This window comes from Serratia nevei, assembly GCF_037948395.1.
GTDB classification, from domain to species: Bacteria; Pseudomonadota; Gammaproteobacteria; order Enterobacterales; family Enterobacteriaceae; genus Serratia; species Serratia nevei.
Genome location: NZ_CP149941.1, coordinates 57,672 through 115,342, shown reverse-complemented (window position 1 = coordinate 115,342; position 57,671 = coordinate 57,672). Strand labels below are relative to the sequence as shown.

The 57,671-nt window shown below is 50.1% G+C and carries 59 protein-coding genes and 1 pseudogene (2 of these 60 cut by a window edge); 44 read left to right on the top strand and 16 right to left on the bottom strand.

Annotated features, from left to right (window positions below; all coding sequences use genetic code 11):
- The 9 genes in view from V8N38_RS26045 to pilV are tightly spaced (at most 54 nt apart) and all read left to right on the top strand, a layout consistent with a single transcriptional unit that may run on beyond the window.
- Positions 1-989 carry the 3' portion of a PilN family type IVB pilus formation outer membrane protein gene (locus tag V8N38_RS26045; protein ID WP_129993758.1) on the top strand. Its footprint begins 643 nt before the window's first position, so the window shows 989 of its 1,632 coding nt (coding positions 644-1,632); the start codon falls outside the window, past its left edge; the stop codon is at positions 987-989.
- A gap of 3 nt (positions 990-992) precedes the next feature.
- Positions 993-2,291: a type 4b pilus protein PilO2 gene (gene pilO2, locus V8N38_RS26040; protein ID WP_129993759.1), complete on the top strand. Its 1,299-nt coding sequence runs from the start codon at positions 993-995 to the stop codon at positions 2,289-2,291.
- Entirely contained in the window at positions 2,278-2,859 is a 582-nt protein-coding gene (pilP, locus tag V8N38_RS26035; protein ID WP_129993760.1) for a type IV pilus biogenesis protein PilP, read from the top strand. Before pilO2 ends, pilP begins: the two co-directional genes overlap by 14 nt.
- Before the next feature lie 5 nt (positions 2,860-2,864).
- The gene (locus tag V8N38_RS26030) at positions 2,865-4,355 is read left to right on the top strand and encodes a GspE/PulE family protein (RefSeq protein ID WP_129993761.1); all 1,491 of its coding nucleotides are present in this window, start codon (positions 2,865-2,867) and stop codon (positions 4,353-4,355) included.
- Positions 4,352-5,467, top strand: a complete 1,116-nt coding sequence (locus V8N38_RS26025; RefSeq protein WP_129993762.1) for a type II secretion system F family protein — start codon at positions 4,352-4,354, stop codon at positions 5,465-5,467. Before V8N38_RS26030 ends, V8N38_RS26025 begins: the two co-directional genes overlap by 4 nt.
- Before the next feature lie 36 nt (positions 5,468-5,503).
- A complete protein-coding gene (locus V8N38_RS26020) occupies positions 5,504-6,094 on the top strand; it encodes a type 4 pilus major pilin (protein ID WP_129993763.1) in 591 nt (196 codons plus the stop codon).
- A gap of 54 nt (positions 6,095-6,148) precedes the next feature.
- Complete coding sequence (locus V8N38_RS26015; protein WP_129993764.1) at positions 6,149-6,634, top strand: lytic transglycosylase domain-containing protein; 486 nt, start codon at positions 6,149-6,151, stop codon at positions 6,632-6,634.
- Entirely contained in the window at positions 6,634-7,302 is a 669-nt protein-coding gene (locus V8N38_RS26010; RefSeq protein ID WP_129993765.1) for a prepilin peptidase, read from the top strand. The genes V8N38_RS26015 and V8N38_RS26010 overlap by 1 nt, the downstream gene beginning before the upstream one ends.
- A complete protein-coding gene (gene pilV / locus V8N38_RS26005; RefSeq protein ID WP_241993391.1) occupies positions 7,299-8,651 on the top strand; it encodes a shufflon system plasmid conjugative transfer pilus tip adhesin PilV in 1,353 nt (450 codons plus the stop codon). Before V8N38_RS26010 ends, pilV begins: the two co-directional genes overlap by 4 nt.
- 51 nt (positions 8,652-8,702) lie before the next feature.
- Here pilV and V8N38_RS26000 read toward each other — a convergent pair whose 3' ends face one another.
- Positions 8,703-9,209 carry a DapH/DapD/GlmU-related protein gene (locus V8N38_RS26000; protein ID WP_129993766.1) on the bottom strand — a complete coding sequence of 169 codons (507 nt, stop codon included), beginning with the start codon at positions 9,207-9,209 and terminating at the stop codon, positions 8,703-8,705.
- A gap of 262 nt (positions 9,210-9,471) precedes the next feature.
- On the opposite strand from V8N38_RS26000, the gene V8N38_RS25995 reads away from it, so the two are divergent.
- From V8N38_RS25995 to V8N38_RS25955, 9 genes and pseudogenes are all read left to right on the top strand, one after another.
- A complete protein-coding gene (locus V8N38_RS25995) occupies positions 9,472-9,930 on the top strand; it encodes a DotD/TraH family lipoprotein (RefSeq protein ID WP_241993392.1) in 459 nt (152 codons plus the stop codon).
- Complete coding sequence (locus V8N38_RS25990) at positions 9,927-10,715, top strand: type IV secretory system conjugative DNA transfer family protein (protein WP_129993767.1); 789 nt, start codon at positions 9,927-9,929, stop codon at positions 10,713-10,715. The genes V8N38_RS25995 and V8N38_RS25990 overlap by 4 nt, the downstream gene beginning before the upstream one ends.
- An 11-nt stretch (positions 10,716-10,726) precedes the next feature.
- Entirely contained in the window at positions 10,727-11,887 is a 1,161-nt protein-coding gene (gene traJ / locus V8N38_RS25985; RefSeq protein ID WP_129993768.1) for a plasmid transfer ATPase TraJ, read from the top strand.
- Positions 11,884-12,183, top strand: a complete 300-nt coding sequence (icmT, locus tag V8N38_RS25980; RefSeq protein ID WP_129993769.1) for an IcmT/TraK family protein — start codon at positions 11,884-11,886, stop codon at positions 12,181-12,183. The genes traJ and icmT overlap by 4 nt, the downstream gene beginning before the upstream one ends.
- Positions 12,184-12,196: 13 nt before the next feature.
- Positions 12,197-14,557, top strand: a complete 2,361-nt coding sequence (locus V8N38_RS25975; RefSeq protein WP_149506051.1) for an LPD7 domain-containing protein — start codon at positions 12,197-12,199, stop codon at positions 14,555-14,557.
- Between the two features lie 652 nt (positions 14,558-15,209).
- Positions 15,210-15,764, top strand: coding sequence for a helix-turn-helix domain-containing protein (locus V8N38_RS25970; RefSeq protein ID WP_147840388.1), 555 nt, complete (start codon positions 15,210-15,212; stop codon positions 15,762-15,764).
- Between the two features lie 569 nt (positions 15,765-16,333).
- Positions 16,334-17,431: a hypothetical protein gene (locus tag V8N38_RS25965; protein ID WP_147840389.1), complete on the top strand. Its 1,098-nt coding sequence runs from the start codon at positions 16,334-16,336 to the stop codon at positions 17,429-17,431.
- Positions 17,428-18,999: an L-serine ammonia-lyase, iron-sulfur-dependent, subunit alpha gene (locus V8N38_RS25960; RefSeq protein ID WP_147840390.1), complete on the top strand. Its 1,572-nt coding sequence runs from the start codon at positions 17,428-17,430 to the stop codon at positions 18,997-18,999. Before V8N38_RS25965 ends, V8N38_RS25960 begins: the two co-directional genes overlap by 4 nt.
- 227 nt (positions 19,000-19,226) lie before the next feature.
- Positions 19,227-19,382: pseudogene (locus V8N38_RS25955) on the top strand (IS3 family transposase); the annotation flags it as partial.
- 21 nt (positions 19,383-19,403) lie between these two features.
- Here the strand turns inward: V8N38_RS25955 and V8N38_RS25950 are convergent.
- The gene (locus V8N38_RS25950) at positions 19,404-20,348 is read right to left on the bottom strand and encodes a LysR family transcriptional regulator (RefSeq protein ID WP_187181571.1); all 945 of its coding nucleotides are present in this window, start codon (positions 20,346-20,348) and stop codon (positions 19,404-19,406) included.
- Positions 20,349-20,430: 82 nt separating this feature from the next.
- Between V8N38_RS25950 and V8N38_RS25945 the strand changes: the two genes are divergently transcribed.
- From V8N38_RS25945 to V8N38_RS25830, 25 genes are all read left to right on the top strand, one after another.
- On the top strand, positions 20,431-21,444 hold the full coding sequence (locus V8N38_RS25945; protein WP_147840393.1) for an alpha/beta hydrolase: 1,014 nt from the start codon (positions 20,431-20,433) through the stop codon (positions 21,442-21,444).
- A gap of 23 nt (positions 21,445-21,467) precedes the next feature.
- Positions 21,468-21,980, top strand: coding sequence for an ester cyclase (locus tag V8N38_RS25940; RefSeq protein WP_187181572.1), 513 nt, complete (start codon positions 21,468-21,470; stop codon positions 21,978-21,980).
- A gap of 94 nt (positions 21,981-22,074) precedes the next feature.
- Complete coding sequence (locus V8N38_RS25935) at positions 22,075-22,650, top strand: O-methyltransferase (RefSeq protein ID WP_147840395.1); 576 nt, start codon at positions 22,075-22,077, stop codon at positions 22,648-22,650.
- 205 nt (positions 22,651-22,855) lie between these two features.
- Positions 22,856-23,737 (top strand): NmrA family NAD(P)-binding protein, encoded by an 882-nt coding sequence (locus V8N38_RS25930; RefSeq protein ID WP_147840396.1) that lies wholly within the window; start codon positions 22,856-22,858, stop codon positions 23,735-23,737.
- 205 nt (positions 23,738-23,942) lie between these two features.
- Positions 23,943-24,503 (top strand): recombinase family protein, encoded by a 561-nt coding sequence (locus tag V8N38_RS25925; RefSeq protein ID WP_147840397.1) that lies wholly within the window; start codon positions 23,943-23,945, stop codon positions 24,501-24,503.
- 48 nt (positions 24,504-24,551) lie between these two features.
- Positions 24,552-27,560, top strand: a complete 3,009-nt coding sequence (locus V8N38_RS25920; RefSeq protein WP_147840398.1) for a Tn3 family transposase — start codon at positions 24,552-24,554, stop codon at positions 27,558-27,560.
- A complete protein-coding gene (locus tag V8N38_RS25915; RefSeq protein WP_149506052.1) occupies positions 27,548-28,621 on the top strand; it encodes a hypothetical protein in 1,074 nt (357 codons plus the stop codon). Before V8N38_RS25920 ends, V8N38_RS25915 begins: the two co-directional genes overlap by 13 nt.
- An 8-nt stretch (positions 28,622-28,629) precedes the next feature.
- Complete coding sequence (locus V8N38_RS25910; RefSeq protein WP_129993771.1) at positions 28,630-29,109, top strand: hypothetical protein; 480 nt, start codon at positions 28,630-28,632, stop codon at positions 29,107-29,109.
- An 89-nt stretch (positions 29,110-29,198) separates the two neighbouring features.
- The gene (locus V8N38_RS25905; RefSeq protein WP_129993772.1) at positions 29,199-29,870 is read left to right on the top strand and encodes a DotI/IcmL/TraM family protein; all 672 of its coding nucleotides are present in this window, start codon (positions 29,199-29,201) and stop codon (positions 29,868-29,870) included.
- Position 29,871: 1 nt separating this feature from the next.
- Positions 29,872-30,861, top strand: coding sequence for a DotH/IcmK family type IV secretion protein (locus tag V8N38_RS25900; RefSeq protein WP_129993773.1), 990 nt, complete (start codon positions 29,872-29,874; stop codon positions 30,859-30,861).
- A gap of 4 nt (positions 30,862-30,865) precedes the next feature.
- The gene (gene traO, locus V8N38_RS25895; protein WP_129993774.1) at positions 30,866-32,080 is read left to right on the top strand and encodes a conjugal transfer protein TraO; all 1,215 of its coding nucleotides are present in this window, start codon (positions 30,866-30,868) and stop codon (positions 32,078-32,080) included.
- Positions 32,080-32,844, top strand: a complete 765-nt coding sequence (locus tag V8N38_RS25890; RefSeq protein WP_129993775.1) for a hypothetical protein — start codon at positions 32,080-32,082, stop codon at positions 32,842-32,844. Before traO ends, V8N38_RS25890 begins: the two co-directional genes overlap by 1 nt.
- An 8-nt stretch (positions 32,845-32,852) precedes the next feature.
- Complete coding sequence (gene traQ / locus V8N38_RS25885) at positions 32,853-33,383, top strand: conjugal transfer protein TraQ (protein ID WP_128884978.1); 531 nt, start codon at positions 32,853-32,855, stop codon at positions 33,381-33,383.
- Positions 33,384-33,398: 15 nt separating this feature from the next.
- Positions 33,399-33,803, top strand: coding sequence for a DUF6750 family protein (locus V8N38_RS25880; RefSeq protein ID WP_129993776.1), 405 nt, complete (start codon positions 33,399-33,401; stop codon positions 33,801-33,803).
- Positions 33,804-33,863: 60 nt separating this feature from the next.
- Positions 33,864-34,469 carry a hypothetical protein gene (locus V8N38_RS25875; RefSeq protein ID WP_129993777.1) on the top strand — a complete coding sequence of 202 codons (606 nt, stop codon included), beginning with the start codon at positions 33,864-33,866 and terminating at the stop codon, positions 34,467-34,469.
- Between the two features lie 2 nt (positions 34,470-34,471).
- Positions 34,472-37,546 (top strand): ATP-binding protein, encoded by a 3,075-nt coding sequence (locus V8N38_RS25870; RefSeq protein WP_129993778.1) that lies wholly within the window; start codon positions 34,472-34,474, stop codon positions 37,544-37,546.
- Between the two features lie 130 nt (positions 37,547-37,676).
- The gene (traW, locus tag V8N38_RS25865; RefSeq protein WP_129993779.1) at positions 37,677-38,897 is read left to right on the top strand and encodes a conjugal transfer protein TraW; all 1,221 of its coding nucleotides are present in this window, start codon (positions 37,677-37,679) and stop codon (positions 38,895-38,897) included.
- Entirely contained in the window at positions 38,890-39,459 is a 570-nt protein-coding gene (gene traX, locus V8N38_RS25860; protein ID WP_129993780.1) for a conjugal transfer protein TraX, read from the top strand. The genes traW and traX overlap by 8 nt, the downstream gene beginning before the upstream one ends.
- Positions 39,460-39,505: 46 nt before the next feature.
- A complete protein-coding gene (locus tag V8N38_RS25855; RefSeq protein WP_129993781.1) occupies positions 39,506-41,650 on the top strand; it encodes a DotA/TraY family protein in 2,145 nt (714 codons plus the stop codon).
- Complete coding sequence (locus V8N38_RS25850; RefSeq protein WP_129993782.1) at positions 41,647-42,225, top strand: hypothetical protein; 579 nt, start codon at positions 41,647-41,649, stop codon at positions 42,223-42,225. The genes V8N38_RS25855 and V8N38_RS25850 overlap by 4 nt, the downstream gene beginning before the upstream one ends.
- A 145-nt stretch (positions 42,226-42,370) precedes the next feature.
- Positions 42,371-43,702, top strand: a complete 1,332-nt coding sequence (locus V8N38_RS25845; RefSeq protein WP_147840675.1) for a conjugal transfer protein TrbA — start codon at positions 42,371-42,373, stop codon at positions 43,700-43,702.
- A 24-nt stretch (positions 43,703-43,726) separates the two neighbouring features.
- On the top strand, positions 43,727-44,665 hold the full coding sequence (locus V8N38_RS25840; RefSeq protein WP_129993783.1) for a hypothetical protein: 939 nt from the start codon (positions 43,727-43,729) through the stop codon (positions 44,663-44,665).
- Positions 44,666-44,721: 56 nt separating this feature from the next.
- On the top strand, positions 44,722-46,902 hold the full coding sequence (trbC, locus tag V8N38_RS25835) for an F-type conjugative transfer protein TrbC (protein ID WP_241993393.1): 2,181 nt from the start codon (positions 44,722-44,724) through the stop codon (positions 46,900-46,902).
- A gap of 67 nt (positions 46,903-46,969) precedes the next feature.
- Positions 46,970-47,245 carry a hypothetical protein gene (locus tag V8N38_RS26115; RefSeq protein WP_371935065.1) on the top strand — a complete coding sequence of 92 codons (276 nt, stop codon included), beginning with the start codon at positions 46,970-46,972 and terminating at the stop codon, positions 47,243-47,245.
- Positions 47,246-47,254: 9 nt separating this feature from the next.
- Entirely contained in the window at positions 47,255-47,572 is a 318-nt protein-coding gene (locus tag V8N38_RS25830; protein WP_129993784.1) for a hypothetical protein, read from the top strand.
- A 51-nt stretch (positions 47,573-47,623) separates the two neighbouring features.
- Here V8N38_RS25830 and traI read toward each other — a convergent pair whose 3' ends face one another.
- Together traI and mobA are read right to left on the bottom strand one after the other, a co-directional pair.
- Entirely contained in the window at positions 47,624-49,552 is a 1,929-nt protein-coding gene (traI, locus tag V8N38_RS25825) for a TraI/MobA(P) family conjugative relaxase (RefSeq protein WP_129993785.1), read from the bottom strand.
- Positions 49,549-49,890 carry a plasmid mobilization protein MobA gene (gene mobA, locus V8N38_RS25820; RefSeq protein ID WP_129993786.1) on the bottom strand — a complete coding sequence of 114 codons (342 nt, stop codon included), beginning with the start codon at positions 49,888-49,890 and terminating at the stop codon, positions 49,549-49,551. The genes traI and mobA overlap by 4 nt, the downstream gene beginning before the upstream one ends.
- A 272-nt stretch (positions 49,891-50,162) precedes the next feature.
- On the opposite strand from mobA, the gene V8N38_RS25815 reads away from it, so the two are divergent.
- Entirely contained in the window at positions 50,163-50,477 is a 315-nt protein-coding gene (locus V8N38_RS25815) for a mobilization protein MobC (protein ID WP_241993394.1), read from the top strand.
- 72 nt (positions 50,478-50,549) lie between these two features.
- Here the strand turns inward: V8N38_RS25815 and V8N38_RS26110 are convergent, their stop codons facing one another.
- From V8N38_RS26110 to V8N38_RS25760, 12 genes are all read right to left on the bottom strand, one after another.
- Complete coding sequence (locus tag V8N38_RS26110) at positions 50,550-50,855, bottom strand: DUF5983 family protein (protein WP_222706173.1); 306 nt, start codon at positions 50,853-50,855, stop codon at positions 50,550-50,552.
- Between the two features lie 44 nt (positions 50,856-50,899).
- Positions 50,900-51,721: a DUF932 domain-containing protein gene (locus V8N38_RS25810; RefSeq protein ID WP_129993787.1), complete on the bottom strand. Its 822-nt coding sequence runs from the start codon at positions 51,719-51,721 to the stop codon at positions 50,900-50,902.
- Between the two features lie 461 nt (positions 51,722-52,182).
- Positions 52,183-52,332, bottom strand: a complete 150-nt coding sequence (locus tag V8N38_RS25805; RefSeq protein WP_157993249.1) for a hypothetical protein — start codon at positions 52,330-52,332, stop codon at positions 52,183-52,185.
- A gap of 57 nt (positions 52,333-52,389) precedes the next feature.
- Positions 52,390-52,848 (bottom strand): hypothetical protein, encoded by a 459-nt coding sequence (locus V8N38_RS25800; protein ID WP_129993788.1) that lies wholly within the window; start codon positions 52,846-52,848, stop codon positions 52,390-52,392.
- A gap of 595 nt (positions 52,849-53,443) precedes the next feature.
- Complete coding sequence (locus V8N38_RS25795; protein WP_129993885.1) at positions 53,444-53,671, bottom strand: hypothetical protein; 228 nt, start codon at positions 53,669-53,671, stop codon at positions 53,444-53,446.
- 66 nt (positions 53,672-53,737) lie between these two features.
- On the bottom strand, positions 53,738-54,025 hold the full coding sequence (locus V8N38_RS25790; RefSeq protein ID WP_004929861.1) for a type II toxin-antitoxin system RelE family toxin: 288 nt from the start codon (positions 54,023-54,025) through the stop codon (positions 53,738-53,740).
- Positions 54,022-54,273 carry a type II toxin-antitoxin system Phd/YefM family antitoxin gene (locus V8N38_RS25785; protein WP_129993886.1) on the bottom strand — a complete coding sequence of 84 codons (252 nt, stop codon included), beginning with the start codon at positions 54,271-54,273 and terminating at the stop codon, positions 54,022-54,024. The genes V8N38_RS25790 and V8N38_RS25785 overlap by 4 nt, the downstream gene beginning before the upstream one ends.
- A gap of 457 nt (positions 54,274-54,730) precedes the next feature.
- Positions 54,731-55,288: a helix-turn-helix domain-containing protein gene (locus V8N38_RS25780; RefSeq protein ID WP_198680119.1), complete on the bottom strand. Its 558-nt coding sequence runs from the start codon at positions 55,286-55,288 to the stop codon at positions 54,731-54,733.
- Between the two features lie 80 nt (positions 55,289-55,368).
- The gene (locus V8N38_RS25775; RefSeq protein WP_129993887.1) at positions 55,369-55,773 is read right to left on the bottom strand and encodes a plasmid partitioning/stability family protein; all 405 of its coding nucleotides are present in this window, start codon (positions 55,771-55,773) and stop codon (positions 55,369-55,371) included.
- 2 nt (positions 55,774-55,775) lie between these two features.
- Positions 55,776-56,750 carry a plasmid segregation protein ParM domain-containing protein gene (parM, locus tag V8N38_RS25770; protein ID WP_129993888.1) on the bottom strand — a complete coding sequence of 325 codons (975 nt, stop codon included), beginning with the start codon at positions 56,748-56,750 and terminating at the stop codon, positions 55,776-55,778.
- A gap of 258 nt (positions 56,751-57,008) precedes the next feature.
- Positions 57,009-57,350 carry a DUF3085 domain-containing protein gene (locus V8N38_RS25765; protein ID WP_129993889.1) on the bottom strand — a complete coding sequence of 114 codons (342 nt, stop codon included), beginning with the start codon at positions 57,348-57,350 and terminating at the stop codon, positions 57,009-57,011.
- Positions 57,351-57,396: 46 nt separating this feature from the next.
- Positions 57,397-57,671: the 3' portion of a hypothetical protein gene (locus V8N38_RS25760; RefSeq protein ID WP_129993890.1), read on the bottom strand. Its footprint extends 229 nt past the window's final position; only the last 275 of its 504 coding nucleotides appear in the window; its start codon lies beyond the right edge, outside the window; its stop codon occupies positions 57,397-57,399.

The window sequence follows — 57,671 nt, the reverse complement described above, 5'->3', positions numbered from 1 at the left end:
GCTCCAAAACCGTGAGTGGTACCACCTCATCGATGGGGGCTACGGGCGACAGCAGCGGCGGTGGGCTCAGCGGTGACTCCAATACCTCGCAAGCGACAGAGATGGAAATCAAATCAAGCCTGTACGAGGATGTCACCAATACCATTAAGTCGATGTTAACACCCGCTACCGGTCGCATGAATTTGTCCGCCGGTGTCCTGACGGTGACGGATACACCGCGCGTTCTTGAGCAGATAGGCCGTTATCTGGAAGACCGCAATAAAGAACTCAACCGCCAAGTCGTACTCAACGTGCAGGTCTACAGCGTCGAAAAACGCACTCAGGATCAGTACGGCATCGACTGGAACGCCGTATTCAACAGTGGCAGCGTCGGCTTGTCACTGACCAACGCGTTTACCGGCGCAGCCTCAGATGCGTTGAACGGTGGGGTTTCTATCCTTGATGGCAAAGGGGCGGGCACCAAAGCTTTTATCAAAGCCTTGTCGGAACAGGCGAATGTCAGCGTAATGACAGAGGCCTCGAGCATGACCACTAACCTGTCAGCGGTGCCGATCCAAGTTGCGCTGCAGCAGGACTATGCCTCCAACGTCACTACGGAGAACACGGCCAACGTCGGTTCATCGAGCAGTATCACCAAATCCACGATCACTACCGGTTTCAACATGACCGTGCTGCCGTTCCTGATGCCCCAGTCGCCAAAAATGCAGCTGCAGTTTGCGATCAATATGTCAGATGACCCGACCATGCGCACGTTCACCAGCGAAAAAACGTCAGTTGAGTTGATGAAAACACGGCTCAAAACATTTACCCAGCGCGTCATTATGCAATCCGGGCAAACGTTGGTGCTCAGTGGTTACCAATCTCTCAACAACACCGCAAATCGCCAGGGCGTCGGCAGTTTCCGCTTCTTTGGACTCGGAGGCGGCGCAAACGCTGAAAATAACAAAACCATGCTGGTCATTCTTATCACTCCGGTCATTTTGGGATAAGCCATGAAACAACAGACTACCTACACGCTGCAGAATGGGAACGACTGGCTTGTGGCCGGGTTGCACTGGCAGTATTTGCCGCTGCGTGGGCGCCGCAGCATGCGTTTGCGTGCGAAGGAGGCCAGGGCCACGCATTGGGCATCATTGCCAACCGGTGACGGCCAGGCACAAGGCACCTTGCTGGGCACTGTCAACCTCGCCGGCAAGGCTGTCCGAAAAGGAGGCGGGATGGCATCGATGGCGTTGGCGGTTCTGCCGGCATTGCCAGAGGCGTGTTATGGCGTTTTCCCGTTATCAAATGGGCAATACTGGTTCGTCGCTGTCAGTGACGGCATGCTTTCCCCGTTCGGTGATATCGTGGGTGATGAAACAGCTATACGCACTGCGGTGTCCAATTTTCTGGCGATCACCTCAGCACCTGCTGCGGGGTGGATAATATATGCTCCTGGCGGCTTCTTTCCCGAGGAAGACACGGAAGATAAATCACTCACCGACTTGGTCGATAGCAAGGTCGGTTTGCGCCGGGCACGGCTGAGTCAGACTCATGACCCGAAGGTGCTGTGGCTTTGGGGCATGGCAGTGGTAACCCTGGGGGCCGGGTATGTGGGTTATTCAGTCTGGGAGAAACACCAGGAAGATGCGCGCATAGCAGCAGCTCAGGCCGCGCTGATGGCTAGGCAACAGATGGCACAACAGGCGCCGGCCGACACACTAAAACCCTGGGCTACACAACCGCGGTTTCCATCGATGCTCAGTGCCTGCAGTCGCGTATGGAAAGACGCGCAGATCTCTATTGCAGGCTGGGTTTTCAATACAGCAACGTGTGATGCGCAGGGGAAAATCATTCTGCACTACACCTTGCCGAACGGTGGCACCGTAGGGGATTTTGCCTTGCGGTTACCCGTGCTCTATGGTTCAGATATTCAACCCGTTTTTAATATTCCCGGTAGCGCAGACGACGCCTCTTTTGCGTTATCGGTGCCACTTTCTCCTCCTGAACATCCCGAAGATCTTCTCCCGGGCAGCCAGCAAATTCAGCACTTAACCAGTTATGCCCAGCGTATCAATGCGCGCTTGCGCCTAAGCGAAATGGACGTAAGCACGCAGTTAACGCAGGGCGACGTACAAAATCTGCCGTGGCGTACCTACAGTTTCACGTTCATTACCGATATTCCGCCCGATCGGTTGTTTGCGCCAACGCGCTTCAACAGCAGTGGAATAAGGGCGTCCAGCATCACGACCACACTCAAAAACAACCGTCTGGAGTACACCATTGAGGGACTTCTGTATGCCAACCGCTAAATCCAGAATAACGCCCTGGGCGTTGTGCCTGTTGTGCCTGGTGCTGATTGCACCTGGTGTTTTCGCCGCGCCGGTCGCTGACATACCGGCGGCTCCGCCCGCTTCACCGTCGGTGAAGTCACCCGCGACAGCGGATCTTCCTCTGCCGACCACGTTTGCGCGCGCGGAGGCTGGGCGAGCGTTAAATCTTGGTCAACTGGAAGCCATCCAGGCAGAGACAGTGCTGTACGAGGCTCAGCTGGCCAGGGCCAAGGCGCTGAATGAACTGCAAAAGAACGGGTATGACCGTGCACTGGATCAGCCTTTCAACCCTGCGCCACCTTCTCAGGACAACAAATCCGAGGTCAAGGGCGCGGTGCAAGATACTGCTCCACCGCAGATTGTGGAGATCACCGGCGCGGGTAAAGGATTCACGGCCGTGCTGGCACTCAGCAACGGCAATCAGGTTACGGTGCAGGTGGGGAATCGTATCCCAGGTACGGAGTTCGTTGTTAAACGGATCAACATCAATGAAGTCGTGGTCTCCGGGAAGAACCAAACACTGGTCTCTCTTTCCTTTGCGGGGTAACCCATATGTATGAGAAACGTGGTTCAACCTATATCCATTTAGATCTGGCCAATACTGATGCCCCGACGCTGTATGTGTCTGATGCACACAATAACAGTCTGGCCGTCACGTCAGAGATTGCCGGCGCGTTCAAACAATACCCCAGACTGCAGGTTAAGCGGGTTCAGCTCGATAAGCTGAAAGAGATGCAGCAAAGCCAGCTCACTGAGAACCCCAACGCTAACGAATATTCCGATCAACAGGCGAAGATTATTAGCTTCTTCAAGGATGCCAAGATGAAAGGCGCCAGTGATATTCATCTGCTGATCGGGATGAATGATGTGACGGTGGTGCAGTTTCGTGTGCACGGCGATCTTGAAACGGTGACAACGCTGGATTGCGCGGAAGGGATGACGCTGGCGTCAACGATAGTGATGTCGATGTGCGATGTGGCCGAGAAGAGTTTTAACCCCAATCGCGCTCAGGATGGGCGGGTACGTAAAGAGTTTCTGCAAGGGCTTCAGCTCTTCGGCGCGCGTTATGCGCATACACCGGCAGAATTTGGTCTGTATGTGGTCATGCGCATTTTGCCCGATGAGGGTAAAACGCCGCCTACGCTCGACAAACTGGGTTTTCTACCGGAACAGCAAACGCTTATTCGCCGTATGCTGGCGCGCCCTGAAGGCGTCATCACCCTGTCCGGTCCTACTGGTTCTGGGAAAAGTACCTCCCTGCGTACATTCAGCGAAATGTATCTGTCGTTTACCGGGCATCGAAAACGACTGATGACGCTGGAAGACCCTCCAGAAGGATTGATTTTGGGCGCGGTACAAACCCCCATCATTGCCGATAAAAACGATCCGGACGCTGTTAGCCGTGCCTGGGTCAGGTCTATTTCTGCCGCATTACGGCTGGACCCTGATGCCATGGTTGTCGGCGAAATTCGTGATGCCAACTCGGTTAAGTCTGCGTTGACGGCGGCCAAGTCAGGACACCTGGTGGAAACCACGCTGCATGCGAATGATGCGGTCGGCATTCTTGATCGACTGACCGATACTCTGGGTATCCCCATGGGCCAGGTGGCCGATCCTCAAGTCATGATTGGCTTAATCGCGCAGCGGCTGGTGCAGCTGTTGTGCCCTCACTGCAAGAAACGCTGGGAGGCGGTCAGAGCATGTCTGGGAGAGGAGAAAAGAGCGCTGCTTGAACGCTTTTGTCAGGTCGAAAAGCTGGCATTTCGCCATCCTGAGGGGTGTGAGCACTGTTACAAAGGCGTAATCGGCCGGCGGGTCATTGCTGAAGTCATTCGTCCCGATGCCAGATTCATGGAGCTGTTTCGCCATGAGGGCAAACTGGCTGCGCGCAGTTATTGGGTGAACGCGCTGGGCGGTATCACTCGCGGTCAGCACTTAATGCGTTATCTCAATGACGGACTGGTCGACCCGATTGATGCGGACTATATCAGCCCACTGGACGAGGACAGCCTGACATTGTTACCCCCGGAGGCAGCATCATGATTTCCCGTTTGCGCGAACGGTTGACGGCGCTACGGAACAGGATGCCGTCATCGGAAAGAATGAATGAAGGGCTAGGGCGCTGGTTGGCGCAAAAGACGTTCTCCACCGCTGACCGCCTGACGCTCTACGAGGATCTGGCTTTCCTGCTCGACAACAACCTCAAAGTTGAGAAAGCCATCAATTCAATGATAGGGAGCTTCGGCAAGAAACGCCCGCCGATGGTCTATTGCCTGGAGGATATGCTCAGTGCACTGCGGCAGGGCCGGTCAGTCGACCAGGGATTGGCGTCCTGGATACCCAGGCAGGAAGCCGCCATCCTCAGTTCCGGCGTTCAGGACGGCAACCTGGCTGCTGCCTTATACCGGGCGATCACCGTGGTTCAGGGCATGGCGAATATGAAATCAGCATTGGTGTCCACGTTGGCTTACCCGATGCTGTTGCTGGCAATCTCGTTTGCCATGATGAAGATGGTCACTGTCTATTTCCTTCCCCGCCTGGAGTCATTGTCTGCCCGAGATAATTGGACTGGGGCGTTGTGGTGGCTCAGCGCCACCTCAGAATTCTTTGTCAATCATGCAATTATTCTTGGTGGGCTGGTACTCCTGCTGATTGGCTTCGTCGTCTGGTCAATGCCGAACTTGACGGGAACGGTGCGGCAGCATGTTTTGGACCGTCTATTGCCCTGGAGCGTCTATCGCGACGTGCTGGGAGTGGGTTTTTTACTTAATTTCAGTGCGTTGATGCGTGCTCAAGTGAAGACGGAAGACGCCATCGACATGCTGAGCCGTTATGCACCGCCTTGGTTATATGAGCGATTGGCCGCTACCCGGCGTCAGGTCAAGCAAGGTGACCACCTCGGGTTGGCGTTGCGCAATGCCGGCTACGGATTCCCCTCCTCGCGTGCTATCGACAAACTGGTCCTGCTGACCGACGGCGATAACGCTGAAATCATTATTGAAAATTTTGCACGGGCCTGGCTTGTGCAAACTGTAGCCCGGATCAAGCGGACTGCGTCTTTGCTTTCTTACATCGCATTAGGCACCAACGCTGGCTACATGATCCTGATCCTCCTGGCCACACAAAACCTCAACGACCTCGTGGGCACACGCTAGACCGTCCACTCTCTACGATACCTAAAGGAAATAGTAATGGAACTCACACAAAACACTCGCTCGGCTGTCAACCGTGGGGCAATAACTATGATTGAAGCAATGATCTGGTTTGTTCTTGTCCTCGCTGTATTGGCTGTCGCTATCACACAAGGTGGCGGTCTGTTTAATCGTAACGATGGCAACACAGAGTACAGTAATGCTGCGGAGCTAATGACCAATACCCGCACCATGTTGAAAACATCCGGCATCTATAATTTTGCAGCCGCTGACGCCATGACCGGTGCGCTGATCCAGTTCGGGGGGGCGCCGGCCAACATGTCGGTTGTCGGTACCAAATCCTCGGGTAGCGCCAAGTTGCAAAACCTGTGGGGGGGCGCTGTCACTGTGCAACCCGTAGCAACGGCCGGTGGGCAGAAATCCTCCTTCTCTCTGACTTACGCGGCCGTTCCTCAGGAGGCCTGCATTACTCTGGCCACAAAACTGAGTGCGGCGCCGAGTGTTGTTACCACCATGGTCAACGGCACATCGACGAATGGCGCGATCGCTGCCAGTGCCGTGGGGGCGCAATGTACTGCCGATAAAGGATCTGTTGGTCAGAACACCCTTACCTTTACCAGCAACACCTGATGCCCATCCTGCCGGCAACGTTCTGTTGCCGGCCTCCATCTGGAGTGCATTCTCATGTTGTTTTCCTTTCAACGAGCCCTGGCCTGCCAGGTGCTGGGCTGGACATTATTATTCTCGTTGCCGGCACAGGCTTTCTGTTTTAACGAGGCGGGTGCACGCTATAAAGTTGACCCGTTATTACTTCGCTCAATGGCAACTGTCGAAAGCAGCCTAAATCCTCAAGCCATTGGCAAAAATCGCGATAAAGCCGGACGTGTTACCAGCCGTGACTTCGGGCTGATGCAAATCAATGACCGACATATTCCCCAGCTGCGTGCGCTGGGCCTCATCCGCAGTGAGCAGGATTTGCTGACCAACAGCTGTCTCAACGTGCAGATCGGGGCCTGGATATTGGCAAAGCACCTCAAACAATGCGGGGTAAATTGGCAATGCCTCGGCTCCTATAATGCCGGATTCGCAGATAACAACGGTCCGCGGCGTATGATTTACGCGCGGAAAGTGTATGCGATGTACATGAAACTAAAAGGAGGTGCTGCCTGATGGCTTTATATCTCCTGAAGTTCTCTTTGCTGATGGTATGCGCCGGCACCACTCTGTTTATTGGCGCCCAGCCGTTGGTTCATCGAGCGAAAAAATTCTTGCTTGAACATGATGGCCCGCCCCTCACTCGGCGGCAGATCAGAGGCGTCACAATAGTTTTCGTCGGCACCGGTACTGCACTGATCGCAACAACGGCCCTTGTGGGCCATCCCTGGTTAGGTACCGTCAAAATTCTGGGGCTGCTGGCCTGGGGCATTCCCATGGTACTGCTCGATTTGCGCAATTACTGGCTACCGCTTCGGTATACCTCGGGTTTTTGGCTGACAGGTCTGCTGTTTACCGTGATGCCTGGAAGTGCACTTACCCTGACTGAGGCACTTACAGGCAGTATCGGCATGTTTTTGTTCCTCTATGCCTTTCACTACGGCGCCAAGCATCTGCGGGGTGAAGAAGGGTTCGGCATGGGCGATGTGCATTTGATCGCCGCGCTGAGTGCCTGGTTTCCCTGGCAGCTCGCCAGCGTGCTGAGCGGATGTGCATTATTGCTGTTTATCGCAGGGGCATTACTGACGAACAAAAAGACTCAACCTTATGCTCCCTGGCTATTCGTGTTACTGGCAGTTGTAGCCGGTAGCTCTCCTCAATTGCTTTCTTCAGGTGCCCTATGACTGCTGAAAATGCCACTCCTCGTATTAACCGGGGGGGCGCGTTGGTTTCGATGGCCATCGTTCTGGCGATCGTGTTGATTGCCGCTCCTATTGGGCTGGAAAGATATTCGAACTATATAGAAGAACAAACATGGGTCGTTACCGCGACACACCTGAGCACAGTGAGCGAGGGTGCCCGTCGATACGTGAAAGATAACTACGATATGTTGCTGAATCAGGTAAAGGGGGGCGGCAACGTAACGGTAACCGGCCAGACCCTGCGCGATAAAGGGTATTTGCCGGCGGGGTTTTCCCTGACCAACAATAACGGCCAAACCTATATTCTTGCCGTGACACGCAATCCTTCGCAATCCGACAAGCTGGTCGCCTTTGTTTTGACCGCCGGCGGTCAAAATATTACGTTCAAGGGCCAACGCTATATCGCTCAGAACACGTCTGGCTTGGGCGGGTATATCGAACCCGTCAATGTTGCCAACGGTGCCGGCGGTGGCTGGCAGGTCAACCTGTCGAATATGGGGCTAAGTGGACAGAGTGGACACCTGGCCGCTTACCTGACGTCCGACGTATTGGCAGGTGGGGCTGAAGAGAACGATCGCTTGTATCGCTTCCAGGTTAACGGTCGTCCCGATCTTAATAAGATGCACACAGCGATTGATATGGGCGCCAATGACTTGAATAACGCGAACAATATAAATGCCAAATCAGGTAATTATAGCGAAGAAGTCACGGCCAAGAGATTGAGTGCGCATGATAGCGTTTGGTCGAACGGTTGGATTGGTTCGAATGGTGATATTCGAAGTAATTCCGGTTGGCTTATTACCAAACATGGTAAAGGTTGGCTCAACGAAGATCACGGGGGCGGATTTTACATGGATGACAACGACTGGATTCGTTCGGTGAATAACAAAGGTATTTATACCGGTGGTCAGCTGAAAGGTGGGTCTATTCGAGCAGACGGAAGGGCATCGGTTGGCGAATATTTACAACTCGATGGTAAGGCAAATGAAGGCTGGGGTTGTAACCCTAATGGGCTTTTAAGTCGTGATGAGTCTGGAACTGTACTTTATTGTAAAAATGGGGTATGGAATGCACCTGGTAAATTAAAAGATTTTCAGAAGGTTTCTGGGGGGGATGCTTGCGGAAGATACAACTTTTCAAAAGCATATTGTCCTTCAGGCAAACAACTTCTCTCTGGAGGATATATATTATCACGTTGGGGGGGGGATGGATGGAATGCTCCGGATCTAAACCAGCCCACCGAAGACGGTAACGGATGGCAGATATATACGGGGGGGGGAGTAGCAGGAGGTTCATGTATTCAGGCTGTTGCTTGGTGTGCTAATAACTGAGTTTTAATAATATTAACAGCAAGATTGAAATCTTGCTGTTAAATATAACAATCAAATTTCTCGTTTGGATTTCGCAGGTGAACCTGCGAATAAGCTGTTAGCTGGGACATTAGATGTGACTACACTATTGGCTGCAATTACGCTATTGTCTCCAATGTGTATACCCGGAAGTACCACTACACCAGCACCTATCCATACGTTTTTTCCAATTGTAATAGGCGCAGTAATGACTTCTGCGTGCCTCAATGCGGGATCGACGATGTGATTAGCGGTTGTTAATGTTACGTTAGGCCCTATAAGCGAATCTTCGCCAATTGATATATTGGCGTTATCAAGAAAGTTACAGCTAGCGTTGATGTATACATTGCTACCTAATTTAATTTTCCCAAACTCATAAAAAAAAGGTGGAGTGATAACGCTATCCCCATCAAATAAAACCCCAGATTTTTTCAGAAGAGTGTTTATTTTTTTATTTGATAGAAGCCTTGAGTTTATGATAGCTCTAGCTCGAGATATTTTTATATTTTTGCAAAAACTGGATGTGTAGAAAAATAACATTTCAATGTCTCTTTTTTTGATTACCAATTATATATTTCAATAAAAACTAATTCAATCATTATTTTAAACAATCGCTTGCATTTAATTTTCAAGCTAAGTTCGTTCATTACCCAATTTTAAAGTGCGCATGTAAATAAATGGACTTATGAGGTTTTTACATGCTGTCATTTATTGTGGTGGTGCCAAACGGGCACCAAGAAACGTCTAAGTGTATTCAACGTAATCAGGTACCAATAATCCATATCTCGCAGGACATCCTTTCATGAAACGTTTACCTATGATCGCCGCCCTGTTCGGTTTAAGCGGCTGCGTCTGTACTCCAACGCCACACTCTATTGTCACTCCAGCAGTGGCCGTCACTCCCGCGGCGCAGTCAATCCAGAACATCACAGCGACGCTCTATCAATCTGACGCGTTGAATCAAGTTCGACCTGTTTTATTCACACCCAAGATCACCGCCAATTCACAACGCATTACTGTCGATTGGGATGGCGATGCCATCGAACTACTCAGCCAACTGGCTCACATGCGCGGCTTGTCATTCGCCTATACCGGCGTGCGACTTCCGTTGCCACTCACATTGCATGCCAGCGACGTCACCTTCGAACAAGTACTGCGCCTTGTGCGAACACAAATAGACTGGCGGGCACAGCTTGAACAGCAATCGCATGAGCTGCGTCTGTTCTTCATGTTGCCCCTTAAAAAAGGAATGCCGGCATGAAAAAAATCGCTCTTGCCCTCGGGCTGGGGTTGCTCAGCACAGCGGCCGGTGCGGCCGTTCTGGATGGGGGGCCGCCCCCAGATATCGGGGCTTACTTGTCGCCAAAGGCGCCGGATAAACATGGATTGAACGACACTCTCTGGCAGTTGATGAACGAAGCTGGGCAAACCGTGGGTTTCCGCGGCGGCAAAGCGCAGCGCGCCTGGGAGCTGCAGCAAGCTTTAAACGCCCAAAACGACGCACTGAACAGAATGTACACCTTCGCACCACTGATTAGCCGTCAGGGTTGGTTACCGCCGGTCATAGTTGCTTCAGAATCGTTGGCACACATTACTGACAGGCAGATTCGCACAGCAAATAAGACTTACAGCATCCTGCTACCAGAACGGTTCGTCAGTAATCCGCCCACCTGGCGGCAGTATTTGCTGGCTGGGTTGACTATCAATACTGATATTCCCACTGACATCCGCCCAAAGAACGGAAATGAAGAAACTGTGTGGCGCGCCGCGGTAGAAAAAGGTTGGCAGGACGGGCGCGAGAGTGCTGATCGCACGCTCGAGAGCAATTTCAACCGCCTGACTCGCGATTACACAGGCATGTTGCGTTACACCACACTGCTGCAGCAAGGGATCATTACCCCGCCGGTCGTCAGTGAACAGCTGCAGACAGTCACGGGTTCCCGCGACAAGGTGGCTATCGGCGATCGAACCCGCGAGCTCAAACAACACGCTGGATTCGAGCTGGATAAAAAGCGCTGGAAGCCAACGGTTAACATCGGGAAATAACAGGAGCAACGATGACACCCCTCACCGATTTCGACTTCAGCGGGGGACTCTCCCCCGACAAGCTCCGTGGATTTTTCATCCATTGTTACCGCCATAAAGTTTCCGATATTCATCTGCAAAGTGGCAGCAAAATCATCGTGGATCATTATGGCCGTAAAGTTACTGCCAGTCAGTTCCCTCTGGATCACACCAAACTCTTACACCTAATCGACAGTATCTATACACCTGATATCAAGGCCATGGTGCAAAGCGGCCAAGGCGCAGATCGGCCATTACAACTTGAAGGGGACAATACTGGCCGGTACGGACTGGAACGCGGGGAGCGAGTCCGTTTTCGCAGCAACTTCATTCAGGCTACGATCGGCGCGCTTAATACCGCTATGGCCGTAACGCTGCGTGTCATTCCAACCTCTATCCCACCATTGAACAGCCTGGGATTGGAAGACGACTTGCGCCATAACCTGTTACCCCTCGATGGCCTCGGTTTGGTTTGTGGCGTGACCGGCTCCGGAAAATCCACTCTGTTGGCGTCGATATATCAGCACTACGGAGAAACGCATCCGCACGGGAAGCTTGTTACCTACGAGGATCCGGTCGAATACCTCTTCGGCGGGCCTACCTGGCAGCTGCGACCTCAGCAGTCGGAAATCGGCCGCGACGTTCCAAGTTTTGCCCACGGGCTCCGTCTCTCATTACGTCAGGCACCGACTCTCATCGGAGTTGGTGAAATTCGCGACCTCGAGACCTTGCAAGCAGCAGTAGCGTGCGCCCAGTCCGGTCACCTGACACTCAGCACTTTGCACGCATTTTCTCCTGGCCATGCATTTTCTCGATGCATCCTCATGGCGCCGGCCGATGCTCGCGAGCAAGTCGCCTTCGACCTTCTCGATGCATTACGTTTCCTGATCGTACAGCGTTTGCTGCCGACCACCGACGGTAAACGCCAAGCGGTTCGGGAATACGTTCTGCTTGATGAAGCATGGCGCCGAAAATTAGGTGAAGTTCACTACTCGCGCTGGCCAGAAATGATTAACGGTGAACTTGCTGCACGGGAACATCGCATTGTTGACCACACATGGCGACTGTTTACCGCCGGGCGTGTTGATGAAGAGACCGCGAAACAGGTCATGGGCTATCCGCTGTTTACTGCGAAAAACAAGGAGGGTTTATGAGCAAAAACAATTCCCCCTGGATCGACAGCGGTGGGAAAGACTATTCACCTTGGCTCGATAGCGGGCGGCAGGCAACGATCCTCGGCATTCCCGTTCTGGTGTACCTGCTGTTTCTGCTTTGCGCCATTTGGCCATCCATGATGACTTTCATGTTTTGCCTACTCGCACTCGGCATTTACAAAATTTTGTCCCTGTTCGGATTAACCCCAACGGTGTTGTTTCAGCGTCTCCACCACCTACTCCGCGGAACCTCAGTCACCGGCCGTCCCTGGTGGTATCGCAAGTTTTTCGAATAAGTAAGGAAACCTCATGATAGCTACCGAACCCACCTATTTGGTGATCCCCGTTGAACAACGCAAAGAAGCGTTTCGCGCAGCGGGAAAACTTCCGGATGGAAGCAATGCCCTCACCTTCGATGGCGAAGCTAAATCCTGGTATGCCAACCCTGGGGCTGATCTCAGCAAACTCGCTAAGTGGCGTATCGATCCCACATTGGCCAAACCTGAAAAGCAAGGTGATACAAAAAGGGAGTTTCAAGATTTTATTGAGTCTCTCGGTGGCGTCTTTAATAGACGAGACATGCTGGAAATGGATGGCAAGACACACCGAATTGCCATGCAGGACGACAAGCCGGGAAAAAAATCCGGTGTGTATGTTGGTCACCTCAACGGTTTTATTAACGGATGGTTCGCCGACCACAGAGACGGAGGAATGAGGCACACTTGGTCATTGGCTACGGAAAAACCCGATCCGGCCGTTCTTGCGCATCAAAAAGCGCTGGCAGCTCAAGAACGCTATAAACGTAACGAAGAAATAAAAAACGAACAAAATGTTGTCGCTAAAACCCAGAGTCGCATTTACGCACAACTCTCTCAGGCCAGCCATGATCACCCTTATCTTCAACGAAAAATGGTCAAGGCATCTTCGGGAGTGCGCCTCGATCGCCAAGGTAACCTGAAAATCCCCCTGAGCAACGTCGACGGTGAGATTCGTTCTCTTCAAACCATCAAGCCGGACGGTGCCAAGATGTTGACCAAAAACGGTCAGAAAGAGGAATGTTTCTTCGTCGTCGGAGGTACGCTTAAGAATGGCTCCCCCATTGTAATGGCAGAGGGATACGCCACCGCAGCCAGCGGCGCAATGGCACTGCATCACCCAGTGGTAATGACCGTCGACTCCGGCAATCTGGTTAAAGTCGCTGGCGCGCTGAAAAATAAATACCCCGATAGTCCCATGATTTTTTTAGCAGATGACGACTTGCCTAAGCCGAAACGTCCGGGTAATCCAGGTAAAGAAAAAGCAGAAGAAGCCGCGGCACTAACCGGTGGCATGGTTCTATTACCAACGTTCAGCCCGGCGGAGCGCCAGCAGGAGTTAACGGACTTCAATGATCTGCATATTGCTCACGGACTGGCGGCACTGAGCGAACAGCTATCCCCGGTGCAGGCAATGCTAAAACCTACTCATCAACAAGAGGCAACCATGCCAAATACTCCGGTCGTACCAGAGATGACCAACCCGGAACCAGATCATGTGGCTAACGACACAGAAACCGTAGCTATTCCGCCAGTGCTTACCGATGAACCTTCTGAACCTACGCCTAACGTCGCTGAATCAGTATCAGATCAGGCATTGCCCGATCACGTAACTGCCAATGTGCCAAACGAGTTCACCGACTACAGCCATATAGCAGACGCCGTCATGGAGAATGAGGCTCTTATAGAAATATCAAAAACGGCAGAAATTGCCCCTACCGTTATCCCATCTCCTCCTTCTGTAGATGAGCAGTCCGCATCTATAGAACACAAAGAACCTGTAAAACAGGCAGCTACTGCAACAATCTCCAGCTCGGAGGCAGAAGACTCCGTAACGGAGGAACCCATTTCTTTTGCCAGTCGTCTGGCACCGCGACCTGCGGTAGAAAAGGAACAGGCGGCTCCAACTTCATCCTCTGAAGAAGTCGACGGTATCCACATTGAGACGCCTATTGGTAGCCAGACGCGCGCGGCGAAACCATTAGATCTGGATGCCTTAATGCAACAGATCACTCATGAAATGGCAGCAGACGGTCGTTCAGTGAAATATCTTTTTGCCGGCGAAGCGGCGTTTGTTGACCACGGCGATCGCTTGTTGATGGCGACTGCCCAAGCCAGCCAGAACGACGCCATGATCCTGAGTGCTCTGTTGGTTGCGCGAGAGCAGTACCGTGGTCGTATTGAACTCACCGGCAGCGACGAATTCAAACAACGAGCCATCACATTGATTGCGGAATACAACCTCGACCTCAAAATGAAGAACGCCCAACAGCAGGTGATGCTTGAGGAGGCAAGGCAGCGCCTCACCGACGAACCTGCCCCCGCTGACAAACCGTCACCGGTGGGATCACCGATATCCGCGATTGTCCCTGATGCAGCGGAACCCAATAAATCCTCCGTTTCGATGCAATCAGCAAACGCCTTGCCGCCAGAGCTTCAACCGGTAACGCTGCCACAAGAGGCGGCGCAAAATGCCAGTCGTGCTGAAGGCGAAGCGGGATTGACCGGCACACTACTCGATCATGGACAGGCCAAGGGGTTTGAAGCCCAACCGTACGAAAACGTACGCCAAGTACATTTTTTAACCAGCGCGGTACTTTCACTGCCATTGCAACAGATGGTTCTGTCGCATTAAGAAGTGGTCAGGTAACAGGGGTTCTACGCCGGAACCGCCGAAATTTCTGTCAACTCTGGGCTAAGCGTTTAAAACCATAAACCTGCGGTTTATCTTGTATGAGCGGTCGGTTCTTACTCGCTCTCCCGTTACAATTCCCTAACAAATAAGAGCGATATTTGTTTGAGCCAAATAGATATTTTGGTATTGACCCGTCTATTGCTTCATAGTTGATACTTCACTTCTGGAGGTGCGGTATCGCCGGTGGCCTGGCAACACATTTTGCTGAACGGGCATTATACCTTCCAGAACAGCAATGAAATTATTGACCTGGATGTGCTGGTCGCCGGGCTGAAACTGGGGTAACGGAAATTTCGGCGGTTCCGGCGTAGAACCCCATCTAGATTCGTAACGGATTGATTTTGCGTCAGAGACTATCGCTTTTAAGTTGTCGCTCTTGCGGTATCGCATTTAGGTTATCCGATTAAGTTCAAATCACTGAAAGTACCGTATAGCGCGGGAGTACACCCCCATCTGCAATCCACTGAACATTGGAAGTGCTTACTCCATGTAACACTCCTGAGCGCTCTGTTCTTAGCATATATTCTTGACACTATTAGATTTCAGGATAATCTCTATCAATTATCCTGAATATGGTGAGCGCAATAAGTAAATGAATGATGATTTTATGAATTGTAATGTCGGACATAAAATAAAAGAAATTCGAAAGCAACAAGGTATGACTTTGCAGCAGCTATCAGCTGTAAGTGGGTTATCGAGCGGTTACCTGAGCAATCTTGAAAGAAGCATAATAAGCCCAACCATTTATCAGTTGCAAAAAGTTTGTTCTGCATTAAATGTAAATATTACTGATGTGTTAACTCATCACGATGAAAATACGAATCCTGTTGTCCGGGCCAATGAAAGGGAGGTTTTTTTTTCTGAAAAAGGGAAAGTAAAGTATGAAATGCTTAATAACGGGAAAAATGATATAGAAGGTATCTGTATCACTGTAGAAAAAGGGATAAATTATGAACGAACCTCATGGGGGCATGATTATGATGAGATAGCCATCATCACTCAAGGAAGTTTATGCGTTGAAATGATGGGTAATGAATATATCATCCATGAAGGTGATGCTATATATATTAAAAAAAATACGTTGCATACCTTTAAAAATATTGGCGATAAAACTTGTATTACTTACTGGTTTTATAAGAAAAATTGATTTTTGGTATGTTAATTAGTTTTTGATAAATGTGTTCACATAATGACGTTGTTTAGATGTCAACCGTGAATATGATGCCTCTCCTGTTCTTATGAAGATCGACAGTTACGGTTTTGCTCTCTAGGACTCCTCTACCGAACAGCTTGTTAAAGAGAAACCCAACCGGGAGTACCTATACCTCAAACAGGTCCTGACTCCTTAGTCTATAGTGAGAAGGGTTACAGACGACGGCCTGAAAGAGAAATTGCTCTAGGGCAGCCTCTGTCTCCCGAATTCCTCTCGAAATTAATTATTCGTTAATTTTCTAATATTTAACTAAAAGCAGGCTATCTCTATCGGCCCGTTTACCTGCGTGTCCTGCTTCCACTTCAGCTGTCGGTCATTAGTAAACTTGATCTAATTCACAAAGATGAAATTAAAATCATAATAGTGAATATATGCACATGTAGAAGATGTGGATTCATGATAGCGTAAATTCATTATCATGAAAAAAATAAATTTTTTTTTACAATAGTGAATAATTAAGACATCTAAATTACAGCAATTTGGCTCTGCATCAGGAGGATTTAATGAACAAACTCTTTTTAAGTCAAGTATATATATTTATTGCATCAAGTCTGGGGTACCTGATTGGTGGTGGCTTTATGAGTGGTCAGGAGACCATACAGTTTTTCGTTCCTTTCGGTCACAACGCTGTAGGAGTGGGGCTGGTATTCAGTTTTGTCATCATTATCGTCAATATCGGCTTTATCTATGCGGGTAAATATGGCGGTTGTACTAAAGGGACAGAGGTATTTGCATTCTTCTGCGGGCCAATGATCGGCAAAGTAATAGAATGGTTTTCCCTTGTATTCTGTTTTACTATGTTCGTTGCTGAGATCGCTGCTGGCGGTTCCATCTTGTTAGAACAATATGGTTTACCGCTCATTGTTGGCGCAGTCATTACAGCAGTTATAACTGCGGGTACCGTTACTGTAGGCCTTAATTCGATTCTAAAATCACTTGGTATCATAATGCCATTTCTGACAGCTTTTGTTGTCATTGTAAGCATAGCAACACTCGTTATGAATGGCGGCAATGTTGATATTAACGCCACACGTATAGAAGCAAACGATTTTGAGCTTCTTAAAGTTGCCCCGAACTGGTTTCTCTCAGGTGTTTCTTTAGTAGGTCTGATGGTTCTATTCTTAGCTGCATTTTCAGCAGATTTGGCAACGAAATTTGATTTTAAACCATTAGTAATTGGGCAAAGTATTGGCCTGATTATCTATGCATTGCTGGATGTAGTTGCGTCGTATGCCATTACATCAAACATTGACCAGGTTGCCAGTAAGCAGATTATTAATCTTTTCCTTGCTAAAGAGATCTGGGCTCCGCTTGGTATCGCGTTTGGTGCTTTAATATTCTTCGCTATCTATACTATTTCAACGCCGTTACTGCATGTGATTGCAATTAAATTCTCTGAAGAGGGTACCAAAAAACATAAACTCATCATCTGGGGGGTCTCCCTTATTGCTCTGCTGGGTGCAATTGCATTACCTTTCGATGTCATTATTAATGCTGTTTATATAATGAGTGGGTATGTTGGTTCATTTATTGTTATTCTCATGGTTGTTAAATTTATTCGAATCTATATTTCGAAATTCACAAATAAAGAGGCTGCATGATGGTTCATAGTATTTTTAATGATGTACTGGGGCCAGTTATGTGTGGTCCCTCCAGCTCTCATTCAGCGGGTTGCGCCAGAATTGGATTAGAAACCCGTTTACTGTTTGGGCGTGAAATCATTAAAGCTAATGTAATATTTGATGAGAGTGGTTCTTATCCTGAAACGTATATTGGTCAGGGGTCAAACTATGGCTTCACTGGAGGGCTTATCGGCTTTAAAACAGATAATCCTCAGGTTAAGGATGCGGTTGAGATAGCCCGGAATATGGGAAAAAATATTTGGTTTTCCAAACAAAAGCTATCTTCCCGCCATCCAAATGAAGCTCTGATTAATGTATATAATGCAGATGATGAAATCGAATTGTCAGTTCTGACATTTTCCACTGGCGGTGGGATGTTCGAGATCGTCGAATTAAATGGTTTTCCAGTGTTTATTGACGGCTGTAGAGAGCAAATATTTATTTGCTGTTCATCATCTGAAGCATCGTTAGTAGCTGAAATGTTGCGCGGTGTAAAGGCTGAGATTACATCTTGCGAAAAGGATGACAAGATTCTCTATTCCATTTCAACGTTTGACGAAACCACTCGAGAATTTTTGCTATCTCTGGTCCATCGTTCTGTAGTGATATGGTTGAAACACGCTCCGGCAATCATGCCTGTAGAAATGAAGCATAAACCTTTTACACCATTTTCTGACGCCGCTGGAGCCTTAGATTATGCCAAAGCGACAGGAAAATTGATGTGGGAGATAGCGCTGGATTACGAAGTAGCTTTAGGTTATACAACAGCTGAGCAAGTCTGGCAACTGGCGGAGAAAACCTATGATATTATGAGGCATTCAACTATCCCGCCAGATCCTTCGTCCACACCTTTATATGGTTTTTTACCTTATAAAGGACAGGAAATGAAAGAGGCGATCGCAAAAACCCGTGTTGTTCCCTCTGGGGTATTAAATGAAGCTGCGCTGGCTGCGATTTCAGTTATGGAAAACAGTTGTGCCCATAATATCGTAGTAGCTGCACCTACAGCAGGGTCGAGCGGTGTCATTCCTGCAAGTATAATTATCATTGGCAAGAGTATGGACTTGTCAAGAGAAGAGATTATTAAGGGCTTGCTGGTCAGCGGTTTAATAGGTTCATTTATTTCGAATAATGCATCCTTTGGCGCGGAAGTCGCCGCTTGCCAGGCCGAAAATGGTTCGGCAAGCGCAATGGCCGCAGGCGGGCTTGTGCAGATGTTGGGAGGCACTATTGAACAGGCTTTTCAGGCTGCATCAATGGCTATGCAAAATATGCTTGGTCTGATATGTGATCCAGTAGGTGGATTAACTGAAATTCCCTGTATAAGTCGAAATGTAAGTTCGGTAACTAATGCTGCATTATCAGCTAATATGGTGTTATGGGGTTTTAATCCGATGATACCATTAGATGAAACAATCCTCTCAATGTATGACATTGGAAAGAAAATGCCAGCTGATTTTCGTTGTACTTGCAAGGGTGGATTATGTACAACCAAAACAGGGATAAATATTTCAGATAGTTTAATGATTAAACGGGAAAAGTTGTAATAATTGTTGGCTAATAACTGACGTGCACGTAATTATGGCGCAACCCACGATACTAATAAATAATATTGTGTCGTGGGTACATTTAGCTCTTCACTGTCTTTTGCTGTTATGTCAGCCTCTGTTCCGCTAGGCCAAGCTACAAAGGATCCTCTTGGAAAACGGAAAATATCCTACGCCAAGCCTGTTTTTTGTACAGACTACTATCCACTGAGCGTAATGAACGGTATAGCGCACGTACCCTTGTTACCAGAGGATGGCGAATAAGCTTCGTCAGTCGCTGCTTGCGGGTCTCACGTGCGCAGCTTCATGCGATAGCCCGCCGTCCGGATGACTGGCAGGATCGTCGATGTAAACGTCAGCCCGATGATACTGGGGTCGTCTCAGAAAACGGAAAATAAAGCACGCTAACGCGATGAAAAGGCCTGTTTAATGTGATTTTTAAGCCACTGAACTCCAGGATCGCGATGCGCTCTCTCATGCCAAATTAAGCGATACGCGAAATCTTCTGTATTTGTGGGAATTGGGATAGTTTCAACCTGGCCATAACTAGCATTTGCATAGTGCTTGGCAAGTCGACTGGGGACCGCCATGATGAGATTCGACTCGGCTACTATCATTGGAGCCACACCAAAATAAGGGAGAGAAATTCGCGGATTCGACATTTTTGCACCGAGACGCGCCAATACGTCATCGCCTGAATCAATATGACTATTTGGATACCGAGCAACTACATGTTTATATTTTGATACCACAGACAGAAAGTATGAAAGTGAATCAAAACTTTGATTTGTTATGGGATGCCCACTTTTCACTATCAGAACATAGGTTTCACGAAAAATATCTATAAAATGAAAATCGCCCGGAATTTGATCGTCAGCGTACAAAGCCAGATCAATAGCGCCTGTCTCAAGGTCGTTCAGTGTGTCTGATTTCCATGCCGAAATCAAAAGATGAATATTCGGGGAAATACTCTCTAAAGCGGGTGCAATTTCAGGAAAAACTACGTGTGCTCCATAGTCAGTAGTAGCCATACGATACGTCCTAGTACTCGTTGCGGGATCAAACTTCGCTGACGAGAACACATCGCTTGCGGCCGCTAGAGCCTTGGAAACAGCGATAGCTAATGATTGCGCTAATGGGGTTAGTACATAGCCTTGGCTGGTCCTAACCAGTAGCGGGTCATTCAACGTTGCTCGTAACTTCGACATTGTCCGACTGGCGGCAGGTTGACTGAGCCCAAGATGCTCACCGCTGCGAGTAACACTTTGTGTCCGTATCAATGCGTCAAGGAACCTCATTAGGTTCAGATCAGTCAGCTCTCCTGCGCCTTCTGCATCCGTTTTTTGCATGCTGGACATCCATTCGTAGATCTTTTCAGTAATGTAGGATGAATTCAAAATCTAGTCAACATCATTCTGGAAAGGTAATGCAATGCCAAACTTAAATAAAACCGTAACGACTCAATTAATCAGCGCATTTTTTACTGCTAACGCAGCAATGGCTGACACAGTAAATTTCAAGAGCGGTGGGTACGAAGTAAGGCAAGTTAACTTTATTAGTCATGGAGCTAATATTGTCGGAACGCTATTCTCCCCATCCGGCAATCCGGCCCAAAAACCAGCCGTCGTTATTTTGGGACCTTTTGGCTCGATTAAAGAACAATCACCATTGCAATACGCTACTCGACTTGCGCGGGACGGTTATGTGACGTTGATATTTGATCCACGCTATAGCGGGGAGAGCGGCGGTGAACCAAGGCGCTTGGAGAGCCCTAGCGCCAAAATTCAGGATGTTAAAACAGCAATTGACTTTATTGAGAAACAACCCGAAGTCGACGTAAATCGTTTGGCATTATTGGGTATTTGCCAGGGAACATCTGAAATGTTGGCCGTCGCATCCAATGAATCACGGGTGAAGGCATTAACGCTAGTATCGGGGCAATACATTTATCCTGCCAATATTGATGGATTTTTTGGGGGCGGTGGCCCAACAAGATTGGATCGAATAGCACGCGGAAAAAATGCCCTTGAAATATATAAAAAGACAGGCGAGGTTAAATACACCGAAGTTATCAGCGAAACGGACAAAGCCGCAGGGCTCCCGTGGAAGCCAATCTATGACTGGTACCATCCATGGACGACTGAAAAATGGCTGAAACCTAGCCGTTGGGAAAACCGGTATGCAACCATGAGTGATGCTGAAGTTTGGTCTTTCGATGTCGATTCGTACGCGCCAAAAGTCACCATTCCGACCTTGATGATTCATGGCGAAATGTCTGACGGTAACGTCCCTGCAGCTCAACACGTTTTTGATGAAATTGCGTCAAAGGATAAGAGGCTGGTTATCGTGCCCGGCGTATTTCATACACGCTTTTATGACGACCCGACCGTCATTGATCCTGCTGCGGCAACGGTTTCCCAATGGCTCACACAACATCTAAATTAACCACCTGTCTCAAAGGAAATACCATGAAAAAGTCTTATTTGCTTATGGCTGCTATATTGGCCACATCGATCATGACGTTTGGCGACGCAAACGCGGCAACTCAATGTGCTTCTCCATTACCGCCAGCCAAAGCAATTGCGCTGGTTAAAAATTTTTATGAGGCGTTTAGCAGTAAAAATAAAGATCAACTAGATGTTGTATTGGAAAAAGACTGGATTGATGTACCCATGGCCCCAGGTCAGCAGCCAGGTCTAGAAGGAATGAAAGGCGCTTTGGATCATTACTATGCGAGTTTTCCAGATCTGAACGTAACAAATGAAGATTTCATCGTTCAGGGCAATAAAGTGGTTGTCAGGTCAACCATTCGGGCTACTCAGCTTGGTAATTTTGCCAGTATTCAGCCATCAAACAAGCCAATTCAAATCATGGCTTTAGATGTTCATGAGCTGTGCAATGGTAAGGTTGTCCAGACGTGGCACGTGGAAGATTGGCTTAGTGGAATGTTCCAAATGGGTGCCCTGCCTCTTAAAAATTAATAGCTCAAAATGGGCGATTTCAATTTTCTATGAGGTTTAGTAAATCTCCCCAGCGTGAATAATAACCAATCAAATTTTGGCAAACAAAACAAGAATGAGAAATGTAGAATCCAACTTCAGCGTAAATGATGAGCTGACTGATATTCAGGAGGCAACCCGCGCGCACAGGAAAAGTCATGGTTGCGGGGCGTATACCTTTGAAGACGGTACTGGGTTAATCAATCTGGTGCAGTCGCATAAAGCTGTACGCATTCTCGAATTGGGTACAGCACTTGGCTTCACCGCATGTTGTCTTGCGAAAGGCCATGAGTCTGCGCATGTTGACACCATTGAGGGTGACGCTACACATGTCCAGCTTGCTAAGGAACTCATTGCATCCGTAGGACTTGCTGGAAGAATTACTGTTCATCACGGCATGTTTGCTGATGTGCTCGCGAATTTTTCTCCTGAATACGATGCGGTTTTCTTTGATGGATATGAACCATCAATCGCTGTACTCAATCAGGTCAGAAATCTACTACGCACTGGTGGGTTGATGATCTGCGCAAATACATCTCTTGCAGGTAAGCTGGAGAGGCGTGAAATTGATGGCTATCTAAATAATATAGATTATTGGGTAATGAAGATGCCCATTGAGAATGGAAAAACAATAGTCCGGGTGAAGCTCTGATAATACCCACCAACATTGGTCCGTTCCAAACCAGTCGCCTTGCGTAGCTTAAAAAATTATTTTAATAGGCCGTAGTTTTGATACATCTCCGCTGGAGATTCCCAGAATAGCACGCAGTTCATAGTGTTGCTTGATTAGACAAGCAACCGCATTATTAGGTCTTACGTCTAATAAGGCCGATATAAAACTCAAAAGGAAAATATATATGTATGCCATTACAGGCGCATTTGGTCAAACCGGAGTCGCTCTAAGCAAAGCACTACTGGATGCGGGAAAGTCAATTCGCATGATCGTTCGACGCGACGATGCACAGGCTGCGCAATGGCGTGAAAAGGGAGCCGAAGTCGTTATAGCTGACATATGCGATACAGCGTCACTGACTCAGGCCTTTCATCAAGTTGAGGCAGTATATCTCATGAATCCACCGGCTTACTTCGCACCAGATCTCTTTGCTCAAGCACGTCAGGTTCATGCGAGTCTTATAGATGCGGCCAATGCTGCCAGGGTTCCGCGTGCGGTCGCCCTATCGTCAGTTGGATCTCAGCATTCCACTGCTACCGGGAACATACTTACGACATTCGATTTTGAACAACAACTCAAGCGTTATAAAGGAGTATTAACTATATTGCGTGCAGCAAATTTTATGGAGAACTGGGCTTGGTCGATACAACCAGTTCATGATAAAGGCATTTTACCATCGATGTTTCGTCCTATCGACCGTGATTTGCCCATGGTCAGCGCACTGGACATTGGGAGTTGCGCAGCAACTCTCATGTGTGACTTGTCCAAGCATAACCGCATTGTCGAACTTTATGGCCCCAAAGACTACTCACCACAGGATGCAGCGCAAGCATTTTCACAGCTTTTGAGTCGCTCCATTATTGCGATGGAAGAAAGCGATATTGACTGGTCTACCAGCATGTTAAGTCAAGGTTTTCCGAAAGTAACCGTCGATGCTTTCGTAGAAATGTTTTCTGGCTTCAACTCGGGACTTATCTCCTTTGAAGGAACACATGAAAATATTCGCGGGAAAGTTACTTTGCACGAAGCAATGTCCGCAATGTCGAAGCCTGAACTGAAAAGCTAAACAATTAACGCTATTAATGTAGATGCAATGGCCTTTTATAAGATGGCCTATACTACTAAAACGTTCTGTCAGACTAAGCTATACCCTAACCTGACGTCAGGCCTGATAATGAAAAACTGTCAGAATAAAGTCACTCTGTGCATTTATTGACACAAGTAATGAAAGGTCATAGATTATTTCCTGACACATTCAGTATTGGAGGCGTATGAAAGGTCAACGTATTGGCTATATCCGGGTAAGTAGCTTTGACCAGAACCCAGAACGGCAACTGGATCAAACTCAAGTGGATAAAGTCTTCGTCGATAAAGCATCGGGTAAAGATACCCAGCGGCCAGAACTGGATGCACTGTTGTCATTCGTGCGTGATGGCGACACCGTGGTGGTTCATAGTATGGACAGGCTGGCTCGTAACCTGGATGATTTGCGCCGTCTGGTACAAAAGCTTACCCATAAGGGAGTGCGTATCGAATTTGTGAAAGAATGCCTGACATTCACTGGCGAAGATTCACCAATGGCAAACCTGATGCTCTCAGTGATGGGGGCTTTTGCCGAGTTCGAACGTTCTTTAATCCATGAACGTCAGCGCGAAGGGATCGCTTTAGCCAGGCTGCGTGGAGCTTACCGTGGACGGAAAAAATCACTGTCCTCAGAACAACAAATTGAAGTTCGACGGCGAGCAATGGATGGTGAGAAAAAAGCCCAGCTTGCTCGCGAGTTTGGTATTAGTCGTGAAACGCTGTATCAATATCTGAAACAGTCTGATTAACATCTCATTTTATTTATTCGTATGTGATCCGTAGCCAGGGAGGCACTTTTGCCAGCAGATTTTTTAAACGCGGAACAACGTGCCAGTTATGGTCAGTTCTCTGGCGAGCCTAATGACATTCAGCTTGCTCGTTTCTTTCTGCTGGACGAAGTGGATATGGATTTCATTAACAACCGGCGCGGAAGGGCAAACCGTCTGGCAGTGGCATTGCTGATTGGCAGCGTTAGATTTCTTGGCACATGGCCTTATGACTTGTCAGCGATCCCGACCAATGTACGGTGGTTTGTTGCCCGACAGTTGGGAATATCCGATACGGGCGTTCTGTCCGACTACTCCAGAAGAGAAACCACGCTGCGTGAACATCAGGCACTGATCCGTCGCCAGTATGGCTATCGTGATTTTTCGTGGCCATGGACTTTCAGATTGAGCCGGTTACTGTTCACCCGCAGCTGGCTTAGCAACGAACGACCGGGTCTGCTTTTCGATCTGGCTACCAGCTGGCTTCTGCAAAATAAAATACTGTTGCCAGGCGTTACCACACTGACCCGCCTGATCTCCGAAATACGTGAAAAATCAGCAGACAGACTCTGGTCACGCCTGTCTGGGCTGGCATCAGGCGAACAGTGCTCATTATTTGAAGAACTGTTACAGGTGCCTGACGGAGTACGCACCTCGCGTTTTGATCAATTAAGAAAAGGTCCTGTAGCCATCAGTGGCCCGGCATTTAATCAGGCCGTTGCGCGCTACCTGAAACTGAAAGCATTTGGCATGCAGGATCTCGACTTCACCGGTATTCCTCCGGTGCGTTTCAATGCACTCGCCCGGTATGCTGATATGATTTCAGTGTACAAAATAGCCCGGATGCCGTCCGAAAGACGAACAGCGATGCTGGTTGCCTTTGTCCGTTCCTGCGAAATATCGGCACTGGATGACGCGCTGGACGTTCTGGATGGGATTATCGCTGATATCGGCCGGGAGGCGAAAAAAATTGGGCAGAAAAAGCGACTGCGGACACTGAAAGACCTTGATAAGTCAGCATTAGAATTGGCACATATCTGCTCGGTGCTCCTGGATGAAAATGTTGACGGTGAGTTGATCCGCTCGACGATATTCGGGAAATTTCCTCCGGCCAAGCTGGCCGATACCATCGCATTTATAAACACCATCGCCCGACCTTCTGACACCGGTTTTCACGATGAAATGGTGGAACAGTATGGAAGAGTCCGCCGCTTTCTTCCCTGTTTGCTGGAGAATATTGAATTCAGCGCCGCTCCGGCAGGTGAAGCAACGCTGGAGGCAATACGCTACCTTGCGGCGATCCGGTCAACCCGGAGACAGCATATTGATGATGCGCCAATGGCGATAATTACTGGCCCCTGGAAACGACTCTGCTATGGCAAAGACGGGCATTTATCCCGACAGGGCTATACCCTTTGTGTTATGAATAAGTTACAGGACAGTTTGCGACGTCGTGATATTTACGTCGCACGGAGCGAGCGCTGGGGAGATCCGCGGGCTAAACTTCTCCAGGGGCAGGACTGGCACACCAACAGAGTGCAGGTATATCGCTCCCTTGGGCATCCCCTCAACGCCGGAGAGGCCGTCAATGCACTGACCCGGCAGCTTGACACTGTGTATCGACAGGTCGCTAAAAATTTTGCCGATAATCAGGCTGTTTCACTGGATTTCACCGGTAAACGTACGAAGCTGACCATTGCTCATCTGAACGGACTGGATGAGCCGCAGACGCTGAAGTTACTCTCGAAACGTATATCTAGCCTGCTGCCAGTTGTCGATCTGACAGAACTCCTTCTTGAGATTAACGCGCATACAGGATTTGCAGATGAATTTACCCATGCAAGCGAGGCGGGCGCGCGTATGGATGACCTGACGGTCAGTATCTGCGCGGTATTGCTGGCTGAAGCCTGTAATATTGGCATGGAGCCCTTTATTCGACCCAATATTCCGGCACTGACCCGTTATCGTCTGAGCTGGACCAAACAAAATTATCTCAGGGCAGAAACGCTGGTAAAAGCAAACGCCAGACTGGTTGATTACCAGTCTACTCTGCCTCTGGCTCAGAAATGGGGCGGTGGTGAGGTTGCCTCAGCTGACGGCATGCGGTTTATTGCCCCGGTACGCACGGTACATGCAGGCCCCAACCGAAAATATTTTGGCTCCAGTCGCGGGATAACCTGGTACAACTTCATTTCAGATCAGTACTCCGGATTTCATGGCGTTGTCGTTCCAGGCACGCTAAGGGATTCCATTTTCGTGCTGGAAGGGCTACTGGAGCAGCAAACCGGGCTAAACCCGACTGAGATAATGACAGATACGGCCGGTTCCAGTGATCTGATCTTTGGTCTTTTCTGGCTGCTGGGCTATCAGTTTTCTCCCCGTCTGGCTGATGCAGGAGCCTCTGTATTCTGGCGTGTGGATAAAGATGCAGATTATGGCGTGCTGAATGATATCGCCCGCAATGCTGCTAATGCCCGGAAGATAGAGCAACACTGGGATGACATGATGCGCATGGCCGGTTCCCTGACGTTGGGGACTATTCGTGCATCAGTTTTGATTCGTTCGTTGCTGAGCAGCGATCGCCCTTCAGGATTAACACAGGCCATTATCGAAGCCGGGAAAATAAATAAGACACTGTACCTGCTGAATTATATTGATGATGAGGATTACCGACGTCGCATCCTGACCCAGCTTAACCGTGGAGAAAGCAGACATGCTGTCGCCAGAGCCATTTGTCACGGACAGAAAGGCGAGATCAGAAAGCGCTATCAGGATGGGCAGGAGGAGCAACTGGGTGCTCTGGGGCTGGTGACCAATGCCGTCGTGCTCTGGAATACCATTTATATGCAGGCCGCACTGACACATTTACGTGATGAGGGCGAAGTCATTAATGAAGAAGATGAAGTCCGGCTTTCACCACTGCGGCATGCGCATATCAATATGCTGGGGCACTATACATTTACGCTTGCGGAACAGGTAACAAAAGGACAGCTAAGGCCACTTAAGAAAGCGGAAGAGAGCGATGAATGGCCTTTATAGTCGCCTTTGCCATGAGAATAAAAAACGACACATTGGTTAAAAAATGTACTTGGCGTACGTTTTCGTACGATTGGGCTTCAGACCCCGCCAAGTACAACTTCGATAACTCTGAGAGTAATAGTTACTACATCAAACTGCGTACAGCAGACGGAGAGAAGTTTGTCTGGGGCAAAGAACTGTCTCGGGTAGTACCGGAGAGTGGCTTGGCCAAAGGCGATATCGTCAAGCTAACCTGGCTCGGCCGCAAAGAGGTCACTGTAGAGGCAAAAATGCGAGACCCACAAGGGGAGGTAGTGGTAGACAAACACGGCGTAGAACAAACGGAGCAGATCACCACGCACCGCAACCATTGGGAAATAAAGCCGGCTATCGACCCCTCATTATTAGTTCGGAACGAACAGCAGTTGGTGCCGCCGGCGGCGCTGCATGCTTATGATATGACGCATTATCACGCACTGCAGCAACAGGTGATCCAGCTGGCAACCGAGGCAAAACTACCTATTCCTCCAATGCCAACACTGCAACAAGAGCTGGTCTGGTTAAAACCTAATGGGGAAGGTACCGAACCTCCGTCAACACGTCCTACAGTTACACCGCTACCGGCCCACACCCAGGATGCAGGCACCGCGCTAATTAAAACACTGGATGCGGAGAAACAACTCAAATTGCTTCTGATCAAAGGGCTCGGCGACTATGTACAGGGAATGGTGAAATATCAGGATGCATATCACCCGGTACTCGGCAAACTTTGTACTCATACCAATGGTCATCGCTATTTGACGCTCAACATTATCACTCCTGAAGGCCTAACACCGATCGGTCATGGTAATGCCATCAACAATGAGGAAGGTGCTAGCAACGCTTTGGTGTTCAATCTCAAAGGCGAAAAAGAGCGGTTGTATGCCCCTCTCGTTGAGCCGGCAAAGTGCCCGCCGGCGCTGCATAAACAACTGGGGTTCACGCGCGAGTACACGCCTCCGGCGCACACCCCGCAGCGCCGGGACGACGAGCCGGAGAATACAGTCAAACCCGCAACCGCATTCCCTCGCCCAGGGGCATAGGAGCTCTCATGATCCGTCAACTTTTCCTGGTCGCATTATTAATTGGCAATGTTTCTCTATCGGCGCACGCCGCCAACTGCCGGGCGGTATCTGCCGCGCAGGTGGGTGCGCAAGCGGGCTATGAACGAGATCGTAAAGCTGCCGAGGCCTGGTCGCAGCGTGAAAACCAAGTATCCGGTGGCTTGCAGCAATGCCTGGGTAGTATCAGCACGGCCATAACAGTACCGACATTTGGTGATCTCAGTGGGATCCTCAATGGCATCAAGGACAAAGTTTGCCGCGCGGTACGTGACAAGATCCAATCTTATATACCCAGTAAAATAGACCCATGGGGCGACCTGTCGTCCCAAACTGGCGGTTTGGTGACAACCCGTTCGATGAACGCGGCGCCAACCTACACGCCAACCACCTACAGCCAGCCTGCTACCGTCGCGCCAACATCGACCGGCAACAGTGGCAATTCCGATGGGTACATTTTCTCCCGATAATCCACCGCGCATTCGCGCGATGTTCAGCCATAAACGCGATCCCCCGTCCAGTTTTCCCCTGCGGCGGGGCTCACCCGTGGACAGTCACCATGAAAAAGCCAGTTACTCCACCTGCGTCTGCAGGTGAAACGCCTTACGCAGCTGCCGTGGCGCAGCATATTGCCAGTCAGCTCAATGCCGATTTTGCCCGTCGTTCTCTGGCGGTTAACTTGTGGCAAAGCGTCACTCTCGTCGTATGCGCGTTTATTATCGCTTTACTGGCGTATGTCGCCTTGCATCCTCCAGTGAAGTATTTCGCCACACAGGATGGGCAGATCACGCCGCTTTATCCCACTGATCAACCAGCCTACAGCGATATCAACGTGACCGACTTTGGCGCACAGGTATTGCGAGAAGCTTTCACGCTCGATTTTGTACATTACCGCAGCCAAATGAATGCGCTACAGGCTCGTTTCTCAGACGATGGGTTCCGCAGTTATTACACCGCCCTGACCACCTCCAACGTTTTGACAGCGGTGAAAGACAAAAAGATGAACATGTCGATTATGACCTCCCCCGGCGTAGTGGTTAGCAAAGGAACGCTCGAGAACGGCATTTATGCCTGGAAGATCCAATATCCGATAAAACTCAAGCTCACCGGCCAAGTGACATCGTTGCCCGAACAGTCATTTGTGATGTCACTACTTATCCAGCGTACCGACCCCCGTCTTAAACACACCGGCATGGAAGTGTCCCAGCTCATTACTTTCGAGGCTAAATAACATGAACCCCCCCCTGACCGGTTTGCTTCTGTTGACCCTGGCGCAAGCTGCAGGCGCGGCTACAACCGAAGTAGCGCCTGCCCCCGCCTGGAAACCGGCACAAACGCTGAGCGTGACACCTGTCAATGCCCCGCAACATGTCCCTGTAACAACAACACCAGAGCCAACAACGCCCTTACCGGAGGATGGCTCGCCACCGCTGCCTTTGCCTGCGCTGGATTATGCCCAAAAACAAATGGCGCCGCTCTCACCACGCGAGGTGGACAGCCTGCGTAATACTTTTGACCAACTTCAACGCAGCGAAAGCCGTTCACCGGTAACAGCGGTGCCGCGGGTTAGCTCTCTGACCGTCAACCTGTCGCCAGGTGCCTCATTGCCGATGCTCCGCGCCCTGCCGAATTTCCCGAGCTCTGTTTCGTTTACAGACGAAACCGGCGCGCCGTGGCCGATTGCCGCACCACCTCTTAATGGCAACAACGCTGGTTTTGAGGTGAATTACATTCCCGACAGCCCAGCCATGTCCGTTCAGGCCCGGCGCGCTTACGACACCGGCAGCGTAACGGTCTATCTGAAGGGATTACCGGTTCCCGTCGTCATAGCACTGACCAGTGGCGAACCGGACAACACCGGCAGGTCCCAGATCACTGACAGCAGCCTAAACCTGAGGCTCCCTCTTCGCGGACCATCGGCAAAACCCCTGCCGATCGCACGCGAGAAAATCAGCCTCGATAATCCTACGCTGCAGGCGTTTCTGGACGGCGTCCCGCCCGATGGCGCCCGTCATCTCAAAACTGGCGGCGGAGTTCCGTTGACTGCCGTTTGGCAGATGGGAGACGACCTCTATATCCGCTCACGAAGCGAATTACGCGATGCATTTGTTGAAACCTCTTCCGCGGCTGACGGCACCCATGTGTGGAAACTGCCGCTCACTCCGGAGGTGGTGTTCTCTGTACAGGGTCGCAATACACCACTGACCATCAATCTGGAGTAACCCTATGGCCATCGAAAAAGATGCGGCGAGCGACGGCAAAAAAAGCCTGCTCCTGCTGTTATCCGGAGGCATCGGCCTACTCGCTCTGTTATTTGTGGGCTGGGGCTATTTGAACCAGCCGGCACCGACCCCATCGCAATACGCTATTAACAACCTAGCCAATAGCGCGCCGGTTACCTCTCAGGAAACAGCGCAATATCAGCAGCTGATCAAAACGGGTAACCGTATTGGTTCAGAAGCAGCAGCTGCCAGCGATGGTAGTTTTATCGCTTCATTGCGCATGAGTGATGTGCAAATCGAAACACCAAATGAGCCGCCTCCGCCGGTAGCCCTTAAAACAACCGCGGAAACCGACACCACCTCAGTTCCTCAGTCTGGGGGAGCCATCCAAGAGGATCAAAAAGCAGCGTTAAAAAGCTATCTGAAGCTGCTCAACGATCGCTGGCGACCGGGCAACATGCAGTTAGCTGGCACCTTTGGGCAGACACCTGCTGCAGGAGAACACGAAGCCGGGGCCGGCAATAACGCTTTCAGTCAGTGGTCGCAGAGTCTGCCTGGAAGAGAGGCAACTGTCGCCTCGGAAGTCCCTCCCTCAGCTCGTACATCTGGTGATGCCGTCATTGTGCCGCCAAACACTCGCCGCCCGGCGGTGGTCGACAATGCCATCGATTCTGACAACCTCAATTCACTGGTGCTGGCCCACATACCAGCCGGCCAGTTGGCCGGTGCAGAATTCACCGCTAAGGGCATACAGTTGGCCGGCGATGGTGTCGTGATCCACTTCACTCGAATGACGCTTAATGGCGTCGACTACCAGGTTGATGCCTACGCGCTGCAGGACGACACCCTGCAATCTACCGTCTCCAGCGACGTCAATAATCGCTACGTCAGTCGTATCTTGCTGCCTGCTTTGGCCATGGGCATAGGAAAAGCCGGTCAGCTGTACGAACAGCAAAATACCCAAATCCTTGCCACCAATGCCGGCACCATCAGCGGCGGTACAGGACAGGTGAAAGGTTCAGCCCTCGCGGGCACCGTCGCTGGCGGTATCGGTACTCAAGCCGGACAGGTGATGGCGGCCGACGCTGCACGGTTACCGGTCAAACAGGTGAAAGTCTTCAAAAACCAAACCATCGCGATTCATTTCATGAAAGGCGTATACGCCAGCGATCGCATCAATCGGGATGCTATTACCACATCCCTCGCAGGAGAGCGTTAATGTCTAAGTCTCATTTCGACCTGAATAACCCGCCCCCGGACGAGCAACTGGATGAACCAATCGAGGCAGAGACTCCGATCGTTCGTAAGCCTTCAGAACCACGGCTGATCACATTGCCCTTGGGCTTAAAAGTTACACGTCTTCAGATGATCGCCCTAATAATCGCGCTGTTAGCCATAGTCACCTACGGTGTGCTACGCAACACACCACAGTCCAGTCGTAGTAACGGCGGCACCCAATTCGTGACTCAAGAGACACCAATACAGCCCACGCCAACTCCAGCGCCAGCAGCACCCCAGTCCCCCCCAGCAGGAGTGCATATCGAATCAGCAGATCGCGAACTTGAACCTCTCGGTGAAACCGCATCGCTAACTAACGTCGAGGACAATGCGCAGCAGGCAACGGCACAAGCTCTAGACAACGTGTGGGTATACGCTCGCGATAATCGAGAAGGTCTCAAATCACTGGATCAGCGCTTGCGTGCTCTTGAGCAGCAAGTTGCTGCTCAAGCTGTAAGACAGCCCCAACCTGCTGCGGTTATGCCTGCCGCTAAACCAATCGGAAATACTGCTTCACGTCGCTCAAACGCGAACCACAGCCTCAAAGGAGCCTCGATAACCAGTCTGTATCCGGACCTGGCCTGGGTGACTTATCAGGGGAGCAGTTGGGCATTACGACCAGGCGATTCCCTGGGGCGCGCAACAGTACTGCGTATCGATACTGAAAAACATGAGGTGATCACCTCCGCCGGAACCATTCGGTAAGGAACGCTATGGATTTGGTCCAGATGCTGGCCAACGCAGTCAACAATGTGACAGACGTCGGTATTCGCCTGGTACTGGCGATCGGTTTAGTTGGTGGGTTGGTCATGATGGCCATGCACTTGAGCAGCATCGCCGGCAAAGCTCGACGCGGGCAGGTACAAGACGGCGCCGGCAAAATTGTCACCGTTGTCGTGATGTGCGGTGCCACTATCGCCCTTCACCAGGTGATGAACGCTACATCAAACCAGATGGCGCTCGGTAGCGTTACCTTTGGCGCCATCGCCTATGTCTCCGAAGGAAAATACGGCCCGGCCGCCACGGCCATCAACGCAACCCTGACCTTGTTACAACTGGTCGGCGTAATTTACGCGCTACAGGGGCTTTTGCGCCTGCGGCGTTCACAGAAAGACGGCCACACCGGGCTCAGTGCCGGTGATGACGTTGTTAGCGGCGCAAAGCGTCTGATCATCGGCACTATGCTCGCCGCCAATCCGCGTGTACTCGATGCACTGCAAAACACTCTTAATATCCATTGGTAAAACTACGAGGTAGAAATGAACGTTCTGAAATCCCTGAAAAATGCTCCCCTGCACGCGGCAGTCAAAATCTATATGGTGGCCGATGCCCTTCGTCGACATATCGCCAGTATTCTGGCAGCAGTGATTAGTATGGTCGTTGCCCCGCTGGCTCATGCGGACGATGATCTTGCTGGATCAATCGAAGCCATGCTTAACGGAGTAACCTCCCTGAAAGACCCGTTTGTTAAATCTATCGGTGTGATCGGCCTGCTATGTATAGCTGCAGGAATTATCATGATGATCTCTAAGAAGAATAATCCTCAGATTAAAGTTTCTCATATCATGATTGCAATTGTAGCCGGCGCTGCATTATTGGCACTTGACCAGGTCGCAAACCGCAGTCAGAAACAGATGGGAATGCAGCCCGTAACTGCTGGTTAATTGTTCCAGGCCATCCCGTTCGGGATGGCCTTCCTGCTACCAGGATCTCTGGAAATATTCATGCTTATTTTCTCCATCTCCCGGCGAATTACCGGGCATGCTCTCACACCTGCGCAGCGCGATGCATTGGACGATCAGGCTCGCCGTGGCGGTCATAGCTGTGACTATTGCGGTTATTCATCACCACACAACAGGGCCGTGTTTAGGGACACCAATCCATTGAATACTGCCCAGGACAACCTGGGGGTCGCAGATCCAATTTGCGAAGCCTGGCAAAAACTCGACTCTGTTTCTGCCGAAGCGGGTGTGATGGTTTATCTGCCTGCTTTGGCTCCGGAAGATGCAAATCATCTGCAGCGGGCTATCGTGCAGGCATTATCCTCCACCGACGATGAATATCGCAGCGACGCACAAGCGTTACTGGACTGGCTGACAACCCACGACAGTCCCGTCAAACAAGCTTGGGGCACCACACACCCGCAAGCGTTCGCCCAGGCTCTGAGCAGACTGGATGAGGAAGGTCGACAAACTGCAGCGGAGCGCTGGCAACATCTCGCGTTAGTGTTACATCCCGCACGTATAAAAGACTGGCTGGCCACTGACGGTCTTGAAGCGGGAACAACCTGGTGGCGCGCTTTCTATCACGACTATCTGTCCCGGAGTTAACTGTGATTATCGATAAAATCGAAGATCTCTTTGCTTATTTCTCCCGTTATGTTCTAGGCCGCGATTTCGCACAGTATTGTGACCTGCGTACCGTCATCGGCCTGACACCAGACGACAAAATCCGACACCCCTCACTTGATGCTCCCTACATACACGTCACTAAAACTAACGACTATGCCAGCACATTTGAGATCCTAGGAGCTTTTCGCGAGTTCAGTGAGGCAGTTCCCCAGCACGAAAATGAAACACCGACGCCGGACAGCTTCCTGCGCTTCGTTCTGAAATTACGCGATGCATTGACCGGCGATTTCAAAAGCCTGGGTCATAAAATCAGCATCGTTTTCGAACGCGATCCAACGCGCAGCGCCGAAGAAATCACTCGTCTCGTTGAACCGCAACGACGCGCCTACCGGAAGCTTGGTCTGGCTCTCGATGACCTGGTCGATGAGCAAATCGTCAAACTCACGCCGTATGTCGCCCGCGAACGAGTCTGGCTTACTGTGTATTCCGCCATTGGCGCTCTGCCGCTCAGTGAACGTAGAGAAGAAATACAGCGGCAGAATACTCAATTCAAAAATCTTCCTGAAGCCCGTTTCGGGCAAAACCCGATTTACGCCGAGTTTGAAGGCCTTAAGCTGCGCCACGACGCATTTATCGATAAGCTGGCCACTGATTTGGCCGACGGCAACGACGGCGTGATGGTTCGATTGCTTGACGCCTATGAAGCTGGCCATGTGATCCGCGATGAAATAGAGCGGCTGAGTACCCATGAAGAGTGGCGCCCCCTGCTGCCAGGCGATCGCGTGATCCCTCAAGGAAAATTGCGCGGCGACGATATCAGCGCAGCCCTGGCGCCGCACTTGAATTTCCAGTTCTGCGACACCGAGGTCGACACCCACGGCAGTCTTATAGAGGTCGACGGACTCTATCACGGTCAGTTGGCCATGACGCTGGCACCTCAGCGCCCCGAATCCTTTGCCCAGCTGTTCACCAAAGTACCACGGCAGCTACCCTGGCGCTTGCGTCTGGACTTGATGCCCGGCGGCGGTGAGGCTTTGGAAAAAAAGCAGCAGCTACTGTCGTTTGCTGCCTTCGTCCCTAAACTACGAGATATTTACGACTCCATTTCATGGTTGATGGCGCAGCACAAGAAAGAGCCTGTTTGTATGATGAGTATCACCGCCAGTACCTGGGACGCAGACAAAAGCCGTTTGAAACGCAATCTGACGTTACTGCAAAAAGCAATCCAGAGCTGGGGTGTTACAACAGTGACCCGTACTTTCGGCGATCCCATTCGTGCCTGGGTCAACACTCTACCTATGGTGTCTAGTTTCAGCGCGCCAACGTTAATGTACCCCCCTTTGTCTGAAGCGTTAAAACTGATGCCGCTGCAACGGCCAGCGAGCCCCTGGGGTAACGAAGGCAACGCAATTTTCCAGACCGTCGACGGCAAGCCTTATCCGATCGGCTTGGGCAGTTCATTGCAGGAAAAGCACACCGAGTTGCTCGCAGGGCCTCCAGGTTCGGGCAAATCCCTGTTAGCGAACAGCCTTCACCTCGATGCTCTCACTAACGGTAATACTGATCTGCCGTTTATGGCTTTCATTGACAAAGGCTTTACCGCTCAGGGCTTTTACGATCTGGTCTATGACAGCCTACCCCACGGACAAAAGGACAAAATTGCCAGTATTATTCTGCGTAATACAGCAGATTTCTGCCGCAATCCGTTCGATATCCAACTTGGACTTAAAGCCCCAATTAGCACTGAACGTGACTACTTGCTCGGCCTGTTGACCAGCCTGTGTATCGATCCACAGCTGGGCACTGCACCTGATGCCCCATCATGCAGACAGATCCTGACACGCGCTATTGAGATGGTGTACCGCAAGAACAGCGACATTGAACCGGTACGTTATGGAGCATCATTGGTTCCGGAGGTTGATGCCGCGCTGGAAACAAGCGGCTGTTTGAATCGCTATGATGCCGCTTGGTGGGAGATCGCTACCTGGTACGAAGTCCGCGATATGCTGTTCACTGCCGGCTGCGTTGCCGAGGCTGCGTTAGCACAGGCTCAAGCTGTACCTGAGCTCAACGACCTGCAGGGGGCGCTAAACAGCGAGGAAATGCGCAATGTCTTCGCTAACGTCAACCGTCCCGGATCGGATGAGTCATTACTGCATTATGTGTCACGCTGTCTGACACAGGCACTGTTCGATTACCCGTTGATATCGGGGCGCACGCGGTACTCCATCAACCCAAATACGCGCATTCGTATCGTCGACGTTAACAACGTAGCCGGCAATCAAACTCCGGAAGGTAAAATCAAGACAGGTATCATGTATCAGTTCGCCCGCCATCTGGCCGGCGCTAACGACTTCTATCTGCCACAGTACCAGGATGAACTCTACAATCATCTGGATCCACGTTATGTACCACTACATCGAAAACGCATCGAACAACTGGATCAGGAGGTCAAACTCATCTTTATCGATGAGCTGCATAACATCAGAGGTATCGACATTTTGTGGGATGCACTCGAAACCGAAGATCGCGAGAAAAGAAAATTCGGTATCCGCACGGTGTTCGCTTCGCAATATTTGGATGATTACCCGCAGACAATCCTGGAATCCGCCAACTCCCTGTACCTGATGCGGGTAAGGACTAAGGACTTCCCTATTCTGCAGGAAACTTTCAAGGTGCCGCGTACCACACTAAATAGGTTGCTCAACACAACCCGCGGCGCCGCGCCGGATGGAAGTGGCGTCACGTTTCTGGCCGTTTTCCAAACCACCAATGGCAACGTGGCTCAGCTGCTCAAAAACACCGCAGGGCCACTGCGGCTCTGGGCATTAAACTCGACCCCGGTAAACCGCGCTCTACGCAACATGCTGTATGACGCGTTGGATGGCCAAACGGCCCGACGTTTGTTGGCCAAAACCTTCCCAGGCGGTTCAGCAGAAAAACATATTGCGATGATGAAAAAGCGCGCCGGCAATGACGATGAAAGCGGCGCCATTCGTCAACTGGCCAACGACATGCTGGCAAGCCTCGGCTATGTGCAGGGGGATGCAGCATAAGGAGCAACCATGCGCCTTTATCACTGGTATATCCGTGCTTTCCTCCGCAGACCTAACCTCCACATCCTCGCTTACAACACTATTTTTTGGGCCGCGCTATTTGCCGGTATTTTCTTGAGGACGCTTTGAAATGAAATCATACCCTCCTGCCATGAGGCTTTCCCCTCTGGTCGTGCTGGTACTCTCCGCATTAGCTTCTCCAGCGCACGCTGTCTCCGTTGTCGTAACCTCTAGCGTTCCCATTGAGACACAGGTCGTTCCGGTCCTTGGGCAGATGAGCGGTACATTGACAGGGATGGCTGCTACACAGCAGCAGATCGGAGCCGCCATCAACCAAAACGGCGGCAAGATCGCCACGCAAATCGAACAGGCAGCACAAGCACAACGCGATCAAGATATTTTTGCTCGTCAAACCGAACGCCTCGAGCGATCGCGCCGAACCTATACCATACCGGATAGCCTGTGTACTGAATCTGGTTCTGGCATGGTCACACAAGTTCAAAGTCGCGCTCGCGCGCGACAAAGTGCGCTGTCGCGGGGCCAGGGAATCAACAATGCCATGATCCGCCAAGGATGGACCGCCCCGGCTCCAGCACCAGAACAGACAGCCTTTCGGGCCGCAGGCGTACATGCCGATTACTGCGATGCCACCGATATGGCTGCTTACGGCGGCACGGGAGTATGCACCCGCCTATCTGAATTGCCAGGGGGTGATAAGCGGTTTACGTCTCTACTCGATGGTGCTGGCGCTGAAGGCAAAGCGCCTGATTTAACCTTCGATCAGAAACAGACCGACGCAGCAATGGCTTACGCACTTAACAGTGCTCCAGCCTCGGCCGGGAAACAGCTCAGTAAAGGCGAAGTAAAAAGCGCCTCCGGCCGCCAATATATAGGCCTGATGACGCAGTACGAAGCAGTGAACACAGCGGCACGCGAACCCATGTTGGCCATGGTGGCCTCCAGTCAACCCAGTGAAGCAACACGCGAGGTGCTGAAAGAAGTGATGCAGACCCCATCAGCTGCCGCCTACTTCAACCAGACAGCATCTGATGAAGCCAGGCGTACCGGGATGATGTCGGAGCGGGAATTTGAGCAGTTCGACGTAGGTCGGCGCTATGCCAACACCGACTATCAAACCGACCTGCAGGCGATGGACGGCGACAACCTGGCGCGCGAATCTATCCGTGTGCAAGCGCAACAAAACTGGTTGCTGTTGGGGATAAAGCAGCAGCTGCAAAAAGGCAACGTCCTGCAAGGCCAACAACTGGGCCTAAATGCCAACGAGGTTTATCGTCCACAACTGCAGGCCAAGCTGCACGAACTCAGCGCCGGAGGGGCTCGTAATGACTGACCAATCCCCGAAATCTAAAACGTCTTGGAAGCGCGCCAGCAAGGGACTGTATTTCACTGCAAATCTGTTCCTACCGTTATCGGAACTACGTTACGCGGCGACTAAAATTGGCCCTTCACTCGCCAATAACTTGAAGCGCAGTCTGATGCTTACTTACGGCTACCGGATTGAACATCAACAGACACTCCCCGCGCTACAGTTTGAGGAGGCAGTGGCCGCCAGCGGCGAGTCTGTGATCACCTTGATAAACAGATTCAGGCGCCGCAAGCATCTGTGTCTCGCTCTTGGTGCAGTACCAATACTGATCGCTTTGTCGGTCGTTCTGCTGGTTCTGGGCAGCGAGATATTTACCCCAACTCTGCTGATCCGGACCGCAACACTGTGTTTTACACTGTTCGCTTTGGCAGCGATACCATTACTACAAGCGTTTATTTCCACCTGGCGGCTATGGCAATTACGCAATCAACGCCTTTCCAAGGAGGAAGCCGGCAGCCTGACCGACTTTCTGCGGGAAAACACCTGGTGGCAAGTTCTTCTACGGTACGAACGCCCGATCCAATAACTTCCTCTTGCCTGTTTACGTCAGGCACTCCGACTGGTGAAATCTTATGAATGCCTTTCGAAAACTTGCAGCAGGCCTGTTGTTGGGCCTGTTCTGCCTTTGCGCGCACGCGGATTCCGCAGTCAGCTTCAGCACCATCGAGCAGGCGGCTAAACGCACCGATGATCTGTCTCGTCAGGCATTGGTTATGATTTTTGGTGACGTTGTCACCAACCCGTTATCTACCGAAACCAGCATGGTCGGTGAACTGTTCTTTGTTTTTAACGGTATCGTCATGGCGATCGCCGTGGTGTGGTTCCTGGTGGTCACCCTCACGCACCTGGTCAAGGCCGGCCAGCGCGGCAAAGTATTCAGCCAAGGGAGCTCAATGGTCGGTCCCGTCAGCACAGCAGCCGGGTTCATGACCTTGGTGCCAACCGTGTCAGGCTGGTCTATCGCTCAACTGATATTTTTGTGGGCGGCATCCGTTATGGGCATTGGCAGCGCGAACGTGGTAACCGACCGCACGGTCGATCTTCTCAAGGACGGCTACAGCCTAGTCGTACAGCCCGTGGCACCGCAAACTGTCAGTGCCGCGCGAACCATCTATGAAATGAACCTGTGCATGTACAGTATCAACACCGAACTGCGTGACATGTATCAGCAATACGGCCAGGCTGGCACACCACTAATGGGCATCAAGACCCTGACCGATGGTTTTGAGATCGGCAACGGGAGTGCATTGTGCGGCGCAGCTCGGCTGCCGGAAAGCCTCGCCGACAAAACCACTGGCTGGTTGTTCCCTGCCCCTGTAAACACAGAAAGCATTATCAGCGCACAACGGAGCGCCATGAATGAAATGCAAAACAACCTGTCGACAGCCGCCGCTCAGTTTGTAACGGCATTAGTCAACAAGCAGAACAGTGGGACTGGCGCGCTCCCGGACGCCGAAACTGACATCCAAAGGGCCGCACAGGCCTACGAAAATCGCATCAATCAAACCCTAAACGCTCAAGGCCAAACCAGCGAACTGGCTGATGTATTGGCCGCTCAGTTGAAGAAAAGCGGGTGGCTTGCCCTCGGATCGTGGTATCAAACATTTGCCACTGCAAATAATAAAATTAACGATGCCGTACAGCTAAAACCCGTGATTACTGGTCGTTCTGGAATTGGAGAAGTTGGCGTAAGCGATCTATTTAATAATGTATTCACCGTATATCGAACTCAAAAGCAAAATACTTCTTTTGTACCTCCACTCGGGACAGAAAGCGCTAAAGATACCCAGCAATCCTTAGATGCATCTGAGGCCAGTGCAGTTTTTGTCGGTTTTTTGAACTCCCCCATGCAGAAATTAGCGAACGCTATCGCGACATCAGAGTTAGGCAGTGACTTTGGTACTGGAAACCAAATGAACCCAATGCTGAAAATGAAATTTGTTGGTGATATCACGTTAGGCGGAGCCGAAGCTGCACTAGGCATATTCACTGGTGCGAAAATTCTTGCTGCAGTTTCCACTGAAGGTTTTTGGGGTCAATTAGCCAGCGCCTTTTCAGGTAATGCTACTCAAGGTATCGCTGCTGGGTTGGATGCCCTTTCTCCGATTGTTTACTTTATTCTGTTCTTGTTGTTCGGAATTGGTTTTAGCCTGTCAATCTACCTGCCATTTATACCATTCATCTATTGGCTAACAGCGGCGGCTAACTGGATAGTCAGTGTATTTGTTGGCGTCACTGGTGGTACATTATGGGCGGCAACTCATATCGGTACAGAAGGAGATAGGGGCCATCGCTCTGCATATGGATATATATTTCTCATTGACGTTATGATTAGGCCAATGTTAATGGTTTTCGGATTTATCTTTGCAAGCATAACGTTGATCGTAATGGGTACACTACTCAACCTCATGCTAGGGCCTGCCATTGCGAACGTTCAAGCAAACTCTATTACCGGAATATTTTCTTTAATTGGTATTCTCACTCTTTATGCTCGCATATGTACCACTACAGTTACCCGTGTATTCGGATTGCAAGTGACCATGCCTGACTACATCATCTCATGGCTCGGCGGTCGTGAAGCTGCAAGCATTCTTGGTGGTATGGTTGAATCAACAAAAAGTATCTTTGCCGGCTTTTCAAATGGACTACAAAGATCTCCTGGTGTAAGATCTAATATGAGAAGTAACAACAATGGAAATGGGGATGGTATAAAATGACGAAATACCAAAATCACTTAAGGACACTCTTTTTACTTTTTACTTTAACCTCTGGTGTAGGCTGCCTACTCTTTTCAATGGTTCTTTTTATCGTATCCGACGCAAGAAGCAACCCATCGTGGCCTTACATCTTCCTGGCAATTGGCGTAACGTTCATTTATGCATTTGCGAAAGTGCAAGAAAAATCAAAATCAAAAACACGTAACGCAATCGAAGCCTTCAAGTGCAATGAGTTTTCTCCAACCAAAGAGTATGAACTCAAAACCCTGGATGCAGGTAAATACTTAGGTATTGATGTTAGAAGCGGAACCATACTGTTGGTGTCAACTACTGAGTCCATTTACCGAGGAAAGACGATACTCGAACTTTCAGGGTATGAGTGCAATGGAAATTCGCTCACACTGAAGTTTAATGACGTTTACTTCCCCTACTTCCGCATCAGTGCAGGAACGGAAAGTAAATGCATGAACTTTGGTCGCAAGTTGGATGCTTTACTGTCGTCGTCTTATCGGCCAGAAAAAGACTCCGGAAACACTTTCAACGAGTTTGTGAAACAAAAATCCTTGGCTTATTAACTCATTTTTAATATTTAAACTCAACTCATAGTCTAGAGCGCCTTTCCTGGCGCTCTCTCTTTTCCAACTTCCCTGTTTGGTGCAACCTCTTATTTAAATCTCGTCATTTTCACTATGACGGGGTTTAAACATATTGGAGTAATTCATGAACACCAAAAGTCAACTTCAGCCCAATGCCGGTAACGAGCAAGGGCTTATGTTGCTGTTCGTTGCCGCTTTGGCAGCATTACTGCTTTGGATTTATCAACCCCCCATAATGTATGGGTGCTGTTGGCTGCTCTATCAACTGTGGTCGCTGTGTGACTACCCTCGTTTCCATAACCAGGTCGCTGAAAAGCTCAACCTTCTTGCTTGGGCAGGCAGTCAAGTCAATCAACTATCATGGGGTAAGTTTATCGACGTTATGAATAATACTGCGGGGATCTTAATGGTGCCGATGGCCATGATTGTTTTGGGCGGACTGCTCATGGTGCGCAATCATCCGCGGAATCGGACTCGACGCCATATTGATGTCTATTCCTTGCCCCATATCATGGCGCGCTTTTCTCCAAGCATCATACCGGCACTCTGCTATGGCGATAAAAAGACACAGTTGCTGAACGTTGATCCGCCAGAACATCGCAGCGCCCAGTGGCCGGAAGAATTTGCCGTTGAACACAAGCTGATTATTGGTGATCGCCTTGATGCCCATAGAACACAAACTGCGTTTGAGTGCCAACTTGGCACTCCGTTAGAAAGCTTTTCCAGCTTTAGCACCCATGAGCGAGCTCTGGTTGCCATATTTGGCCTAGTCGCATTTCTAAACGATCGCAAAGCTGCTGAAGCTCTGCTCGATAGCCTGAACCGTTCATGCCTTATCAAAAGCAGGCGGGACAAAGGACAAAGGGGATATCCTCTACTCCAGCTCGCCAACAAGGCATTCGGAAAAGTAACGCAGACACCAGCTGCTCAAGATTGGCTTCACCAACATTCAACAACACGTACCGCGCTTTATGCCTTACATAACCGGGATATGCGCCTGCCATGCGCTCGATTTCGTTGGCTCAAAGGTCTCGATCGGCCACTTTGGTACACCCTGGCCTCAACGGGACGCCCGAAGGCCTTTATTGAAGGTGCAGGAGTCATTGCAGTCGCTAACTGGGAAACCGTTGTAGCTCAGATGGAGGAACGCCTTCACACATCAATCCCCGTGCCGGAAAACAGGATGGATAAAGCCATTAAAGGCCTGGAGGACGAACTTCGCAGTGTCGGGTTGATCATCGATAATCGCACGACGAATACCTCTGTCCTCAGTGAACAGGTCTTCGATGAAGATGAAGATGAAGATACTCCAATCGTGATATTGCAGCCTCTAGCGGACACTACGGTGAAAACTGCCAGCGAAACAGCACCACTGCAGACGAAAGCCACTATCCCTGGAGCGAATACCTCCCCCCCAAAACCAGGCCGCGCCCACTTCATTCCTCGGGCGAGATAAGCCCACACAATAGAGCCAATGACAATGAAATCGAATTATACTGCTTCACTGCAGGGCAGAACCTTGTCCGTATTTAATCACAAACAAGAAAACGACCAGGTGGTCGCCATACTCGATCCCGGTCCGTATCCTCGTTTCTACCTAAAAGATGACGCCATTTGGCACGATAATCGTGACCTTGGCCCAGCGGCAATCCTACAGGGCTGTGGAACGAAGGATGCTGCTGAGATGCTTCACGCGATTAATGCAGCGTTACTACACCGACGCCAAGCATATCGCCGCTGCTGGAAACGATTAGGTTACATGATGAGCGCCATAGCCCTCAGCATGGCTATAGCAGGCTCCTGGTATTCGAATCAACTGAGGGATATGTCAGCACCACTAACGCAGCACGTTACGCCAAACACGCTGGAGAATGCCGTTGCTGCAACCCCACAGCCGGAATTGAAAGTAACAGCAGACCAGTACCAGGCCGTTGCCAAGGCACTACGTAATGCGGCAAAAACAGGGCAGTACACCATTCCCCTATCCAGTGGGCATCAGCGTACCCTCTACGTTTTTGCCGATCCGTTATGTCACAACTGCCAAATTATTGAGCCGGCCCTGGAAGCGCTCTCCGAAAGACTCAATATTGAGATCTTCCCGGTCACACTCGTCGGAAAACAGCAAACCGTCGACCAAGTGAGCCCTGTGCTTTGCCAGGCACCGCAATATCGGCGCCAATTATGGAAACAACTTTTCCAGGCTGATGCAGGCATTTCACCTGGTGAAAACACTGAATCAAACATAACCTGTGATGCCGGTAATCAGGCAATCGCCAAAAACGATCAGGCCTTCGACATCTACAATTTGCCGGGCACCCCCTCACTGATCGCAGATGATGGACGCTATATCCCGTTGTCATCCCTGAAAAGCGATGAAGCTCTAGATGCATTCCTCAGCCAAACCATCGTCACCCCATAATTGTTCGCCTGGACTCAGCTCCGGGCCCCATCACCGATAGACCACCAGGAACACCTATGTCTCAGCCTGTAGAAGTCGATGTCCGTCGAGTTCGGCGCCCCCTTGGCCAAACCATCATTCAAGATGCATTACTTTCACCGATAGGCGTTCAGCTTTCTCTCGCCGGCGCCATTGGACTCGCTATACACTCTCCGGCCTCATTGCTGCTCACAACGCCGGCGGCGCTACTGCAGTTAATGCTATTCGGCGATCAGCCATTTCGCATGCCGCTACGCTTACCTACTGATATAGGTGGCATGGATCTGACCACTGAACGTGAAATGCCAAAATATCGGAACGGCATCGGCGGATTTTTCCGTTATGTGGTGCGAACCCGTAAGTACCAGCGCGCGGCAGGTGTGATGTGCCTGGGTTTTGCCAGAGGCAAAGCCCTTGCACGCGAGTTGTGGTTGACACTCGATGATGCACTGAGGCACATGTTGCTATTGGCAACTACAGGTTCCGGGAAAACGGAAGCGCTGTTATCAGTCTTCCTCAATGCTATCTGTTGGGGCCGGGGGATTTGTTATTCTGATGGTAAGGGACAAAATACCTTGGCATTCGCCATGTGGTCACTCGCACGCCGATTTGGGCGTGAGGATGATTTCTACGTCCTCAACTTCATGACTGGCGGTTCCGATAAGCTGCTGCAGCTGCTGCTGAATGACAAAAAGCGCCAGCCTTCTAACACCATAAATTTGTTCGGCACTGCCAATACCACGTTAATCATTCAGTTGATGGAATCCATGTTGCCGCCTGCCGGCAGCGGCGATCAAGGCTGGCAAGACAAGGCCAAATCAATGCTAGCCGCGCTGGTCTATGCGGTTTACTACAAGTGCAAACGCGAAAAGCGGCGGATCTCCCAACGGGTCATTCAGGAATACCTGCCGCTGAGAAAATTGGCGGAGCTCTATCTGGAAGCCAAAAGGGATGGTTGGCATCAGGAGGCTTATAACCCGCTGGAAAACTACTTCAACACGCTGGCAGGCTTTAGAATCGAACTTATCAGCCGCCCCTCTGAGTGGGAACAAGGCGTTTACGACCAGCATGGCTATCTCATTCAGCAATTCAACCGCATGCTGACCATGTTTAACGATCTCTACGGCCATATTTTCTCTACTGACGCCGGCGACGTCGATATTGAGGACGTTCTGCATAACGACCGCATCCTCTGCACCACCATTCCTGCGTTGGAGTTATCTAAAGGTGAAGCTGCCAATATTGGCAAACTCTACATTTCGGCGATACGCATGACCATGGCCAGGGATTTGGGGTTTGAGCTTGAGGGCTTGATTAACGATGTGTTGATCGTCAAAAAATACAAAGGAAATTTCCCGTTCCCGATCGCCATGGACGAGCTGGGCGCCTATTTCGGTCCTGGAATGGATAATCTGGCAAGCCAGATGCGCAGTCTGGGCTATATGCTCATCGTATCAGCACAGGACATCCAACGTTTCATCGCCGAGCACAAGGGCGAGTACATGACCGTAAACGCCAACCTACTGACAAAGTGGTTCATGACGTTGCAGGACGAGAAGGATACTTTCGAACTAGCACGAATTACCGGCGGTAAAGGGTACTATTCTGAACTCGGAGCCGTAGAGCAGCAAGGCGGGCTCATCACGCCACATTTCGAGGATGCCGGCAGTAACGTCATTAGGGAAAAGGACCGGCTCGATTTGGGTGATTTGAAAGATATGAACCCTGGCGAAGGTATGATCTCTTTCAAAAGCGCGCTGATCCCAAGTAATGCCATCTATATCCAAGATGACGATAAGATGACTTCAGCACTGCCAATGCGTATCAACCGGTTTGTGAACCTCGATATGCCAACAGAAGCAGAACTGTTGGATGCGAACCCCACGCTCAAGAAAAAGCTGCCGCCGTCCGTGCAAGAAGTCGAAACCATCCTAACACGCCTGGAATCACCACCATCTCAAACAACCTGCAACGGCCTGATGGACCCTGTATTGCAAAGCGCAGTGGCGCTATCTCTGGATCTTAATCACCGGGCAGACGTCAGTTATACGCCAGCACAACGAGGTATTTTACTGTTTGAAGCCGCCAGGGAGGCATTGCAGCAACACAAGCGACGTTGGAAACAACAACCTACGGCGCCAAAACCAATAAGAGTGTCAAAGGACATAGCCAAGGCTCTAGCTACGTCCGAACACCATCGCGAGGAGCGATATGGGTAAATGCTAAACAGCTGCCGCAATAGTAGCGCTTGTTGCAGCAAAACGCCGAGGAGTAAACTTCCGCATTGTGGTAGAAGCCGAAGCTAACGCAAAATATACCGTTGCCACTTACCTTACCAACAAAGGTATCTCTGTACGAGCAATGGCCAAGACGCCATCATGCACAATAAGCCGATGTTGGTCGATGATAATACTGTGCAGCTATAACTATCTAACTGCCGCCGATCGCGATAATGCTGAGAACGTTTTGGTCATTCACAATCACCCCAATCTGGTCGCCGTATACCAGAAAGAACTCGAACGACTTTGGCAAGAAAGCCAACCGTTAATCCCAGGATATTGAGGCACTAAAATGAGTGAAGACACCATGGACTATCAACGCGGGTACATTGAGATGGTTCGACTATGCGCCACCCTGTTGATTGTCCTGGCAGAGAAGAAATTAAAGAATACAGAAGATAAAAAATCACAAACTCACATCGAAACGTTGCATGACGAAGCTGCCAGGCTACTCAACCATTTCCCAGCTCCAGATATCCTTACAGAGGAAAAGCACGATAGCGTTTTTCACCGCCTTATCGATATGTTCACAGAGCTTGAAGGGAACGATGACGAGGGTTGGCAAGCCTACCAACCCATGCTGAAGACGTTATACTCACGCCTACATTAATAAAAAGCCGACTCAGGTTATCAGCCTGCAGTCGGTTTTTTTTTCAAAAAATTAGTGAGGACGAGGACCAGTTGGCCGCTGGATATAACCATCCAGTTCATGCCGCTCGTTAACACTTGCATCAGTCGTTCCATGGGAATTTTCGGTTGGCAATGCTCCATATCCTGCAAGCGTTCTTTGACTGGTTTCTGTTAATGGCAGGGAAGTTCCTGACGCTTCATTAAACCAAGAGACAAGTTCGCAAGATTGTTGGACATATTGACGATCGCCCTCCAGTACCATCTCCTCACCCGATTTACTCTGCGCTATCACCAGCCCGGTAATAATGTGTTGTCCATCCTCAACATGAGGATCGGCAACCTCAATGCGCTCACCGCGATCCTGCAATTGAACAACCCCATTCTGAACATACTGAACCACACCGTCTCGCATGATTCGGGTCTGGTAACCGTCTATGGCTAATGGTTTGCTGTCATCCGAGACCGCGAAACGGATCCCATTCAAAGAAACACTCGAAGTCAGGGATGAGCGTTTCAATCTATAGGACCATCCACGCAACTGAGCAATTGCAGCCTGATCGTGCATCAACGCCTGTTGTTCAACCCATTCTCTATATGACAGACGTCGGTTTTCTGGAGCAGCTTTGAACGCCTGTCGCTCTTCCTTAATGGCTAATCGCAATGCGGCCATAGCCTTCATTCGCTCAACTTCGATAATGTGATACGTCAGTTTGCGCAGAAGCGGATCGCGTAATTCGACCCGCGCTTTAGCCTTACGCCAGGCAAAACGTTTGGACAAGTTTCTATACCGGGCTTTGATTACATCAGCATCCAATTTTGGTCGAACCCATGCCAATTTGTACGCCTGATAACGGGCTTTAAGATCTTCTCTTGCTTCGGCCCTGGCCTGGCGACGTTCAACCCGTGCCATCAGGTCGCGTGCGTGGAAACGCGGATCATATACGTATTCTGGCTGCTTAGGAGATGCCACAGCATCAACATCAAGCGTGGAAGTGAACTCGCCCAAATACGGTTCCATGCAGGAACGTGTTAGATCAGGGTGCAAGCTGCTAGCCTTAATAGGTGGCAAGCTCGAGTCCTGAATCGAGTAGATGGCTAATCCTTCTCCCTTTTGTTTCATCACAAGACCTGCACGATTCAATTCATTATGGAGGTTCAGCCAGGATAGGCGTTCAGGATCTGCCATGATGTCGCCGATCGCTTGACGGCATTCACCTACGGCATAACTAAAGAGGCTTTCTGAATCTGCATAATACTCCAGCTGACGAGCCTTACGTGGGATAGATTTGAAGTCATTTTGGCTACGAACAACCTGCTGCTGATCATTCACTTTCCATGCCCCGCTATCTGGTGTAAACCCATGCTCCAACTCAAGATGACGACAGGCTTTGTGAAGTGTGTCGACATCTTTATACATGTTGGCCGCACGATAGGACTCGGGATGGATACGATTAACCGCGATATGACAATGGACGTTATCGGTGTCCCGGTGGACAGCAAACACGTACTGATGATCAGCCATTCCCAGCTGATTAATGCAATAACGTGCACTCTCGAAAATTTGCTGATCGGTCGGAGTATCCTCTTCACGCCACGATAGAATGCAGTGATAAACCGGGTCGACGCAGCGAGTGTTCTGCATAGCCACGGCGTTCATCTCCGCCGATGCCGTTTCCAGACTGAAGCAGTTCGTTTCACACACAACTTCGCCTGATTTAACCTGCTGCGTACCGTCTGCGAACATAGCCAAAAGGGTCTGTTGATCCCCCCCAGCATTACGATCAAGATACCCTACCAGGCGGTCAAAGATTGCAGCTTTTGAACGCGATGGACGAACATAGGGATTCTCAGGAGAGATAGGTAAATCAGGCTTATCCTCATCGCGCAGCGTCAGATAACTGACCAACTGAATGAAGCTGGAACGCCCATCTCTGCGCTTCTCAGGAACGATAGGGATCATGCCTTATCACCTTCATTGGTCATGTCCATATCGATTGCGATGATGGCTTTCTTTATCGCAATAAGCACATCCGAATACTGCTTACTGAAAGCATCACTTACATTCCCCTTCCCCTCGTTGAAAAGGTGTTTTTGAAGGCCGCCTAAACGGCGTAGTTCATTGATGAGCTCAACGTCACAACGAGCATCGATTCGGCGACCGAGGCCACACTTAAGCATGTACGCCCCGATACTTAAACCGGCCGCGGTCGCCTTTTCCTGGATCACTGACTTTTCCTCTGGGAAGCAACGAATGCTGGGCAGCAGGGCTGTTCTGTTCCGGCGCTCGCTTTTACTCATGGTGATGTTATCCCTATCAGTCTCGTCAGTTTACAGTCTCGTGGGGTGTCGGGGCTCTGCCCTGACCAGGACGTTTTGTAGAGCCGACTGCGTGCAGGCGGTGCTACAAAACATATCCTGTCCCGTGTTTTAAACCGGATTCACGTATTATGGCCTACTTTGCCTGGATTGTCATTACACCATGAGAGAACAAATTTGCCTGTTGTGTCATGATGACACTGACGTATATTATTGATAGACAAGTTGATTGATGACTAGCACAGGAAAGAGAAATGGCTACGAAGAACCAATACAGTCAAGAACAAGTTGAGTTGGCAAAAGTATCACTGGCAGACTTGCCAGACTTGAGCAAAGAGAGGTTAAGCGGAAAGGAAGTTTTGGATGAACTCAAGGAACAGATCATATTGCTAGCTACTCAAAAAGGGTACACAGCAAAGGATATCAAGTCAGCACTTGAAAGCTGTGAAATCGTAGTTAGTGAAAGAGCAATAAATGAAATTATAAAAAGCACAACTCCCATCAAATCAGGAAGAAAAAAAAAGGGTCAGTTGAAAGACAAAAACACGACAGAACAACAAAAAATGTGATTTGATTTTATTTAGCACAATGTCGTTAGATTAGCCGGTATCGGTTCGATACCGATACCGGCTAAAACCGGGTCACCAGTAATCAGATTTATGCAGTTTAACACCCTCTAATACATCAGCGTCGCAATCGAATTTTATCATTTCTATATCATGTTTTTTTATAAGATTAAGAATAAGCTTTCTGAAATCTTTAGATAATCCGAATCGTTTTGCATGCAAAATAAAATAATGCCTTTTCCATAAATCAATAACAAATCCGTAGTCATAACCAAGAACCCAGTTCTCACTTTTCGCTTTACTTAAAATCAAATTATCTTCATACGTCAAGTGATCTGTACTGCAAACAAGGCATCGTTTAAATTCAATTTGTCGCTTCATATTTATTAATATCAGGCGGCACTATCACCGCCATAATCCTACCCTTAAGATTTCAAATTTTTCATTGTTTCAGCCATTTTCCACAAGGCATTATTGAGCTTTACATCACCAGTTATGCTATTTACTGCCCTAGTTCTGTTTCGTTTTCCGTTGGCACTGATTCCAGGTATTTCGCCTTTTATAATGTTTTCTTGAACCCGTTGAAACGTCGTCCACAAATCATCTTTCTTATCTTGCCAACGTCGCGGACTCAGAACCTGTTCTGCGGTAATTGGTTGATGTTCTCCAAAATATTTGTAACCTAATGCAGCTTCAGCAAAAACATGTTGTTCATCTTTATCAAGAAAGACCCCCTTCATTTCATCACGAGAACCCGTTACTTTTTCAAATAAACTTAGCACTTCATAAGCACCATCTATCACTCGTCCAACAACATCTCCTTTGTGAGGAACACGGACTTCCCCGAACGTGTCGCCGCACACTAAACCGTTGTTACAAACAAATCTAAATATGCCCGGAATCATTTGATAGCTGCTACTCCCATCATGACTATTGAGTAAAATAATCTCAGGAACTTCATCATTTTGACCGAAACCATCTCTACGAAGCCTTAGCATGTGTCGCGTGTGACCACGTTTATCATCATCGCGAACTTTTGTTTGGCAAGCAGAAAATGGATGGAAACCTTCTCCGCGGAGTCTATCCAACAAATTAATCGTTGGTATGTAGGTATAACGCTCGCTACGTGATGCATGTTTTTCTTCAGAGAAGACACTTGGTACGTGACGGAATAACTCATCATTTGTTAATGGTCGAGTTTTACGGATCACATTTGCCTGGCGAAATCCACTATACAGTCGTTTCATATTCATCCCCTTCAGTCTGTTTTCGGTGTTGCCATTTATTCCGGTTTTGCCGGAGTGGCGCGTCTTGTGCTGTGACGCAATGACCGTGACGGGGTATAAACCTGCAACGCAGGGGCGACACCGCAGGCCGCATGCGCAAGCGAACGAAACTGCGTTGAGTGAGTGCGAACGGGCAAGGATGGCCGGCGATAGCGAACCCTTTCGATGTAGGTGCCCCGGCACAAGGTCTGTCACAGCAAAAGACATGCCGCTAAGCACCGAAGAGGAAATGGAAACACCAAAACGTAACATCAGGCGGAGCCTGATAGCCTTACAGTTTTCATCTTGATGGAAACTGCAAAAGCGGCGCGGGCTTAGCCCGCTGCAAGCGTTTTGTTCGCCTTTCAGCGGCTCGACGCCGCTGAAAGGCGACAGCCGGAATAAAAAGCCACCCAATTGGGTGGCTCAGTTCATATCATGAATCAACACGCATAGCCCCGTTTTAGTTCTAAGTAGCGGAGCAGCTGTGCCCACTCAAAACCTTTAAGAGCTGGAATAATTACCGGTTTATTTTCTTGCCATTGCTCTAAAATTTTACGACCGATCGCCGCGATATAGTCATCAATAATCATTGTCGATTTCCTTCTTATCGAGGATCCCCCGGCGTTGCCAACACCGAGGGAAACTATTCAGGATGCTACGGCCGCTGACTCGGCATCGATAAATGTACGCACACGCTGCATGATCTCAGCATGTGGTAACGAAACATGATCGCGCATCGCAAAATAACTATTGCCAAGTTGGGCGAAAATATCGGTAATATTCCCGCAATACATTTCCATCATCTTGAAAGATTCGTGGCCATCAAAATACTTCCAATCGAGCGGCGGCAACATCTCCAACTTGTCCATGTACTCATCTTTGCTGATACGACGGACAGGCAGACTTGCGGCCTCATACATACCGCGCTTCGCTTCTTCATACGACACCAGAATACATGCAGGATTACGCTGCTGTAGCTGTTCAAGCGTTTTGCCTGACGACGTGACAAAGCGATCTTCCAGCCAGATTGCGACATCCAGTGGCCACGTTGTTCCCGGAATATAAAAAACCATTTGTTGTTGCTGCTGTTGCTCGATCGTTGACATAACCACTCCCGTTAGTCAGTAACTCAGAAGCCGCAACGGCTTCTTTCTGGTGTATTCCCCTTTTGGCTTTCGCCGGCGCGGGGAGCCTGGCGCCGTGACAACAAGACCGAGACGGGGTATCAGCTGACGGTACAAGGGCGGCGCCGCAGGCCGCAGCGCAAGCGACCTGACGACCGCAGGGAGGAAGGGAGTGCGAACGGGTGAGGACGCCGGCAACGCGTACCCTTGTGCCGGCGGCGCCCCGGCTCAGCGTCTGTCACGGGGACAGTCTCTCTGCGCGGATGCCGGGCCTGAGGGGATACACCAGAAAGTGCCAGGCCTTTAGCCTGGCTGCCTTAGCGAACGGCCGCCTTAGCGGCCGGGCAGTGAGAGCGGCGCCGGCATCGCCGGCTGCAAGCGCTAGTCTTTGATCTTGCAGTTGGCTTTCAGACCATAGCCGACTGGCCCGAAACCGCAACGCGGGTTCGGCGAGACTTGGCGACCGCAGGCGGGCGGCTAGTTGAGTTGGGCTGATGGCTGGACGTGTGCGGCCAGCCACCGGAGGAAGCTCACAAGAGTTACAAGAAAGGTGTTCCGAGAGCGACTTGTTGCAAGTTTATATTTCTGAACTGCCTATCCAATCATCAGCCAGGTAGGCATCCCATCCCTCTGGCGCCATGCTGTGGATATCAATGGCCAGCAATTGGTCATGCGTCCAGCCAGCGCCATCAGGCTTGAAGCTTGCCAGTACAACGCCGGATAAATCCTTGATTATGAGTGTTTTGTGTTCATTTCCTACCAACAGGTCTGGTTCTTTGCTCGAGATCGGTTTTGCGACTATCATTCAAATAAATCCTTTATATTCCAATGACTTTTATATTTATCGCAAGCCTACGGCCTGCGCCCTGTTTCATTTCAGACGTTCGCTGGCCAACTGGTACACATCGCCGCGCTCACGTTTGCCGACGGCAACCACCGCGATAATCAGGCAATCGTCGATCACTTCATAAACCAGACGAAAACCCGATGCGCGCAGCTTGATTTTGTAACACCCCGGCATCCCCCGTAGTTTTGCCGAAGGTATATGCGGGTTCTCGCAGCATTTTTTCAGCTTTTTGGCGAACTGCTGCTGCAGCGCCTTGTCGAGCTTGCCCCACTCTTTCAGAGCCGACTCACGAAATTTGACCGTATACGTCATGCGAACTGATCCAGATCGAAGTCAACCAGTACCTCGCTGCGGCGCTCATTAACTAATTTGACCAGCTCCTGATCATCGAGGGCATCGAGCATTTGCTCGTAGAGCGCCGCCGGCACGCAATAAAATTCTGGCTTATTGCGGTTCAGTATGGCCACCGGAAAACCGGCGCCGGCGCCAACGGTTTCCATAGGGTTTTTCTTCAGCTCGCTGATGCTCGCGCTTGTGTCACTCAGAATGATATTTGGCATGGTATCCTCGACTTAATAAGACCGCTTAACAGGTCTTATTATACCACCAAAAAGACCTGTTAACAGGTCTTTTTGATAAAATATCGTCCAGCAGGTCAGTTGTACGAATACTCCACCGCCAACTCGAACGCCAGTCTGTAACGTGCATGCTCCCAGGCGCGCTGACCGATTTCCCCGAAACATTGCTGCGCTACCGCAAGCCGCATGCGCAAGCGAACGAGCGACAGCAGGGAGAGAGTGAGTGCGAACGGGTGAGGATATGGGCAACGCGTACCCTTGCATGCGCAGCGGCACGGCTACGTTCGGGCTACGGCGTAAGCCCAGGCGACGACATACCATTTAGATCCCCGCCCGTAGGGCGGAAAAATACAAACAGCAGAAGTTGAAGTCAAAGATGGGGCCCCGGCAAGGCCGGGGATCCTTTGAGTGGCCAGAATTGGCCACCATAAACAGGGTGTTATTTCACTTCAATATTAACCAGTTGCTCCAGAACCTGCAGTAACCTGGCTGACGGATAGGTTGCCCAGACCGGCAATAACGTTACCAGCGTAACAGCCTGTGCGGCCAACATCAGTCGACGCGGCAAAACCCCTTGCTCATAGTTCTTGACGGTCCGAAGCGAAACCCCAAGGTAATCCGCGGTCTGCTTTTGCGTCCAACCCAGCGCCCCTCGCCATGCCTTCATACCTGCAGAAGGCATAATATGCGATACCGCGCCCCTGGACTGGGGTGTTGTCTGATCATGGCGCGTTAGCGCCTGCAGTTGCAAAACGATTTGCGGTTGCTCCATTCGACGCAAATCGGGAAACAAGCGGACCAGCATCAGTGTCTGGATCCCCAGGCGAGCTGTTCGGGACACGCCACTATTTTCATAGGTCCGATAAGTCCGTTCTGACACCCCCAGAGCATTGGCGGCATCCTCTTGCCGCCAATGGCTTCCAAGGCGTAGCGAACGCACCTCAGACAGCGAAAAGTATTGGCCGGCGCGCCATAATCTCAACTCAAAAACATCCATGAATTGCCCCCCTTAAAAAACAGGCAATTTTTGCCCCCTAAATGAGATAAAAAAGCAGATAAACCGGCAATAATTGCCCCTTAGAGCAATTTATCCAATTTCTTGCGAACCTCATCCAGGGGCCCCGATTCGTTACGCTGTTGTACAGGTTCAACCGGATCCACCAATCGACAATTATCACCCGACAACGCCATAACCACGTCGCGGATCGCGGCCATTTCGGGTTTCCAGCCGGTTGTTTGACTGACCAGGTTGACCAGTTGCTCACTGGTCAACTGGCCGTTGTACATCGTGGCCAACAAAACAGGTAATCGTGAATCGAGCTGATGTAATGCCGCCGTTGTGATGATGGCATTACGCAGAAAATCCCCGCGTACTCGCTGCGAAATGGATTCAACCACATTCAGAGCCTGGCGATCTGCTTCGCAGTCCAGCTGCAAATAGCTGGTAAATTTTCGGCGGGTATCACTGCTGTTTTCGCTCACGGTTATCCCTCTTGTTTATACAATGCCATTTCGCTCGCCAGCGCCATTTGCGGGTTTTCGACCAACGTTATACGTTCCGCCGGCAGTTTCCAGGCTTTTCTGACTGCGGATTCTATCAGCGGAGCGCCCCCACCTACCAGCCAAACCCGGTTAACGTGGCGGAATCGCGCCAGTTCGTTCACCACGCGATCGCCAAGCCGAGTGATGCCGTGCTCTATCGCGGCGATTACGTCATCAACCCGGGAAGCATCATTAATCAGCTGTGACAAAAAGGCCCGATCGTGACGACGTTGGATCACCGTATCCGCCACATAGGCGCTCGTATCGCTGTCCGCCATACGCAGCGCAGTTAGAGCTGCCTGCGTCACTATAGAAACACCCAGGGTAGGATTACCGTGGATCGCCGTCACATCGTCGAATTGGCCGACGATCACCCCAGCATCAAGCGTTGTTCCACCCAAATCGATAACCAGCGACGTTTCCAGCGCCCCAACATTCTCCTGGACCAAGAGAGAAAACACCGCGGGTAGGGATTCAGGCATCACTTCAACTGCTGTCACCGTAAAAGCTTCTCCCTTATTCAACGTCACAGGTCGAAGCAGGTTGTCGATTTTTCGCTGAATATTGACTGTGTTTTTCTGACAGTCATCGGTATAGAACTCGCTGATTGGCAATGTGACGGTCAGCTTAACCGATTGTGGCTCAATGCCACTGTTTAGCAAGGCATGGTGAACCGCGAGCAGATTGGTATCACCGTACTGATACTCAATATTGGTCGTGCTGATCGCCTGCTGGCTAACATCGTCAAAGGTGTACTTCAGACCCTCAACGGAATAGTTGTACGTGCGACGGCTGCCGATGCCGTCGACTTTCCATCCTGGACGGAAAGAATTAGGCGATAGGGTCGTATGCAAATCCCCCGCCACATACCAGGCCAGCTTCACATTGGTAGAACCATCATCACAGCAAATATGCATTTCACAACCCTTTAGTTACTCAATTTGAGTATCATTATAAGTAAACCAGAGATCGCATCAAGCAATAATTACTCATTCCGAGTAAATTAATATACTCAATACGAGTTTTTATCACATCAGTTCATTATGTTACGCATCAAACTGAGTAGCTTTATTTTTGAAGAATGCTCCAGCTGGCCCTCTTGATACCCATATTGAGTATCAAGAGGGGTTTTTCCTCACCGCGTCACAATCATGAATGCGAGTCGGGCATTGCTTTTAACCCACAGACGTCATACAGAACTCGGTTTGTGTAATGAGAAACTCAAGATGACCTTGTTTCTCCAGCATATGGTCAAAGGTCGGGTCGTCCGACGGGATCCGCTCCATAAAGTCGTCGCCGCCACATAATCGGCAGGCGTCATCAAACACATCGCTACTGTCACGGGTCGTCGGATCCAACCCTTCCGCATAGGCCAGTAATCGCTTTCCTTTGGCATGCGATGCCGCCATCAAATACACCCCCTCATCCTTGATCAACAGCACATCACACCCGCGTTGACGCGCATGAGTGATCACCTCAATTGTCTTTTTACCCTTAAAATAAATCTTATTATTCATATTGATACCCTAATTAAACAGGGCGGCATGCTCACCGCCCGAATGATTACTTGTAGATTTCGGCGATGACTGCGGCCAGTGCATTAGCTTTCGGTAACGATTCAAGGCGGGTATTCATCATGACCAGTTCGGTCGCAAGTAGGCGTGCCGATACGCTGGTGTGTTGCTCAGGTTGCTTACGACTGTTTAGGAACGACAGCAATGCGAAAGCCGCATGAGGATGATTTGCCTCAACCTCTGAACACTCGGTAATTTCAGCGTCAAAATGGCCCATGGCGGTGAGTAATACAGACTGCCGCCATAATGGAAAATCGGCATAAA

Excerpts from the sequence above, each read along its gene's own strand:
- traJ (WP_129993768.1), top strand. The coding sequence starts at position 10,727 with ATGACACCCCTCACCGATTTCGACTTCAGCGGGGGACTCTCCCCCGAC.
- V8N38_RS25940 (WP_187181572.1), top strand. The coding sequence starts at position 21,468 with ATGAAAAAGTCTTATTTGCTTATGGCTGCTATATTGGCCACATCGATC.
- V8N38_RS25785 (WP_129993886.1), bottom strand. The coding sequence starts at position 54,273 with ATGCCAAATATCATTCTGAGTGACACAAGCGCGAGCATCAGCGAGCTG.
- V8N38_RS25950 (WP_187181571.1), bottom strand. The coding sequence starts at position 20,348 with ATGCAAAAAACGGATGCAGAAGGCGCAGGAGAGCTGACTGATCTGAAC.
- traW (WP_129993779.1), top strand. The coding sequence starts at position 37,677 with ATGAAATCATACCCTCCTGCCATGAGGCTTTCCCCTCTGGTCGTGCTG.
- V8N38_RS25960 (WP_147840390.1), top strand. The coding sequence starts at position 17,428 with ATGATGGTTCATAGTATTTTTAATGATGTACTGGGGCCAGTTATGTGT.
- V8N38_RS25810 (WP_129993787.1), bottom strand. The coding sequence starts at position 51,721 with ATGAAACGACTGTATAGTGGATTTCGCCAGGCAAATGTGATCCGTAAA.
- V8N38_RS25925 (WP_147840397.1), top strand. The coding sequence starts at position 23,943 with ATGAAAGGTCAACGTATTGGCTATATCCGGGTAAGTAGCTTTGACCAG.
- icmT (WP_129993769.1), top strand. The coding sequence starts at position 11,884 with ATGAGCAAAAACAATTCCCCCTGGATCGACAGCGGTGGGAAAGACTAT.
- V8N38_RS25765 (WP_129993889.1), bottom strand. The coding sequence starts at position 57,350 with ATGAATAATAAGATTTATTTTAAGGGTAAAAAGACAATTGAGGTGATC.
- V8N38_RS25910 (WP_129993771.1), top strand. The coding sequence starts at position 28,630 with ATGATCCGTCAACTTTTCCTGGTCGCATTATTAATTGGCAATGTTTCT.
- traQ (WP_128884978.1), top strand. The coding sequence starts at position 32,853 with ATGGATTTGGTCCAGATGCTGGCCAACGCAGTCAACAATGTGACAGAC.
- mobA (WP_129993786.1), bottom strand. The coding sequence starts at position 49,890 with ATGAGTAAAAGCGAGCGCCGGAACAGAACAGCCCTGCTGCCCAGCATT.
- trbC (WP_241993393.1), top strand. The coding sequence starts at position 44,722 with ATGTCTCAGCCTGTAGAAGTCGATGTCCGTCGAGTTCGGCGCCCCCTT.
- V8N38_RS25945 (WP_147840393.1), top strand. The coding sequence starts at position 20,431 with ATGCCAAACTTAAATAAAACCGTAACGACTCAATTAATCAGCGCATTT.
- V8N38_RS25790 (WP_004929861.1), bottom strand. The coding sequence starts at position 54,025 with ATGACGTATACGGTCAAATTTCGTGAGTCGGCTCTGAAAGAGTGGGGC.
- V8N38_RS25815 (WP_241993394.1), top strand. The coding sequence starts at position 50,163 with ATGGCTACGAAGAACCAATACAGTCAAGAACAAGTTGAGTTGGCAAAA.
- V8N38_RS26000 (WP_129993766.1), bottom strand. The coding sequence starts at position 9,209 with ATGTTATTTTTCTACACATCCAGTTTTTGCAAAAATATAAAAATATCT.
- V8N38_RS25800 (WP_129993788.1), bottom strand. The coding sequence starts at position 52,848 with ATGTCAACGATCGAGCAACAGCAGCAACAACAAATGGTTTTTTATATT.
- V8N38_RS25840 (WP_129993783.1), top strand. The coding sequence starts at position 43,727 with ATGAAATCGAATTATACTGCTTCACTGCAGGGCAGAACCTTGTCCGTA.
- traI (WP_129993785.1), bottom strand. The coding sequence starts at position 49,552 with ATGATCCCTATCGTTCCTGAGAAGCGCAGAGATGGGCGTTCCAGCTTC.
- V8N38_RS26025 (WP_129993762.1), top strand. The coding sequence starts at position 4,352 with ATGATTTCCCGTTTGCGCGAACGGTTGACGGCGCTACGGAACAGGATG.
- parM (WP_129993888.1), bottom strand. The coding sequence starts at position 56,750 with ATGCATATTTGCTGTGATGATGGTTCTACCAATGTGAAGCTGGCCTGG.
- V8N38_RS25935 (WP_147840395.1), top strand. The coding sequence starts at position 22,075 with ATGAGAAATGTAGAATCCAACTTCAGCGTAAATGATGAGCTGACTGAT.
- V8N38_RS25890 (WP_129993775.1), top strand. The coding sequence starts at position 32,080 with ATGTCTAAGTCTCATTTCGACCTGAATAACCCGCCCCCGGACGAGCAA.
- V8N38_RS25975 (WP_149506051.1), top strand. The coding sequence starts at position 12,197 with ATGATAGCTACCGAACCCACCTATTTGGTGATCCCCGTTGAACAACGC.
- V8N38_RS26110 (WP_222706173.1), bottom strand. The coding sequence starts at position 50,855 with ATGAAGCGACAAATTGAATTTAAACGATGCCTTGTTTGCAGTACAGAT.
- V8N38_RS25930 (WP_147840396.1), top strand. The coding sequence starts at position 22,856 with ATGTATGCCATTACAGGCGCATTTGGTCAAACCGGAGTCGCTCTAAGC.
- V8N38_RS25990 (WP_129993767.1), top strand. The coding sequence starts at position 9,927 with ATGAAAAAAATCGCTCTTGCCCTCGGGCTGGGGTTGCTCAGCACAGCG.
- V8N38_RS25845 (WP_147840675.1), top strand. The coding sequence starts at position 42,371 with ATGAACACCAAAAGTCAACTTCAGCCCAATGCCGGTAACGAGCAAGGG.
- V8N38_RS26015 (WP_129993764.1), top strand. The coding sequence starts at position 6,149 with ATGTTGTTTTCCTTTCAACGAGCCCTGGCCTGCCAGGTGCTGGGCTGG.
- V8N38_RS25880 (WP_129993776.1), top strand. The coding sequence starts at position 33,399 with ATGAACGTTCTGAAATCCCTGAAAAATGCTCCCCTGCACGCGGCAGTC.
- pilP (WP_129993760.1), top strand. The coding sequence starts at position 2,278 with ATGCCAACCGCTAAATCCAGAATAACGCCCTGGGCGTTGTGCCTGTTG.
- traX (WP_129993780.1), top strand. The coding sequence starts at position 38,890 with ATGACTGACCAATCCCCGAAATCTAAAACGTCTTGGAAGCGCGCCAGC.
- pilV (WP_241993391.1), top strand. The coding sequence starts at position 7,299 with ATGACTGCTGAAAATGCCACTCCTCGTATTAACCGGGGGGGCGCGTTG.
- V8N38_RS25795 (WP_129993885.1), bottom strand. The coding sequence starts at position 53,671 with ATGATAGTCGCAAAACCGATCTCGAGCAAAGAACCAGACCTGTTGGTA.
- V8N38_RS25855 (WP_129993781.1), top strand. The coding sequence starts at position 39,506 with ATGAATGCCTTTCGAAAACTTGCAGCAGGCCTGTTGTTGGGCCTGTTC.
- V8N38_RS25875 (WP_129993777.1), top strand. The coding sequence starts at position 33,864 with ATGCTTATTTTCTCCATCTCCCGGCGAATTACCGGGCATGCTCTCACA.
- V8N38_RS25850 (WP_129993782.1), top strand. The coding sequence starts at position 41,647 with ATGACGAAATACCAAAATCACTTAAGGACACTCTTTTTACTTTTTACT.
- V8N38_RS25830 (WP_129993784.1), top strand. The coding sequence starts at position 47,255 with ATGAGTGAAGACACCATGGACTATCAACGCGGGTACATTGAGATGGTT.
- V8N38_RS25805 (WP_157993249.1), bottom strand. The coding sequence starts at position 52,332 with ATGATTATTGATGACTATATCGCGGCGATCGGTCGTAAAATTTTAGAG.
- V8N38_RS25900 (WP_129993773.1), top strand. The coding sequence starts at position 29,872 with ATGAACCCCCCCCTGACCGGTTTGCTTCTGTTGACCCTGGCGCAAGCT.
- V8N38_RS25995 (WP_241993392.1), top strand. The coding sequence starts at position 9,472 with ATGAAACGTTTACCTATGATCGCCGCCCTGTTCGGTTTAAGCGGCTGC.
- V8N38_RS26030 (WP_129993761.1), top strand. The coding sequence starts at position 2,865 with ATGTATGAGAAACGTGGTTCAACCTATATCCATTTAGATCTGGCCAAT.
- traO (WP_129993774.1), top strand. The coding sequence starts at position 30,866 with ATGGCCATCGAAAAAGATGCGGCGAGCGACGGCAAAAAAAGCCTGCTC.
- pilO2 (WP_129993759.1), top strand. The coding sequence starts at position 993 with ATGAAACAACAGACTACCTACACGCTGCAGAATGGGAACGACTGGCTT.
- V8N38_RS25915 (WP_149506052.1), top strand. The coding sequence starts at position 27,548 with ATGGCCTTTATAGTCGCCTTTGCCATGAGAATAAAAAACGACACATTG.
- V8N38_RS25780 (WP_198680119.1), bottom strand. The coding sequence starts at position 55,288 with ATGGATGTTTTTGAGTTGAGATTATGGCGCGCCGGCCAATACTTTTCG.
- V8N38_RS25905 (WP_129993772.1), top strand. The coding sequence starts at position 29,199 with ATGAAAAAGCCAGTTACTCCACCTGCGTCTGCAGGTGAAACGCCTTAC.
- V8N38_RS25970 (WP_147840388.1), top strand. The coding sequence starts at position 15,210 with ATGAATGATGATTTTATGAATTGTAATGTCGGACATAAAATAAAAGAA.
- V8N38_RS26020 (WP_129993763.1), top strand. The coding sequence starts at position 5,504 with ATGGAACTCACACAAAACACTCGCTCGGCTGTCAACCGTGGGGCAATA.
- V8N38_RS26010 (WP_129993765.1), top strand. The coding sequence starts at position 6,634 with ATGGCTTTATATCTCCTGAAGTTCTCTTTGCTGATGGTATGCGCCGGC.
- V8N38_RS25965 (WP_147840389.1), top strand. The coding sequence starts at position 16,334 with ATGAACAAACTCTTTTTAAGTCAAGTATATATATTTATTGCATCAAGT.